Origin of the sequence: Mesorhizobium sp. M00.F.Ca.ET.216.01.1.1 (assembly GCF_004010325.2) — a bacterium.
Taxonomy (GTDB): Bacteria; Pseudomonadota; Alphaproteobacteria; order Rhizobiales; family Rhizobiaceae; genus Mesorhizobium.
In genome coordinates this window covers 55,552-109,709 of record NZ_SADR02000021.1, presented here as the reverse complement: position 1 = coordinate 109,709, position 54,158 = coordinate 55,552, and the positions used below count along the sequence as shown (strand labels likewise).

Sequence of the window (54,158 nt, the reverse complement as noted above, 5' to 3'; positions counted from 1 at the left end):
ACCTACTATAGGAGACTCTCCGACCTTGATTGTCCAGCCTGCCGGTGATCCGCCCGGATCGTTGTTGGAAGTCGTCTTGTTCATGGTCCAGCGAAATGCGCGGAGAGTGCGGACGGTTCCGATCCGTCGAAGAAGCGATCGTTAGCTCCGCCCTGGATCAGCGGGCTGCGGCGTCTACTTGCGACCGGTCCTCAGTCGCTTCAGTATAGCTCGTTCTGGTGAATGTGGGCTTTCCGGCAGAAAATCAACGTCACGAAGGGCAGCTCTGGGGGCAGAAGCTGCCATTCACCAATGTCAGTTTCTGACCCCGATGCCGCCTTTCAGTTGCGAGCGCCGCTTGCTGGAGCTGCGTTAGTCATTCGGAGACCAATGGTATTTTTAGTGGAACGCTAATATACATAGACGCTCGAACGAGCAGCGCCTGCCGAATACTTTAGGAATGCCATGCGAAGGCTCATCTTCACGGCAATGTATATCGCCGCCGCAACAACTGCTAACGCCCATGATTGGTACGAAGACAAGATTGACCCACAGACGAAATTCAAGTGCTGCGGTGGTTCTGATTGCCGCGCCATACCTCAGTCTTCGGTGCGGTCCAGGATTGACGGTGGTTACACTTACTTGCCGCATAGTTTCACCATCCCACGGGACCGTGTACAGGAATCCCCAGACGACCAATACCCCGCCACGAAGCCCGGATCGGGTATGGAAATGGCGGGCCTTGGCCCGCCATTTCCGCGTTGTGGCGTCGCCTATATCAGGACCGGCCGAGAGAAATCTCAACGCAGCCCCGGCCACCATTGTGGTCAGCGCCACGCCTGCCAATGTTGGAAGCCTGAATTAGCGTCGGCGATAGAGATAGCTCTCGGAAAGACCGAGGCGGCGGCACGACTGGACGGCTGGTGATGAGGGGAGCACGATGCTATCGCAGATTGCAGCCGTCGTCTTCACGAAGGCATGCTCCCACGGCGTCGGTGTCCAGCGATCGCCGAGTGCCAACCGCTTGCGGACCCAGCGGGGTAGGATCTCGACGGCCGCCTTGAGAAGTGGCCGCTGAAGCGGTCGAGCCACTCCCGGCAGGGCGGGAACCTCCTCCATGATCTCCAGGAACTCAGAGACGATCGGCGACGCGGCGAGTCTTGGCCTCATCACGTCGAATAGCGCGTAAAGCTCGGCCTGAGACGTGGGCGCGCCGACCGCACCATAGAGAGGCGCGATGGGGCGAGACTCAGCAAACATCGCGTCCCGTTCGAAAAAATGCAGTCGATGCACGTAGGTGTGATACGCCTCCACGAAACCAAACTCGGCCGTCGCTTGCACCCAATCCAGCAACTCCGGATCGGTGGCGTGGTATGGCTCGCCTTCGCTGGTTCGACCTGAAATGCGCCCATGCATCCTGACCACACCTTCAATCATGGCCTTGGCCTTGGTTCGGGGGCCGTAGACCGTGACCAAGGCAGCGAGGCCCGTACGCTGCAATCGTCGGAGCGCGTGGGAGCGGAAGCTGCTGTGCCGCCAAATGGCGTCGCGAACCCGCGGCTCTGCCAATTCGAGCAGCACCGCCGCAACCCCGCCGATGAACAGCGCAACAGGGTTCTTGAAAATACGCCAGGACACGGAGTTGGGCGATAACAGCGCCGGCTCGCCTTCCGGGGTAGAGAAGTCCATCTGAGATCCGAGCCGCTGGCGCATGAATGACTGCGCAAGAGCATCCACACGAAGCTCAAGCGGACGAGGCAGAGGAATGGTGCCCGAGTTGCGAAACATGGTGCGCCTTTGACCCCTGGGAACAACAGGCGTTAGACCTGTGCCTGACGGATGCAGTATGCGTGAACGTCTTCGGTCTTCCTATCGTTCCAAATGATCACCCTGGCGCGAAGCCGATGAACCCTGCTTGTTCTGCCCTGTTGCCGATGATGATCGGCTCGACCGACCCGCGCCGACTGGAACAAAAGCGTTCCTGCGTTGTTCTCCAACCGCCCTGACGTTCGAAGGCTGGTTCATACGCCGGCCAAGGGTAGTCCTCGCTGCAGGCATGCGAAGGCAAGGGATGGCAAGGCAAATGGATCCCGACGATCTCAACACGGAACGGATCGTCACTGTGTTCGGCGGAACAGGCTTTCTCGGGCGCAGGATCGTGAAGCGGCTCCTGGAAAGGGGTTTCACGGCCCGGGCCGCATCCCGCCATCCGGCTCGCGTGGGCCGGGTCTTTTCTTCGGCTAGGCCGGACTTTTCCTCGACGACAAGGATGCCCGTAGCAGTCGCGGCGGACATACTGGATGCGTCCTCGATCGGCCCTGCGATTGCCGGGTCACAGGCGGTCGTGAATGCCGTCAGCCTTTATGTCGAGCAGGGCACCCGGACGTTTGAACGCGTGCATGCGAAAGCCGCGGCTGATCTCGCCGCCGCGTCGCGCGATGGCGAGGTCGGCCAGTTCATCCAGATTTCGGGGATCGGCTCCGATCCTCGATCGGACTCGAACTATATCCGGGCACGTGGGCTCGGAGAGCTTGCCGTGGAGAGCGCATTTCCCGGCGCTGTCATTGTGCGTCCCGCCGTCATGACAGGCCCTGACGACGTTTTCCTGACGACCATCGTGAGGCTGATACGCCTCCTGCCGGTCTATCCGTTGTTCGGCGACGGTGGCACACGGCTTCAGCCGGTCTATGTGGAAGACGTCGCAGAAGCAGTGTGCCGGCTGATCGACGGGCGAAACCACAAGGGATCTGTATTCGAATTCGGTGGCCCGCGCATCTACACCTATACAGAACTGCTTCGGGAGATCGCCCGGCAGCTCAATACGCATGTCAGGCTGATGCCGGTGCCGTTTGCAGTGTGGAACGTCTTGGCTGGCGCCGCGGAACTCCTTCCAGCCGCGCCCATAACGCGCAACCAGGTCGATCTCATGCGGCACGACAATGTGGCAGCAATCGACGCGCCGGGCCTGAAGCAACTCGACATCGAGCCGCGGGATATCGACGAGGTGATCGGCTTGATCGAACAGCTTCGTGACGCAGGCTCGCGCTCGTCTCCCGCTTAGCTGGTCGAGCTTGAAGCCAATGAAAGAAGGAAAAGAACCATGGCCAGATGCGATCAATGCGGGAATGACTACGACAAGGCTTTCAAAGTGACGATCGCCGAGGAAACCTACACGTTCGACAGCTTCGAATGCGCGATCCAGAAACTTGCTCCGACGTGTCCGCATTGCGGATGCCGGATCATCGGACATGGGGTCGAACAAGATGACATCATCTATTGCTGTGCACATTGCGCCGCGGAGGAAGGTGCGAGCGCGCTGACCGATCGCGCACCTTGATGGTAACGCTTTTGGCCTCCAATCGAGTCGAGTTTACGACCGCCGTACGGTTCGATATCCGGTTCGGAGCAGCCGGATGAGGCGGAAACGATCGGGCGCGAAGGAACTTGTCCCGCCCTTGAACAGCGCCGCTTCGCTGGAAGGGCTGCTTTATCCGACGCATGGACCATCGACATGAAGAACCGCTTTGAAGCCATAGCCAACCCAAGCTGCCGGTTCGATATCTGGGACAATGAGAACGACGAGCCCGTCGTCCATCATGACCGGCTGCTCTCCTTCGCCAAAGCACAGGCAGCGGCAAGGATTGCCGGCTTTCTCAACGACATGGCGGCAGCCGCCTGGGCCGAGCCGGCGTCCGGAAAAATCCACCCAAAAAAAAGTCAGGTTGAAAACATCCCCGCAAAACGCTCCGACCGGCGAAAAACAAGTCGATTCAAGCGCCTGGATCGAGACCGGCGCGCCGCCCGCGGCCGAAAACCTTGGAAAACCGCCTTTTCTCAAGCTTTTGCGGCAGCGAATGCGCGGACGCACAGCATCGGCACGGCGGGCCCGGAGGGCCCGAAAACCGCCGATCTGGGTGACGGGGCGGGGGTTCGCAACAACAGCGTCGAAGGCAATCTGTCGCTCCGCCAACCTCATGGAGCAGCCTTCACCGGTTGGTTCCGGCGCAGGCGCAGTTCGTAGTTCAGCCGGTAGCGGCCGCCCTCGAAGCGCCAGATCAGCGGCGCCTTGACGCCGTCGATCACGGTGACACCCGATGGCAGATCGGGAAAATCGTTGAAGCGGCTCGGGTCGTTCGGGCTCGAATCGTCCTCCTCGATCACCTTCAGGCCGGCATGATTGACGAAGGTCAGGTTGGCGGTGCCGAAATGGTTCGGCCAGTCCTTGTGGTCAGCGGAATCGTCGCAGTCGTATTCGAGCTCACCGCCGGCGGGAAAACGCGTCGTCTGGGTGTCGATGGTGAGCTCGGTGTAGATGTCGTCGGAGCCGAGCTCGGGATTGGTCTCGTCCTCGCAGATCAGCGCCTTGAGTTCGAGATTGCGGACCGTGGTTTCCATGAAGGCCCAGACCGGAACGTCGGCGGTGCCGGCGGAGGTTTGGCGGATGACGAGATAACCGGTCGAGCCTGGACCCATCTGATCGGTGAATTTGCGGCTGGTGCCCTTGTCCTCGACCGGCGGCGGACCGCTGCCATTGGTGTTGACGAAGTCTTCCAGCGTCACCTTGAAATTGTCCGGATCGGGCAAGCCTTCGGCGGCGAGCTTGACGGTCTGGTAGGCGCCGCTGTCGGCAGCACCCACGACATCGAAGCCGAACCAGGCCTCGTCCTGCGTGCCGAACAGGCTTCCGGCCGCGGTCAGGGTCGCCATCTCAGGCGCCTCTCCCGGCTGCAGCAGGCAAGCTTCCTCCTTGGTCGCGCAGGTGTGGCGCTGGATCAGCAGTGCATAGTCGCCGGTGAAGAAGCGATCCTTGCCGCTCATCCTGATGTAGAATTCGCGCGGCAGAACGAAGGTCTGGACGAAGACCTTGCGCTCGTCCTCAGCGATCACCTTGGTGTCGCCATAGTAGCGCGAAATCGGCGTCGTCAGATTGTCCGGCAGATAGATGTCCATGTTCATGTCCGGCCGGTCCGGGCCGATCGAATAGGTGCCGGCATCGGGTCGCACGACATGGAACCATTGCATGGAGCCGGGATAGCGGATCTCGGTGACATTGGTGCCGCCGACATGGTCGATGAGTTCCTGCTCGCGCGGCTTGCCGTTCACCTTGGTCTTCTTCAGCGCGACCCTGTAGGCGATCTGCGGATGGCAAAAATCGTTGCCGAGGTTGAGGTCGGCCGCAACCATATTGTGGTCGCTCTCCAGATCCTGGAAATCGACAGGCACGGTCATGTGCTGCACACAGATCGGGCCTTCGATGCCGCCGGTTTCATAGCGGCTCGGTGAGGCCAGTATGTAGTCGTAGCGCTCGCCGTCGACATAGTTGGAAATGCCGGGATCGGCCGTCGAGCCGGTTGCAGCCCAGGCATCGTAGAAATTGTCGGTCCAGTAGGTGCCGGGATTGGCGAAGCGCCCCGCCCATTCGCCTCCAGGCTGGTGGAACAGCGGCACGTTGAGGTCGCCCATCATCAGCACCCGCTCCCGCCGGCGCTGCGATGGCGACAACGGCGACAAGGTCGTCTCGATCAGCTTTTCTGCCTGGGCGAACTGTCCTTCGCGCGCGGCGGTGTTGATCTCGGGCGGATCCTTGTCGAAATAGTCCGCCTGCATGTGCGAGAACACGACGGTGTAGTTGCTCTGCGAGGGCTCGTGACGCAGCCGCACGATGGCCGCGCCCTTGCCCGACAGGCAGTCGAAGCCGCCGCAGGGCTCGAACAAGGTGAAGCCAACCTCCGGCGTCTGGGCATCGAGGGACTCGCCTTGGTCGTCGCCCCATTTGAAACTCTGGTCCGGCAGGGGCAGGAACTTGAAATCGGCATTGGCAAAGAACATTAGGCCGCTGTCCTCGCCGTTGATCTTTTCGATCGGCAGCCCGTAGATGGCGACTGCCGCCGCCGGGCTCATGCCGTTGAGGACGGCTTGCAGCGTCGCGCCTCGCAGCTTGATCAGGTCGGCATCGATCTTCCTGATATAGTTCGGATATTTCTGCTTCAGCCGGTCGACGAGGATCTGCTTGGCGTCCTCGTCCCAGGCCTCGTTGATGGCGATGATGTCGAAACGGTTTGTGTCCTTGAGGATGGTGTCGGCGAGATGATTAGCCTGCGCTTCCGTCTCGCCATTGATCTGCAGCAGGCAATCGGCGAATTGCGGATTGCCGCATTTGAAGATCGGCGAGAGCAGATAGGCATTGAAGGTCGCAACCCTGACCGACTCCTGTTCTTGCGCTCGAAGCACCGTCGGCGCGACCAGGAAAAGGCAAAGCAAAAAGCCCAATGCAAGACGCTTGATCATCGCACCCTCCGCGCTTTGGCTTCACTCCCCTGCCCCGGTTCGCACGATCGCACCATGAAGCGGTTCACACTGCGGGATGGGCGGCGGCACAACCAACAGCGCGGGCGCCACCCCGGGGGAAAATACACCCAAAAAAAGTCAGGTTGAAAAACCCGACGCAAAGGCGCTCCGGCCAAGGAAAAACGTGGCGATTCAAGCGCTACGCCACCGCCGGTGCGCCATTCGCCGAACCGGCGAAAACCGCGGAAAACCGCCATTTCCCAGGCTTTTCGTGACGGCGAATGCGCGGACGCACAGCATCGGCACGGCGGCCTGGAGGGCCCGAAAACCGCCGTTCCGCCCCCGGCGCGACGGCGTTGACAGCGCGCGCCGCCAATGGATATTCGCAAACTCATGGGTCACGCCATGGCCGTGGCTGTTGGTGACGGGGCGGGGGGTTTCGCAACAACAGCGTCGACGGCGGCGCCGGACGAGCGGCCAGCACTCGCCTCCTGTGGCAGTGCGCCGCTCGCTCTTGGCTCGACTGACGGTTGCTGCTGACTGTGAAGTGCCCTTTCCTGTCCATGCTACATACAGGGCTGCGACCTGCAGACCGGAAGCCGGCCGTGGTTCGCGGACTTCCCTTACCTCTCCCCTTGTGAGAGAGGTCGGACTGCCCCGATTTGCCCTTCACAAATCGGTTGGCTATCCGGGTGAGGGGTAAGCAGGCGCCAAGGTGGAACACCCCTCATCCGACCGAGCTGCGCTCGGCCACCTTCTCCCACAAGGGGAGAAGGAAAGCAGCCCTGCCCTTGCGTTATGTCAGCCGATTGACCATCCTCGCCAAGTCAATTCGCGCCGCGGCCGGGGGGCTCACACATGCCGACGCTCTATGCGCTGAAACCGGCCTTTCAGGCGAGGTTGAGGCCGCTTGCCGACCGGCTGGCTGGGGCCGGCGTCACCGCCAACCAGGTCACGCTTCTTGCTGCCGCTCTCTCGGTCGCCACCGGCTTGCTCGTCGCGGCGTTTGCCGGCCATCGCGCGGTCTTCCTGCTGATGCCGGTGGTGCTGTTTTTGCGCATGGCGCTCAACGCCATCGACGGGATGCTGGCGCGGGAACATGGGCAGGCGTCGAAGCTCGGCATGTATCTCAACGAACTCTGCGACGTCGTCTCGGACCTGGCGCTGATCCTGGCTTTTGCCGCCGCCTTCCCGGCATCTGGCGTCGTCGCCTTCGCCATTACGGCTGTCATCGCCGAATACGCCGGTGTGCTCGGCGTCGCGGCGGGAACCGGGCGCAACTATGCCGGGCCGTTCGGCAAGAGCGACCGAGCGCTGGCGCTCGGCATCATCGCCGCGCTCATCGCCTGCGGCCTGTGGGTCGAGGCGATCACCCCGCTTGTGTTTCCGGCCATGGCTACACTCTCGCTGGCGACCGCCATCAACCGGATACGCAGCGGCCTTAAAGCGGGCGGTCAATGATCGGCCGCCAGGGGGAAGCCATGCTTCACGAGAACATCACCGCCGCAGCAAGCCTGGAGCGGGTGGCGCAGGAGCGCAGCTTCAAGAGCCATGACGGCACCGAGATCTTCTACCGCTACTGGCCGGCGCTGTCCGAAAGCCGCAAGGGCGCGGTTCTGCTGTTCCACCGCGGCCACGAACACGGCGGCCGCATGGCGCATCTGGCCGATGAGCTGGCAATGCCCGACTATGCCTTTTACGCCTGGGACGCGCGCGGCAACGGCCGCTCGGCCGGCGAACGCGGCTATGCGCCGTCCTTTGCCGCCCTGGTGCGCGACATCGACTGTTTCGTGCGCGAGATAGGCAAGGACGGTTTCATCAAGCGCGACATCGCGCTGATCGCGCAATCCTTCGGCGCCGTGCTCGCAGCCGCCTGGGTGCATGACTACGCGCCCGAGATCCGCGCTCTGGTGCTGGCCTCGCCGGCCTTCTCGGTCAAGCTCTACGTGCCCTTCGCCAAACAGGGCATCGCGCTGTGGCAGAAGATCAAGGGCCGCTTCTTCGTCAATTCCTACGTCAAGGCAAAGTTGCTGACGCACGATGCCAAGCGCATCGCTTCCTTCGAGGCCGACCCGCTGATCACGCGGCCGATCGCCTCCAACATCCTGGTCGAGCTCTACGACCACGCGGCGCGCATCGTCGCCGATGCCCGCGCCATCACCGTGCCGACGCAGCTGCTGATCTCGGGCGCCGACTGGGTGGTGCGGCACGGGCCGCAGCACGAGTTCTTCGTCAACCTCGCCAGCCCTGCCAAGGAGCGTCACGTGCTGCCCGGCTTCTTCCACGACACGCTGGGCGAGCGCGACCGCAGCCAAGCGCTCGACCTGATCAGGCCGTTCCTCGAAAGGCAGTTCGCCGCGCCGCAGACACCGATCGACCTGCGTGGGGCCGACCGTGCCGGCTACACCCGCGACGAGGCCGACCGGCTGGCCTCGCCGCTGCCGCTGCTGTCGCCGAGGGGCCTTTACTGGGCAATGAGCCGAGCCTCGATTCGCATGGGCGCCTGGCTGTCGCCGGGCATGAAGACCGGGATTGCCACCGGCTTCGATTCCGGCTCGACGCTCGATTATGTCTACGAGAACGAGCCGCGAGGCACTGGCCCGCTCGGCCGCATGATCGACCGCACCTTTCTCGACGCCATCGGCTGGCGCGGCATCCGCCAGCGCAAGCTCAATCTGGAAGAGCTGATCGGCAGCGCTGCAGCAATGCTGAAGGCCGCCGGCCGGCCGGTGCACGTCGTCGATATCGCCGCTGGCCATGGCCGCTACGTGCTCGACGCGGTAGCGAAATGCGCCGAGCTGCCGGCGAGCGTGCGGCTGCAGGATTATTCCGGGCTGAATGTTGGGCTCGGCTGCAAGATGATCGCCGAGCGGCATCTGCCAACCTGCGTCACATTCAACCAGGCGGACGCCTTCGATGCCCAAATGCTTGCCGGGCTGAAGCCGGCGCCGGACCTTGCCATCGTCTCCGGGCTTTACGAATTGTTTTCCGACAACACGCTGATCGCCCGCTCGCTCGGTGGGCTGGCCACGGCGATGCAGCCGGGCAGCATGCTCATCTACACCAACCAGCCCTGGCATCCGCAGCTGGAGATGATCGCACGCAGCCTGACCTCGCATCGCGGCGGCCAGGCCTGGGTGATGCGGCGGCGCACGCAAGGCGAGATGGACCAGCTGGTGGCTGCTGCCGGCTTCGAGAAACTCGACCAGCGCATCGACCAGTGGGGCATCTTCACCGTCTCGGTCGCGCGGCGCGTCTGAGCATGCCTGCCGCTGACCCTGCCCCTGCCCCGACGCGCGAGCCTTATAGCCGCGTCGTGCTGCGCGCGGCGCTGTGGCTGGTACTGCTGGCGCCGCTATTCTATTCGACCTACGGCTTCGCCAACTGGCTGGCGTCGCGGCACGACGATGTCGGCAGCATCGTCTCTGGCTGGGAGCGCGCCATCCCGTTCATGGCCTGGACGATCGTGCCCTACTGGTCGATCAACCTGTTCTACGGCCTGTCGCTGCTGTTGAACGACACCAGGAGCGGCGTCGACCGCCTTGCCGGCCGCTATCTCACGGCACAATTCGTTGCCGTCGCCTGCTTCATCCTGTTCCCGCTGAAGGCGACGTTCGTGCGGCCCGAAACATCGGGCTTGCCGGGTTTTCTGTTTGCGGTGCTTGGCGGCTTCGACAAGCCGTTCAACCAGGCGCCGTCGCTGCATATCGCGCTGCTGGTGATCATCTGGGATCATTGGCGAAACCGTCTCGGCGGCATCGCCAGACCCATCTGGCATGGCTGGTGCCTGCTGATCGGCGCCTCGGTGCTGACGACATGGCAGCATCATTTCATCGATATCCCGACCGGCGCGCTGCTTGGCTTCTTCGCCCTGTGGCTGTTCCCGCGCGACGGCAAGCTGCCGTTCGCCGGCTTCCGGCCGACCTCTGACCCGAGGGCGCGGCGGCTGACGCTGTTCTACGCGCTGGGCGCGGCGCTTGCGCTGGCCGGCGCCATTGCCGGTGCGCTTGTCTCCGCCGTCTCGCTCATCCTGTTGTGGCCGGCGCTGGCGCTGGCCATCGTCGCCTTCGGCTATGCCGGGGCTGGTCCGCGCGTATTCCAGAAAGCGTCCGACGGCGGCGTTTCGCTGGCCAGCCGCGTGTTGCTTTGGCCCTACCGGCTCGGCGCCAGGGTCAATTTGTTGATGTGGACGCGCAAGCTGCCGCCGCGAGTCCTGGTCACTGACGGCGTTTTCCTCGGCCGCTTCCCGACCGCCGGCGAGGCCGACGGTTTTGGCACGGTGATCGATCTTGCCGCCGAACTGGAAAGGCCGCGCCGCGCCTCCGGCCGCTGGACGAGCCTTGCCGTCCTCGACCTTTTGCCGCCTTCACAGGACAGGCTCGCCGAGGCGGTGGTGGCGATCGAGACGGCGCGCAAGCATGGCACGGTGCTGGTCTGCTGCGCGCTCGGCTTCCAGCGCAGCGCTAGCGTCGTCGCCGAATGGCTGGTCGCCAGCGGCCGCTCGCATACCGTGGCGCAAGCGCGAAAAAAGCTCGCGGCGACAGGCCGGCCGGTGCATCTTGGCGCCATCGGGGTGGACAAGCCGGCATGAGTGGTGACGCCTATCAGGACAAAGCCGCGGCATTCGCCGCCGAGCTGGTGGTGCAGGCGGCGTGGCCGGTGCTGCTGATCGTGGCTGCAATGATGGCCGCGCCTTTCGTCGGCATGGTGGCCCTGCCTCTGGCGAGCCCGCTCACGGCGGCGGCCTGGCTGGTTGCCGCGGCAAGTGCTGTCGCTACCCTCGCCTTCTCAGTCCTGCTGTTGTTCGACGCGCTGCTATTTCGACTGATGGCAAGCCACGCCAGCGAGACCGCCGGCGGCGCTGCGGTCGACGACGTGCTGGCGCGCATGCGGCTGAAAACCACCGCTGCGGTGCCTCGATCGCTCGACCAGCGAATGGCAGGCACGCGCCGCCTGGTCATCAAGCAGCGCATCGCATTCGGACTGTTCGCGGCTACATCCTTCGCCGCGGCATTCCTCTGAGCCCGCCAATGAACACGCTTCGGACCAGCACCTTCACCCTGCTGCAGACGGCGACCTCGGTCGGCCTGTCGGCGCTGGCCTGGGCGGTGACCGGGGTGCGGCCGATCTGGAACGGCAGCGAGCCTTCGGAGCGGCAGCGCATCTACTTCGCCAACCATGCCAGCCACGGCGACTTCATCCTTTTGTCGGCCTGCCTCAGCGAAAAGGTGCGCGCCCGCACCCATGCCGTGGCGGCCGCCGAATATTGGGGCAAATCGCGGCTGCGCCGCTTCATCGCGCAGGACATGCTGTCCTCCGTGCTGATCCACCGGCAGTGGACGGACGCGGCGCAGAACCCGATCGCGATCATGCTGTCGGTGCTCGATAAGGGCCATTCGCTGATCCTGTTTCCCGAAGGCACCCGCAACACCTCGGACGAGGCGCTGCTGCCGTTTCGCTCCGGCCTCTACAATCTGTCCATGGCGCGGCCTGAGGTCGAACTCATCCCGTGCTGGATCGAGAACATGTCGCGCGTGCTGCCCAAGGGCCAGTTCCTGCCGGTGCCGCTGCTCTGCCGCGTCGTCTTCGGCCCGCCGGTGGCGATCGCGCCCGGCGAGGAACGCCGCGCCTTTCTTGAGCGTGCCCGCGAGACACTGCTGGCGCTCAACCCCCGCCCGCAACGAGATGATTAGACCATGATCCCGAAAAGTGGCGCCCGGTTTTCGGAAAAGATCATGGTCAAACAAAGAGCAAGATGCTGCAAATGATGCACGAAACCGTCATTCTGGTCGTCGGCCTGGTTGGCGTGCTGACCACGGCAAGCCTGGTCGCCGGCATGCTGTCGTGGCGGGCGCCGAAACCGCTCGGGCCGACGCTGGTCAACCTAAACCAGCGCATCAACGCCTGGTGGGTGATGGTGCTGGCGATCACCGTCGCCTTCTTCTTCGGCCGCTACGGCATGACCATCCTGTTCGCGCTGATCTCGTTTGCGGCGCTGCGCGAATTCGTGACGCTGACGCACAGCCGGCGCAGCGACCACTGGGTGCTGCTCGGCATGTTCGGCATCATCATCCCGTTCCAGTACTGGCTGGTGTGGACCGCCTGGTACGGCCTGTTCACCATCTTCATCCCCGTCTACTGCTTCCTTTTGATGCCGGCGATAACGGCGCTCAACGGCGACACCGAGCGCTTCCTCGAGCGCGTCTCGGCGCAGCAATGGGCCGTGATGATCTCGGTCTACTGCGTCAGCCACGTGCCGGCGCTGCTGACGCTGAATGTGCCCGGCTTCGAGGGCCGCAACCTGTTACTGATCGCCTTCCTGATCATCACCGTGCAAGGCAGCGACGTGCTGCAGTACATCTTCGGCAAGCTGTTCGGCAGGCACCGTCTGTCGCCGACCGTGTCGCCGTCGAAAACCTGGGAAGGGCTTATCGGCGGGCTGGTGGCATCGAGCCTGCTCGGCGCGCTGCTGTCGTTCCTGACACCGTTTTCGGCGATGCAGGCGGCGGCCGTCGCCTTCATCGCCTGCCTGATGGGATTTCTGGGCGGGCTGGTCGCTTCGGCCATCAAGCGCGACCAGGGGGTAAAGGACTGGGGTCACCTGATCGAGGGCCATGGCGGCATGATGGACCGCGCCGACAGCCTGGTCTTCGCTGCCCCGGTGTTCTTTCATACGGTAAGGTATTTCTGGACGGTGTGAGCAAAACGTCGGAGATTTGCGAAAGCGGCGGTGAGAGCCGATCTCCCCCCTTGCGGGGGAGATTGGCAGCTTCGGCGCCGGCGTTTTCGGGCCGCGCATCAAAGTCCCCTCAGCCCCACCCCGAATGGCGTAGCCAATGGCGGTCGAATACGTCGAGGATGGCGCGGAACTCGGCCGGCGGGATCTGGTTGGCGCCGCCGTCGCTGTCGCCGACGAGGAACTGCGCCAACTGCCGGTCAACCGTTTCCGGCTGTTCGAGGGTCAGGCCAAGCGATGCCAGGTCCGCGGCGATCGACTGGCCGGGCGGCAGATATCCGCCCCATGCATCGGGCACCGCGTCGCGCAGGCGCACGATCAGGATCCTGGTCAGGGATGGCTGCGGCTCCGGGCCGATGATGGCGCCGCCGCACATATAGCCGCCCAGAATGCTGCCCGGCTGCGACTGCGGGAACAGGCAGAGGAAGAAATGCGCGTCGCCGCCGGTTTCCTTTAGAAGCGCATAGAGGCCGCGTTTTGCCGGCGTCACCGGCCCGGCGACCAGCAGTTGCCCGGTCGGCAACACCTCGCGATAGGCTGCAGTCAGGCCATGCGCACCCGCCCCCGCATCTATCGACAGGGTGCCCCTGATCAGCTGGCCGCGATAATAGGGCGACAAAGCGCGCGAATAGCAGGCGTAGGTTCCGGCCAGCGCGACGCCGAGGCTTCGCTCCTCATGCCCATGCGACGCATCGGACTGCGCGGCGGCGCGGCGTTCCAGCTCGGCCCTGTCGACACCGTGTCGCGCACAGATCGCCGCCGTGAAGGCCGGCAGGTCGCTCTCGGCGATCCAGGCGCCGGGCTGATCGAGACCAAGAAGCTTCGACCAATCGTCGTAGACGCTGAGTTCGCGTGGCTGGGCGCGGCCCTGCAGCCATTTGTCGGCGCGGCCGAGATCGAAGGCCGTTTTCGGATTGACGTTCCGGAACGCCGCCGCCAGGTCCTTGCGGCTGACGGTTCCCAGCAGGGCCGAAGTCAAGCGTAACTTCTGCGCGATATACTGTGCCATCCGACCGCCCCTTTATGCCCACTACAAGCATAACACGTGCCAGCACTTGCCGCCGTATTTTTCCACAGGCTAATGTTCCAGGAATTCCGGAGAATTCCACGCCGTTCCACCCGCCTGCCCTTTTCGGCTGACCGGGCCGCGCTAAAGTCGGGCAGGGCGAGGGGCACACCATCCATCAAACTCACGCGATCTGGAGCTTAGGCAGGCATCCCTTCCTCCGTCAAAGTCATGGCACGGCTGATTTGAGCGACGGCTAACCGAGCTCTGCGGCCCAAGCGAAACCGTAAATGCCGCTCAACAAGGAAGGAATAATCCGATGTCCTGGACTGCTTCTCCCGCAACCCCCTTCATCGCGCTTGCAGCCGGATGCGCCGCACTGGTGGTAATGCTGAACTACGCGCCGGCCGGCGAATTTCCGTCGCGTTATGTCAAGCCGGCTCCGGCATCACCGGCCATCGAGCCGACGCGCATCGAAGTCGACGGCAGCGCGCACGTGATCCGCTTCTACATCGACGGCAAGCAGGTCGCCCTGCTCGACTCGCTCGGCTTCCAGCATTGAATTTTTGAGCCCGGCCGATGCGGCGGCCAGCGTAACTCTGGCATCGGCCAGGAAGGAGCCCGTCATGAAACTCGCGCTATCCGCACTTCTCGTCGTGCTTGCAATATCTCAAACCGCAGAGGCGAAAACGAAGATCCCTGTCACCAATGCGAAAGCGGCGACAGCCGAGAAAAGCCGGCCGCAGCTCGACAACACGCCCACCGGCGGGATCACGGCTCCTGCCGGCACAAAGGCGGTGCCGGCCGGCGAGGATGGCTACAGTTCGTATCCGCCGGCATTGGATATACATTTCTAGAGCCTCATCCGTCCCTAACGGATGGGGCTCTATCCTTTTATTTGGCCAGGGTTTTTTCGAAGCGAAGGTCAGCGCAGCCCTCGGTTCGGGATTGTCCGACGCGACAATCGCAGTGCCGGTGATCGACGGGCTTGGCGGTGACGGCATCGCAGGCGCCATCTCCCCACTTGCAGGGGAGATGGGCCTTTTCGTCTTTCAGCGCATCCGCCAAATGCCACATTGCTGCGGTGAACGATGCCTGAGTGAAGCACTTATTTCCGGACGAAACCTTGCGGCAAGGATGCGAGCGGCCTTCTCATGGCCCCAGGGCCTTGAGCGCCGCCGGAACCTGATAGCGGCTGCCGTCATAGCGCAGCCGGTAGGTCCGGTTCACAGACTTGCCGGGATGGGACTGGCACTCGCCCTTGTTGTCGAGTGAGGGCTCGTCGGTGTCCCTCCGCTCGACCACGGTGATGTCGTGATAGCCGTGATGGCTTACCGGGCTCATCGCCAGGCTGACCTCGCTGGAATGAAAGAATCCGGCGCAATTGGTATCACTTTCGCCGCCATTGCCGGCCACCGCAAGGCCGTCGAGCACAACGCGCAGGACATTGCCGGCGAGGGCATAGAGCCGCAGATCGGTTTCGCCAAAGGGATTGGGCTGCGAATGGTTTGCCATTTCGATGCGCAGGCCGAAGGCGGTGACATTGGGGGCCAGCCCATAGCGGCCGGTATCGAATTCGACCTTGCGGATGGCGATGGCATCATCGGTCATCAGCCCGGGCTGGAGCAGGCGCTGGCGCACCTGCAGGCTCTTCCTGTCGACTACCAGAAGCTCGATATCGCCGACATGCTGGTGGTCGCTGTTGGCGCTGTCGATCAGCGGCACTGCGACCAGCAGCAGGTCGTCGTGGGCGGGCCAGATCTTGCAGACCAGGCCGAATGAATTATCGCCCTCCGGGAGCGTCAGGGCGACGCTGGTATGGGGTTCGAGCGTGAACGAGGCGCCGTCGGCGCTCTTTCGGGCCTTGGGATAGGCCTGCTGCACCAGGGCGGCAGCATCGCCGCAATCGCCAGCCGCGGCCCGCGCGGGCGACAGGCTGGCGGCGGCGAGGCCGAGGAAGAGGGTATGCAACAGTATTCGCATGGGTTCTCACGCGCGGGCAGGACTGTCTACGCGAGATTGGTGGCGGCGCACAGGGGTGTAGGGAAGTCACGGCGAAGGACAGGCCGAAAATTGCTGAATCGAGAAAAGCTCGTTTGGGATTCGACCTTGCCGCCATCGGAGGTTTGGTCCGAGGCGCGGTGACAGCCTGCTAGCAATATTTTGTTTCATTTCTGCCATTTGAAGCAATATTTTCTAATTTTCCCGGCGCTTTCGGAACCTTTGCGCAGAAGGTCCGTTTTTTTCTCCATGGATCGCTTCGACGATCCTTAAGCAACCAGGAGAAAATAGTCATGAGCATCAAGATGCTTTGCATGGGCGCGATGGCGCTTTCGATGGTGACCGGCACGGCGCTTGCCGGTGCCACGACCGGAACCTCGGCGCTCGACGATCCGCAAAAAATGTCACCCTTCTTTACCGATACCGGCATGAAAACCATGAAGTCGGAAGCCGAGTTCAAGACCGCATGGGCAGCCATGCCCACGGACGACAGGACCATGATAATGAAGGAATGCAGCGACGCAGGCATTGCCCAGACGCATGCCGACTTCTGCAAGATGGCCAAGCAGCTCGGCGGCAACCAGTGACGCCGGCTTCCAGGCAACCGGACTGGTGGCGCCAGCGCGCTTGACCTTGCCGTAACCTGCGGGATAGTGGGGCGACCGGCGCCAATACGGGCCGGCAAAGCCCGGACCCCAGGAAAGACCCGACATGGCAGACGCGATCGTGAGAGACAGCAACGGCACGGAGCTGAATGAGGGCGATTCCGTCACCCTGATCAAGGACCTGAAGGTCAAGGGCACGTCGGAGACGATCAAGCGCGGCACGCTGGTGAAGAACATCCGCCTCACCGGCAATCCCGGCGAGATCGAGTGCAACACCAAGCAGGTCAAGGGCCTGGTGCTGAAAACCGAGTTCCTGAAAAAGGCGTGACGCCTGGCACCCCTGCCTCTCCCCTTGTGGGAGAGGTCGGATTGCCCCGATTTGTCCTTCACAAATCGCGGCAATCCGGGTGAAGGGATAAGCTAGCGCCAAGCTGGAACACCCCTCATCCGTCTCGGCGCTGCGCGCCGATCCACCTTCTCCAGCAAGCGGAGAAGGAAGAATCGCCAGCGCCGCCCTGCCGCGCCGCTCCTTGAAGACCGTTAAAAGTGCGATATATCAATAGACAAGCGTGCGTTGCACGCGAAACGCAGTGCTTTGGTCAAGCTTCATTCAGTGGAGGTTGTCATGGCAAATATGAAGGCCCAGGACTGGATCAATCTGGCCCTTGCGGTCTGCCTGTTCATCTCACCTTGGGTTATCGGCTTCGCTGCTGAAACCAACCCCGCGTGGAACGCCTGGATTGCCGGCGTTGTGCTCGCGGCCTTGGCTGTGGCAGCGCTGTCGGCATTCGCCGAGTGGGAGGAATGGGTGAACCTTGTTGTCGGGCTCTGGCTGATCGTCTCGCCCTGGCTGCTCGGGTTCGCGGTTAACGCCAACGCGATGGCGACCCATGTGGTCCTCGGCGTGCTGGTGGTTGCCGCATCGGCCTGGGCAGTATGGGACTACCGGCATCACCCGCCCGCTCATGCGTGACCGGTAGCGACAAGTGGAGGAGCCCGCGAGCTGCGGGCTCCTCTAATGGCTGGAGTTCTTATACAGGCCCGCAGGTTCGGGCCGCTTTAGTATTGCGCGCAAAAATCGTGCTGCCGTAGTGGTTTGCGCCTCTTCCTTCTCCCCTTGTGGGAGAAGGTGGATCGGTGCGTAGCGCCGAGACGGATGAGGGGTGTTCCAGCTTGGCGCCAACTTACCCCTCACCCGGATTGCCAACCGATTTGTGAAGCAATCCGACCTCTCCCACAAGGGGAGAGGTAAGAAGCCCCGCCCCGCCAATCTCCACTTATGTTGCACTGCGTTAGATTTGTTGCATTGCGGTGTCGGCACGCAGCGTCGAACCTTTGCAACGGGCAGGGCTATCAACGACCAATACGAGGGGTCGATTGTGGCGGCATCATTTCGGCCGGATATCGAAGGCATGCGCGCGGTGGCGGTGTCGGGCGTCATCGCCTACCATTTCGGCCTCACCGCCCTGCCCGGCGGCTTCACCGGCGTCGACATCTTCTTCGTGATCTCCGGCTACCTGATCACCAGGCACCTGCTGACGGAAATCACCGAGACCGGCGGGCTGAACCTGTGGCGCTTCTACGCCCGGCGCGCAAGGCGGCTGCTGCCGGCGGCGCTGTTCGTCATCCTCGCCACGCTGGTGGCCGGCTACTTCATCCTGTCGCCGGAGGAACAGGCGCTCTATTCGAAGGGCGCCATGTTCGCCTCCGCCTATGCGATCAATTTGTGGCTGATCCGCTGGTCGTTCGACTATTTCGCCGCGGACGCCACCAACAACCCGTTCATCCACTTCTGGTCGCTCTCGGTCGAGGAACAGTTCTACCTGGCATGGCCGACGTTGCTGCTTTTGGCGGCATGGCTGCGTCCGGGCCGGCGCACGGCAATCCTGGCGATCGGGCTCGCCGGCATCGTCTCGTTCGCCTTCTGCGCCTGGCTGACCGCCGTATCGCAGCCCTGGGCGTTTTATTTCTCGCCGCTCAGGGCCTGGGAATTCGCCGCCGGCGGCCTCGCCACCATGGCGCCGGCAGGCTTCTGGCGCGACCGGCCGCTGCTTGCCACCGTGCAGGCCCTGATCGGGCTGGCGCTGATCGCAGCTGCCTATCTGATGATCAGCGAGGAATCCGCCTTCCCCGGCGTGATCGCGCTGGTGCCGGTGGCCGGCACGGTGCTGGTGCTGCTCAGCGGCAGCGGCGCCGGCCAGAGCACGGCGCGCAACCTGCCGAACGCCTTGCTGTCGCTGCCGCCGATGCAGTGGCTGGGCAAGCTCTCCTACTCGCTCTATCTCTGGCACTGGCCGGTGATCGTCTTCGCGCCGATGATCATCCCCAACCTGACCGTCGCCCAGCGCCTGGCCTGCGCGGCGGTGACGCTGGCGCTGTCGGCCTTCACCTATCGCTGCATCGAAAACCCGATCCGCCGCAATGGCTGGCTGATGGCGGGAGCGGCACGCGCACTGGTGCCCGCCGCGGCACTGACCGGCGCCGGCGTGGTCGCGGCCTATGGCAATGCGCGGTTCGCCGAGCACAATTTCAGCCCCGAACAACGCATTATTGCCGAGAGTGCGGCGCAGAAATCCACCGTGCGCGCCGCCAATCGAGGCTGCGTGCTCGATTTCGCGACCGTGAAGCCGAAGTCCTGCGTGTTCGGCGCCAAAAATGCCGAGCGCTCGGTGGTGCTGTTCGGCGACTCGCATGCCGACCACTGGTCGACGCCGCTGATCGAGGCGGCCAGGAAAAACAACTACCGCGTCGCCACCTATCTCAAATCCTCCTGCCGGGCCTCGCGGGTGACGACCTGGAACTGGCGGATGAAGCGCGACTACACCGAGTGCGACCAATGGCGCGAGCAATCGATCAAGGACATCATCGCCTCGCATCCACAACTGGTGGTGATCTCGGAATACTCGATCGGCAATGTGATCAGGGAATCGCCCGAGGAATGGAAGCACGTCAATTGGGACGAGGAGTGGAGGACCGGCCTGCGCTGGACGCTGGGGGCATTCAGCCAGGCGGGCATCAAGGTCGCGGTTATCCGGGACGTGCCCTACAATGGCAGCTATATCGACAAATGCGTGGCCCGCGCCCTGTGGCGCGGTCAGGCACCGGACGTGTGCGACACGCCGCGGGTGATGGCGGCAAACGACGACATCGCCGCGACCGAGCGCGACATCGTGCGCACCATTCCGAACGCCACCTACATCGACATGACCGACCGCTTCTGCGACCAGACCACCTGCCATGCGTTCATCGACGGCAAGCTCGCCTTCCGCGACCGCCACCACCTGGCAACGCCCTTTGCCGAAACGCTGGAGCAGCCGATGGAACACGCGCTGTTTTCGAAGGTGGTGGCGCAGAGGTAGGGGAATACCTGTCCATGACCCGAAGCCGCCCCACATCCAGATGATCAGAAAGCAGCCGCCAACCGATCACTGATCGGGGCCCTCGGGCGGACTGACCGCCGCCGAGCTTTCTAGCCGGCGCAGCCGATCGCGCTCGTGATCGGTCCCCATTTCATCTACGAGGAGATCGAAATCCAAACCGAGATCAGCGGCAAGCAGCCGCGCCTCGTTGAAATAGTTGGCGATCAACTCCTCAGGCATCGTCGTCAGCCGTGACGGATCATCAAGCACGTCCCTGATCTGGTGCTTGAGTTGCTCGCGCGCGAATTCGACTACGCGCTCGGTCGTCTCTATCGCCATGGTCATTTCTCCGTCCCAGCCCTTCGTCGCTCGACAGCGTAGGGTATTATATCGCCCTCATTTATCAGCGCTTTATCATGGCGCTTAAAGCGGCAACGGGCTGTAAGGTTCCGCCGGGACGGGCTGAGGTGCTTTCAGCGAGGTCGCGCATCCACCTGCTGCACCTTTCGACGCTTGCCAGCCACTTAAGGGAAGCTTCCAGCGGCCGGCTCGGCGAGAGAGCGTGATGCCACCAATGGTGCCTGGTTTGTCGAGCGTCCTGCTTTGACCTGCGTCAACGCCAAAGCGTCTGGCGGCCGGATAATGCCCATTCTGCATTTAGTTCCCCATGATCATGGAGACGACCGATGGACGAAGAGCTCAGAAAGAAGATCCTGACGCTATTAGACCAACACCGGATCATGACGATTGCCACGCTAAGGCCAGATGGCTGGCCGCAGGCGACGACCGTCGGCTATGTGAACGAAGGCCTCGTCCTTTACTTCCTCTGCGGCCTGGACAGCCAAAAGGCGGCCAATCTGTCGCGCGATGATCGGGTGTCACTGGCTATCGATCACGACACTCCGAATCTGATGGCGATTGCCGGCCTGTCCATGGCGGCGCACGCGAAAGCGGTGTCTGATCCGGCCGAAGCGGCCAGGGTCTTGCAAATGCTTCCGCAGAAGTACCCTGAACAGGTCTCCCCCCTGCCGGTTCCCATGCCGACTCCGGAGGATGTCCGTATCTTCCGCGTTACTCCGACGGTCATCTCCGTACTCGACTACTCCAAGGGCTTCGGCCACACAGACCACGTCACTTGCTAAGCGCTTATTGCCCAGAGGGCCGTTCGGCCCTCCGCAAGGCGGATCGGGCCGTGAGGCTGCGGAGGGCGACATGGCAGCGGTTCGTTGACGAGGAAAGTGAAACAGACGGAAACGCGTAGGCGCAATCGCTAAGCAACGAACACATCCGTTAGGTGGTGGGCAAGGTAACCCTGCTGTGGCGGGGTGAAGGCTGCGGTGCGCCAAACTGCGGGAGCTTCGGAAAAGCCGAAACTCTGCATCATCAACTGATCGAATCCGAGACGCTGCAAATCTGTTTTGTCGACGCGTGGGGAGACGAGGACCTCGCCACCGTCTTCAAAACTGATGAACCCACGGTCGAACAGATGGTCGGCGTCGGGCGTGAGGAGCAGGCCATTCATGCCGTCCAGGCGCTCCTGCGCAGAGACGCACAGGCGCCAAGGTTTGATGTGGCTAGCGATCAGGAGCGAAGGGGTGGTTACGCCAGTCAGACGGCAGGACCGCTCTACCGCTTCAACATTCGTGCGGAATTTCCCCTGGCCACGACGAGCTAGAATGACGTCCTTCTCCGTGTCCTCCAGTTGAATACCCTCTCGGATGCGGCGCTCGACCGCGTCCTCCAGCACTTCGTTGACGACCTCAAAAGTAAGGCTGTTGGCGCCGCCACGCACCAGAGCGTCGCCGTTGAAAGCCGCGCCTGCGACAATTGTGTGAAACACATCCGGCGAGACGCCGGCGAGATAGGCCTTCTGATTGCCTGATCCGGAGATTCGATGGATCGGCGAGTACCGGACTGGCAGAAGCGGACTCAACTCGCCGATAATGGCCTTAGGGCGAACCGACGGCGCAAGTGGCGTCCAATACACCGGGAGCAGCCAACCTTTCCTGATTCCAATACGCTCCAGTGTTTTTGAACTCTGCTGGCTTCGGAGCTGTGAATGCAAACTCCGTTACCCGACCAACATAGCGCACTGCTTGGTCGAAATAGGACAGTATGAGGTCCCCGGGCGTTGCCCGACGCATGTTGTTATAGAACTCGCTGCGTGCACCGTTGCTCTCGGTCTGGGGGACCAGAGATACTGCCCGTCGACCTCTTGGCGGGCGGTCTGATTGTGATTAACCACCAGAACTGCGACATCGCCTTGAAAATTTTGAATTAATTGTCGTAGGCCGAACAAGTTCTATTCGAGAGCTTCACCATCATTAAGGCTCGGTGCAAATTTGGACCGGCGCTCCCAGCACTGCGCTGGTCGGCAGATCGGACAGGATCGATGGCTCGTAGTTGCCCCCGTCGGCATGTCAAGCGCAGTGTCTTGCTCGCCTCGCTCTATCAGTGCAGGCCAAACTCACGTAGCAGTTCCTCGCGATAGCGCACAAACCGGCTGCCGCTGCGGTCGCGTGGGCGGGGCAGTTCGACGTCAATCAACCGCGCCGCGCCGCCCTTCTCCCGGGGCAGGATCAGCACCCTGTCGGCAAGATAGATCGCCTCTTCCAGGTCATGGGTAACCATCACCATGGTGACGTTCTCCTCGCTCCAGATGCGTGCCAGTTCCTCTTGCATGCCGATCTTGGTCATGGCGTCGAGCGCGCCCAGGGGCTCGTCGAGGAGCAGGATCTCAGGCTGTACGGTCAGGGCCCGGGCGATGCCGACGCGCTGCGCCATGCCGCCCGAAAGCTGTCTGGGATAGGCATCGCTGAATTCGGCGAGGCCGACGAGCGCGATATAGAAGCGGGCCCTTTCCTCGGCATCCGTCTTGGGCACACCCCGCACCTCAAGGCCAAAAGTGACGTTGCCTAGCACCGACAGCCAGGGCAGCAAGCGCGGTTCCTGAAAGATCACCGCACGCTCGGAGCCGACGCCGTGGACCGGCTTGCCGTCGATCGCGACACCGCCGCTGTCGGCGGCCTCCAGCCCGGCGAGAATGCGCAGCAGCGTGGTCTTGCCCGATCCGCTGGCGCCGACGATGACCAGGCATTCGCCCGAGCGGACATCGAGGTTGAGCGCCCTCAGCACGGCAAGCGGACGCCCGCCAAGCGTGAAGGATTTGGAGAGGTCGCGTATGCTGACCTCGCCGCGGCTCGCCGTGCTCATCGCGCTCGTCTCCGCTCTCAATTGGTTTTCGTTTCGCCGGGTCGATAAAGGATGTCGGCTGCTTTCAGCTTGCCCTTGGGCAGGCGGCCGTCGCGCTCCAGCACGCTCACCCAGAAGTCGATGTCGCGGTCGTCTGCCTTCGCCCCTTCGCGCAGGCCGAAGCCGGTCCAATAGCGCGCCAGCTCACCATTTTCGCCGCGCTTGTTCAGGATGTTGGCGAGCACCTTGCGCGCTTCGTCAGGGTTTTGGCGCGACCAGTCGGCGGCGTGCGCGGCCTGCTCGACGAAGTTGCGGGCGGCGTCCGGATGCGCCGCGATGAAGTCGCGCCGCAGTACGACGAAGCCGCCGGCCAGTTCGCCCAGCACATCGGTGTCGTTGAACACGCCGCGCACGCCGCCGTGGTCGACCAGGGCACCGGCGAAGGTCGCCTGCCAATAGCCGAGTGCCGCGATGTCGACCTGGCGCGACCGCAAGGTCTGCTCGAGCTGCGGTCCAGGCACTACGACGAGGTTGGCGGCATCCGGCGGCAGGCCGACGCTGTGCAGCGCCTCGCGCACCGTGTAGTCGAGATGGGCACCGAGCGTGTTGACCGCAATGGTCTTGCCGGCGATGTCGGCGATCGATTTGATCGGACTGTCGTCCAGCACGTAGAAGACGCTGCGCACTTCTTTGTTGATGCCGTTGCTTGGATAGGCGGCGACGAAGTCGTTGCCGCCGGAGATCGAATTGATCACGGCGGCGGTTGCGGCCGAGCCGAGATCGACGCTGCCGGAGGCGAGCGCGAACAGCGATTCCGGTCCACCGCCCGCGTAACCGACATTCTCCAGCTTGACGCCGAGGTCTTCGAAGTAGCCGAGCGCGTCCGCGAGCTCATGCGGGGAGATGCCGCCACGGCTGGCGAGGTAGCGCAAGGTGACTGGCGCGGCTTGCGCGAGGGCGAAGCGGGGCAGGCCGGCGGCGAGAAAGCCGGCGGCAAGGGGAGCGCCGGCAAGCAGGGAACGGCGAGTGATTTTCATGGTCCGGTCTTTCCTGTTTGAGATGCTGGGTTTGAGATGATGGTGAAAGGCGTCACTGCTCAGTCGATGGGGTTGCTCCAGCGGCAGAGCCGCCGCTGCAGGCTGACCAGCGCCTGGTTGGCGATCAGGCCGAGGCCGGCGAGGATGACGATCGCCGCAAACATCAGCGGGATCTGGAAGTTGTATTGCGCGTTCATCACCTGGAAACCGATGCCCTTGTTGGCGCCGATCATTTCCGAAGCGATCAGCAACAGCAGCGCCGTGGTCGCACTCAGCCTCAGCCCGACGAAGATCGACGGAACGGCGCCCGGGAGCACGACACGACGGAATACGGTGAGCCGCGCAGCACCATAGACGCGGGCCATCTCGATCAGCTTCGGATCGACTTCCTTGACGCCGCTGATGGTGTTGAGCAGCAGCGGAAACAGCGTCGCCCAGAAGATGACGAAGACCTTGGAGGCCTCACCCAGCCCGAGCAGCAGGATGAACACCGGGTAGAGCGCCAGCGCCGAAGTCTGCCGGAAAACCTGCAGGATCGGATCAAGCGCGGTTTCGACGGCGCGCACCTGGCCCATAAAGAGACCGAGCGGGATGGCGACCGCCACGGCTGCCGCGAAGGCGATGCCGGCGCGCTGCAGGCTGATGGCGATGTCGCCGAGCAGGCTGCCGCCAGCCAGGCCCTTCCACAGTGCGGCAACGATGGTGTCGATCGGCGGCAGCACTGCGGCATTGACCCATCCCGCGCTGCTCGACACCTGCCAGAGCGCGAGGAAGGCCACCAGGACGCCGTAGCGAGACAGAAAGCGGAAGGTTGCTCGACTGCCCGGGCGCAAGAAATCCGCGCCAAGGCTGGTTCCGCTGCCACGCGTGCCGATGATGACCGGACGCTCAATGCGTTGCAAACTCATCGTCGCACCCTTCCTGTCAGAGGATCATTCGGCGGCCAGCACGGTCGAGCGGGCGGTGGTCCAGGGGTTTGCCGGCCGCTTGAGGCCGAGGTTCTCACGCAGCGTCCTGCCCTCATAGGCGGTGCGGAACAGGCCGCGGCGCTGCAGCTCGGGGATCACCAGGTCGACAAAATCGTCGAGCGCGCCAGGCAGCCAGGGCGGTAGGATGTTGAAGCCATCAGCGGCTTCGTTGCCGAACCACTCCTCCAGCTGATCGGCCACCTGCCTGGCGCTACCGATGACGGTGTAGTGGCCGCGGGCCGTGGCCACCCACTGGTAGAGCTGTCGGATTGTGAAGTTGTGCTCGTCGGCAATCTGGCGGATCAGCGCCTGACGGCTCTTCATACCTTCGGTTTCCTTGCTCGGCGGCAGCGGTCCGTCGAGCGGATAGCCTGTGATGTCGAGCGTCTGACCCGCCAACGCATTGAGCAGCGCCACGCCATCCTCGGGAAGGATCAGGTCGTTCAACTGCTGGTATTTGGCGTGCGCTTCCGCTTCGGTACGGCCGACGAAAGGCGCTACGCCGGGCATGATCAGCACTTGTTCGGGATCGCGGCCGGCCGCTTTCACGCGCACTTTGATGTCGCGATAGAACTCCTGCGCCGAGGCCAGGCTCTGGTGGGCGGTGAAGATCACCTCAGCCGATTGGGCGGCAAGCTTGCGGCCATCCTCCGACTGCCCGGCCTGCACCACCACCGGATGGCCCTGCACCGGACGCGGCACGTTGAGCGGACCCTTGACGCTGAAATGCGCGCCCTTGTGGTCGATGTCGTGAAGCTTATCCTTGTCGTAGAAGCGCCCCGATCTCTTGTCGCGGATGAAGGCGTCGTCCTCCCAACTGTCCCACAGTGCCTTGACCGTCTCGACATGTTCGTGCGCCCGGGCATAGCGCTCAGCGTGCGCAGGCTGCGTGTCGCGATTGAAATTGCGCGCGGTCTCGTCCCCCGCCGACGTCACGACGTTCCAGCCGGCCCGGCCATTCGACAAAAGATCGAGCGAGGCGAATTTGCGGGCCAGCGTGTAGGGCTCCTCATAGGTGGTGGAAGCGGTGGCAATGAAGCCGAGATGGGTGGTGAGCGGCGCCAGTGCGGCAAACAGCGTCACCGGCTCGAAGCCGGCGATCTTGGCGTTGCCCCCTTCGCGGGCGCCAAGGCCGACCGTCAGATTGTCGGCCAGAAAGTAGGCGTCGAACAGGCCGCGCTCGGCAGTCACGGCAAGCTGCCTGTGGACCTCGAAATTCGTCGCGCCGTCGGCCGGCGCGTCAGGATGGCGCCAAGCGGCGATGTGCTGTCCGCCGCCGGGCAGGAATGCGCCCAGTTTGATCTGTCTGGATTTGCTGGGTGTAGTCATTGCGAATTCCTCCAGGACTGTGCGGGAGTGGGGACTGCGCGGAAGTGGGGCGGCTACTCGATGGTGTTCAGGCGGCGACACCGACTCTGTCGGGCACTCCGACCACCCGGCATACTTCAGTAACCGCTTGCCGGGCGCGGGCCTGAATGGCTTTCGACACCAGCGCGCCGTTGGCGAAGTCCTTGTCGGAAGCATAGATTGCGGTCGGCATCGTCAGTGCCTCGAAGAAGCCGAACAGAGGCCGAAGCTGGTGTTCGATGATCAACGAATGACGCTCACCGCCGCCGGTCGCTGCGAGGATGATTGGCTTTCCCCTAAGGGATAACGGGTCGAGCAGGTCGAAGAAATGTTTGAAAAGCCCGGTATAGCTGCCTTTGAAGGTGGGTGAGCCGACCACCAGGACCTCGGCGCCCAATAATTGCTCGACGATGTTGCGGGCTGACGGATCCAGTTCGCCAATACGCCTTGCCTGCGGGAAGGACGGACCGAGATCCTCGACGTCGAAAACAGTCGAGGATGCGCCGGTGCTGTGCGCCACGTCTGCGACGATGTGGCTTATGAACGCCCTGGTCTTCGACGGACGAGTCAGGTTGCCTGACACCCCCACCACCAGCTTTTTTGACATCTTCGGCTCCACGGAAAACGGCTTATCTGCATTAACACTACCGATTTTGTAGAATTAAGTGAGCGAGAAGATTTCAAAAAAAGCCCGACAAGCGGATGAAGTTTGCGGCACATTGCCCGCAATTGGGTCCATTCGACGCGAAATGCGAAACGCTGAACGTCCGGCATGCAGCGCCGTGCAGCACGGCGACCGATCGGCTACGCGTCCCCTTCGTACCCTCAAATCTCACGAATTTGTGGAACGAGGCTGCGGCTCAGGGGTTTTCCATTAGAGCAACCTTGAGAAGGAGGTAGCCATGAAGAAGCTCCTGTTGGCCTCCGTGATCGCCATTGCCTCGGCGGCATCCATGATCCCTCCGGCAAATGCGGGTGTTTCGATCGGCATCGGCACCGGCTATGACGATGATTATTACGTCCCCAGGTATCGCACGTACGACACCGATGACGATGACAGCTACTATCGTCGCGACGTGTATGATGAGGAAGACTACAGGCCGCGCTACTATCACCGGTATAATCGGCGCTGCCACGTCGAGTACGTTAAGCACTGGCGTCATCACCATCGGATCGTCGAGAAAATCCGCGTTTGTAGAAGGTGACCTGACGTCCTGATTCGAACGGTATTGCCGGCCCCGGTCGGCAATCGAGTTGCCCGTGGGCGGGACGCGGTGAGCGCTGGGAGCGACAAAGGTTCGCCCCCTCACCGCGGCTTACGCATCAGCATCATGCCATAGTGAACGGCAAGGATATCGAGCCCGATCTTGAGCAGCTTGGTGACGACGTCGCGCGGCTCGCCGCTCTGTTCGGCCAGGCTTTTTACCGATTCGCGGCGCAGCACACCTTTTGCACCACGCCCGAGACCTCCCAATGGGCCATCGCCCTGGTGGCGTCGGCGTAGGCGCGGCCGGCCGACAGGTACGGTCGGCGATGCCACCACCGATTCGGCCGCCGTCGACGCGCTGTTCCCACGCCACCCACGCCATCGGCTTGACGCCTTCCTGCGATGAAGAGCGGAAATCCTCGCGGTAGCGCATGCCCGCCTCGCACTGTTGTCGCGACAGCGAGGTGATGCCGGTCAGCGGGTCGACGTTGCGCACGCGCACGATGCCGCCGGTTGAGGTGTAGCCGCCGTTGGAGACTCGTAGAGGCGCGCCGCCTCGCCTGTGCCTGCCGGGAGAGCGCGGTTTCGTCGAGGCCCTTGCCGACAACCGCGACATAGCTGATCCGGTCGTGCGCCGCCGCAATGCGGAGCACGCGCATCCAGAACCCCTGCGCGGCAAACGAGCAGAGGCGCAGCGCCGGGTCGGATTCCCAGTCCGACCAGAAGAATTTCGACCAGATGGTGCCGCTCATGGCCTGCCCCAAAGCCGGCTATGCAACCGCATAGCGTCGTCGCGCGTTACGGAAGGTTACAGCCAGGAAAATCACAGCGAGGTTTAGCGTCGTGGGCACGATGCGAACGCAACGTCCGATCAAGGTCAGCTTCGAGGGCGAGGTCGAAGAAATCAATGACGTCAACGACGCCGCCGACTTCCTGCAGCGCTGGCCGATCGACCGGCGCGGCCATGTCTACCGCAGCGCGCTCAATGCCTGCAGCGCGGCGATCGCCGCCCAGATCCCGGCTGGCGATGCGCTGAAAGCATTCACCGGCTTTGCCAGGGTGACGGGGATTCTCGTTCAAAGCGACGGCCCGGAGATGCCGGCCGGACGCACAGGCGCCCAGAACCGGATGCCGAAATAGGTTGGCGCTTTCCAAACAGGAGTCGATGAAGCGCATGGCGACGAAATGCGGCTGGCGCCTGGCAATGACGGGACGCGGCGCCGGCACCTTGAAGCGGTAGGCCGGGCCGTCCGGCACCGCCCTGTCATCCTCGCGCAGGAACAGGCGGGGCGGCAGCCAGGCCGGCGGCAGCGACCTGGCCTGTTTCACGGGCTGCCTGAGTTGTTCCGGCGACCCGCCCTGCCTGCCCTGACGGCCTGACTTTTCTTCCGGATTCCCCCGGTGCGATGGGCTTTGCCGCGTTCTTCGTTACCGCGTTTTTCCGGGGCCGGCCGCCGGCCCTGCCGCCCTTGGGATTGGCAAAGCCGATCGCCTTCAGCACCTGGTTGCGGTGGACGATGCCGATGATGGCGCTGCGCGACACCGGGCTGCCGCGCAGCGCGCTGAAGCGGACGGCAATCCTGGAGGCCGACAGGCCGTCCTTCAGCCAGACGGCGATCTCCTGCAATTCGGTGTCGGTGTAAGCAGTCATGTTGGGGATCCATTGGTTGCAGTGGTTCGCCCAAGCGCGAGCGCTCGACCCGAAGGCCGCGGCGGATTGGTTTCGGAGGTTCGGCTGGCCCGTCAGGCGGGGTTCGCGAGGCGTTGCAGCGCCGCCTCTGCGGCATGCCTGGTGAGGCCGGAAACCGCCCTGCCCGTCAGCCTGTCGAACAGGATGACGGTGCCGTCCTCGCCAGATCACCGAATGCGAACTCGCCATGACGGCGGCAGGCATCCGCTTCGCCATCTCCAGCGATGCCTGGGAGGCATGAGCGCCGCGATGCGGTTTCGCGAATGATGGCGCCCGCCTGCCGTCAAAATCCCAGCCGTCAAAAATCATTGAAACCCGGGCCGGATTTTGGCATCTTTTCAAGGTTGCGGGCGAGCATGAGAAACCCGCATTACAGGAGGCTATGACTATGCCTCATCTTCACATGAAAGGCGTCGATCTCGTCGTTGATCTGCTCGATGCGGCCGAGCATGTCGACAAGCTCAGCCCGGAAGAGGTGAAGGACCTGCTGCTGGAGGCCGCCAGTGTCCTGGGCGAACTTTTGAAGCGGGATGTTCCCGCCGACATCCGCCAACAGGATGAACCCGCCTATCCGCCGCGAGGCCTGACGAAGAACTGATCCAGCATTTGATCGCCGCCGGCAGGGCCGACACAGGGCGATCGAAGACGCCTCAGGCGCCCTCCACCATCATGCCGTTACTTTCGAGTGACGCGGCGGTGCGGAAATCGAATCGTCGCCGCCGCTCTATCTTTTCGGGTCCGATGCTCTCTGTTCGAGCATCGGATTTTCCCAAAAACCGGCTTCCACTTTGGGTCCGATGCTCCAGGCTCAGCCTTTGCCCGACCTGACGGCCTTTGGCTTGCTGGCCTTGGCGGCGGCAGGTTTCTTGGCCGCAGGTTTCTTGGGGGCTGCCTTCGCTTTCGGCTTGGCAGCTTCGCTGTCGATCTCGGCGGTGGCCTGGTCCCAGTGCTGCTGATGCGAGCCCTCGGGCCGACCGGCCCGTTCCCAGATCGCGTGTGCCCGCTGGCGAATACGTTCCTGCCTGTCGTCCGTCACTGTTGCCTCCTTGCTTAGGTCCCGGCAACGTTAGCCGAAATTTCGATCGGCGTCTTGAGTGGCAAGTGTCAGCCTTCAGTTCCTGTCGGACAGCAGCGCGACGCCGAGCAGCGCCGCCTTCTTGGTGATCAGCCCCGCCAGATCCGCGTCCGAGCGCTCGGTACCGGTCCGCTCACGCACCACGGCAATCGCCTCCTTCATCGACAGGAGGGCAGTGCCTCGCTCAGCAAGTAGTTTGTCGACAAACGCCGCCACATTGGCTGTTTCAGCGTGCGGCAACATGAAAGTGGCTCCTTTCCTGTTTCCAGACGGAACAAACACTCCCGGCGGCCGTTCGGCCGCCGGGTGACGCCTGCCGTTCCCCTTGTCGTAGCGAGGGAACGGCAGGCGAGTCGGTTCAGTCTATGACCTGCACGATCCTGCGTGTGCGGGGTTCGACCAGCACGGCATGATCGCCGACGACCACGTATCTATACTCGACGTCGGGAATCGGCTGAAGCTCGACCGTATCAGGCAGGGTGGAGCCGACATTGAGTTCCACCCCCAGAAGATTGATCGAGGCCAGCGGGTGCTTGTGCACATATTCGCGGACGATCGTCTGTTGTTCAGGCGTGACGATCACCTGATCTGCGGTTGCCACACCGATACCAGCAAGCAGAGCCAGCCCGGCGACAGCAGGAATCAGAGGGGTTTTCATCATTGTCTCCTGTTCTATTTGCGAGCGTCGCCCTGCCTTTTGCTTGACGCAGAAACGACAGAAGTCGAGATGGCGACCTCGGTTGGCAAACGCCGGGCGACGCCTCTTGTTCCGTGAGTCATGGCTAAATTGACCGGCACATCGTTGCTGCGTCAGGCTTTGCCGGCAACCCTTCCCCCGTCTTGCGGCAGAGGCCATCTGGTGGCCCGCGCCCCGGGCGGCGGGACGCGGGCCGATCGGTTGCCCGATCAGCAGCGGATACCGGAGGGGATGGTATCGGGCTGCCTCGGAAATAACATTTAGTGAATGCTAATGTTCCATGGTGACGCCGAAAATCACCGAGGCGGCGTTTTTGCGCGACCCTGCGGCCGAGGCCTGACGTCAGACTGTCACGACGATCTTGCCGAACTGTTCGTTCGACTCCAGAAAGCGATGCGCCTCGACGATCTGGTCGAACGCGAAGGTTCTGGCGATGACGGGCTTGAGCGAACCCGATACCAGCCCGTCGAGGATGAAGGCCTTGGCGGCCTCCAACCGCGCCGGATCGCCAGTGATTTCGTGGACGAGGTAGCCGCGCAGCGTCAGTGTCTTTGCCAGCACGACGGACAGCGGAAAAGGCGTCGGCTCGTGGCTCAAGCCGCCATATTCGATGAGAATGCCACCCCGCGACATCGCCGCCGTCAGGGGTTCGAATATCGGACCGCCGACCGCGTCGAAGACCACGCGCGCACCCTGCGGGCCGGTGATTTCCTTCAGCCGGGCCTCCAGATCTTCCGCCGAAACGACGACATGCGCGGCGCCGAGCTCAAGCAGGGCCTGCCTCTTGGCAGACGTCCGCGTGACCGCGATGGTGGTCGCGCCAACCATGTTGGCAACCTGGATCGCCGCAAGTCCGACGCTGCTCGATGCCGCGGTGACGACGACGATGTCCTCCTTGTGCAGCTTGGCAATGTCGATCAGGGCACCGTAGGCGGTGAGGTACTGCATCCAGACTGCCGCGGCCGCTTCCCAGCCAAGGGATGGCGGGTGCCTGACGATGTGCCCGGCCGGGAATGTGGCGAGCTCGCCATAGGCGGGGTAGCGGACCATCGATATCGGCGGCACGACACTGACGGCGTCGCCTGGCGCAAAGCCGTCGACGCCCTCGCCGACCGTTTCGACGATGCCTGCTGCCTCGAGGCCAAGCCTCGAAGGCAGCGGCGGCGTCTCGATATAAGTGCCGGCGCGTATCGACGCCTCGGCCCGGTTGAGCCCCAGCGCCTTGACGCGGATTTGAATCTCACCCCGGCCGGGCCGGGGGATATCGATGTCCTCGATGCGCAGAACCTCGGGACCACCATGCTCATGAAAGCGAACAACGCGTGCCATCCAGCCACAACTCCAAAACAATTGAACTGAATATGCTATGTCAGCGGGTGTTTTGTGGATAAATGGGCCTCAGAAGCAAAACAGTAGAAACCAAGGGTTTTTAATATGGACCGTCTTGCGAGCATGGCCGTGTTCGTCAAAGCCGTCGACCTGGGCTCGTTCGCCGCAGCCGCTGCGGCGCTCGATCTGTCCGGACCGATGGTCGGAAAGCATGTCCGGTTTCTCGAAGAGCGCCTAGGCGTGCGCCTGATCAACCGGACCACACGCCGCCAGAGCCTGACCGACTTCGGGCGCGCCTACTATGAGCGCTGCCGGGTGGTGCTCACTGAAGCCGAGGCTGCGGACGCACTCGCTGCCGATCAGCTTTCCGAACCACGCGGAAAGCTGCGTGTCACCATGCCCGCGCATTTCGGCCGGCACTGCGTTACCCCGGTCCTGTTGGAGCTTGCGCGGCAGTATCCCTCGCTGGAACTTGATCTGTCGCTCAGTGACCGCTTCGCCGACCTTGCCGAGGACGGTTACGACCTTGCCATCCGCACCGGCATCCCGGATGACAAGGCCGGAGTGACAGCGCGTCGGGTCGCGCGCCAGCGCATGGTCGTCTGCGCCTCACCGTCCTATCTCGAGGTGCACGGCCGGCCATTGCGGATAGACGACCTTGGCAGCCACCACGCCATTATCTACCGCCGCCTGGACCGTGTCGTTCAACCGTGGCTGTTTCCGCGCAATGACCAGCCCGCGCTGGAGATCACGCCGGTCAGCCGGTTGCGGCTCGACGACCTCGATGCGATCGCCGATGCCGCCGCTGCGGGCATGGGGCTTGCCTGGCTTCCATACTGGCTGGTTCGCGAGCGCATCAAGGCAGGAACGCTTGTCCCGCTGTTGCCGGAACAGCCGGGATTTCTTTACGACGCCTATGCGCTGTGGCTGCAGACACCTCACTTGCCGCTAAAAGTACGTCTTGCCGTCGATGCGTTGGCGGCTGCATTGCCCAAATTCATGGGGTGAGATGCTCATGGCGTGGAATGCCTTGGGCCATCGATCGCGTCGATCCCGTCACCGCGCTGCAAACTTCGGATCATGGCTTCGGCGGCTGCGGCGGCACCTGGCCGGGCTTGATTATCGGCGTCTTCCCTTCGTCCGGCGGCGGCGCGGTCATGCCCAGGTCACCGGTGGGCGGCGGCCGCAAGACACCGTTGCAAGGACTGAGCTTGTCGGACAGATTGTTGCCGGTGCCGTCGACCAGCGGCTTCTGCTGCGCTCCGTTCTGGTCCTGCGCCCCGTTCTGATCCTGCGGTTCGGCCTGGCAAGGTCTGGATTGAGTGGTCGCCTGGTTGTCGATCTGGTCATTCGCCAAGGCGCCCATCGGTGCGGCCAGCGCCAGCACCAGCGCGCAAGGAAACATTGCAAGAGGTCTCATGTCGAGCTCCTTTCCTGCGAAGCCATCTCCTTGCAAAGCCGGCGGGCGGCGATTGGTTCCGGCGTGCGCAACAAGCCCGGTTACCGTTTTCGGGAACCGGCCGGCCGGTTCATGAGTTCCCGGGTCATGAGTTTCAGAGTCGTGCGTTCAAACAGAGTGCGTTCGAGGCACCGGCGTACCGACTACAGGAGGCCGGTGTGGCGAATCCGAAATCACCAGCGATGGAACCGCGCGGGAAGCCAATGGACGAGGTCGAGGCGCCGTCGCCCCTGCGGCAGGACGGTGAGCAGCGCGACCCACCGGCGAGCGGACGCGACGCGACCACGGTGGGCAGGATCCTGCCCGACAGCGTGCCGGCAAACGGCGATTACGACATCGAAAAGGATGGCGGACTGCCGGACGAGCTGTGAACCGGGCTGTCAGCGCGGAGCAGCGCCTCGCTGATGGGCCGGCGAGGCGGCGAGACAATAAACGGTGAGATGGTTCATTGTGCGCCGCTTGCGGCTCGCCCTCGGCGTGCTGCTCACCACGATGACGACGCTGCCGACCAGAAGCACGCCGCCGACGACTGGCGGCTGCACGGACATCCATTTGCCGAGGGCGGCGGCAAGCGCCACCACGGCGAGCACCGCAAATGCCAGGAATTCGTCATCGACGAACATGCCGACCAGTTCGCGCAGGATCAGGGCAGCTATCCTCATGGCAGTGCCTCCCCCGCCTGGCGCGCCGCCAGCCTGACGAAAGACGAGCAGATTCCTGCCTTTGTCGGGCACAGCTGAGCGCAACAAGAACCCCGCCGGCGGGAAGCCAGCGGGGCGAGAACACGAAGCGGGAGGGACCGCTTCTAACCGCGGGATGCGGCTACCGTCAGAACCGCGACAAGGCGGATTTGTTCCACGGCCGGGCAAAAAGGTTGCCGCGCCTCATCGGCGCGGACCTCATCGACGCGCCGGCTCGGGAACGAGCGGGCCGGACGCTGGCGAGATGTTGGACATCGCACGCGAACGAAAACGCGCTCAAACGGCGTGTGCTCCGCGGCGAACCGAGGATTCGATGGTTGTGCTCGCTTTTTCCGTGGTGACCGGCGGGCCGATCAGTTCGACGTGGACTCCCCCAAGGTTTCGGTGACGAAGGACGCGGCGATCAGATCGTCGGCGTCGAGGCGTAGGGAGCCCTCGGCGCCCCCCATGATGGCAGCGACTTTCTGGAAGGTCTTCATCTCATGCTCGGTAATCTGTGCGCCTTGCATCCTGGCCTTGAGGTCGGCAACGCGCATCCCCAATGTGTGGGACGTTCCGATTTCACGTTTCGACATTTCATTTCGCTCCCTCCCCCGCCCATGTCTGTTTTGCCGCCCCGCCCTGCTCGTTCGCGCGCCGCCAATGTCTGCCTATTTTTGAGGCACTGCGAACACAAGCGGCCAAACGCGCGATGCGTTGGAAGGTTCCGGCAAAGTGGTCACTAAATAATAATGAGGCGTGGGGCCAGCGCTGGAAAATGGCGAAGCCTTCGGTAACATCATTGCCTTCGCCAACCACCAGTGTTGGAAGGCAGACGGGATGTTGAGGCTGCCGATTTACGCTATATCGGTGAAGGCATCCCTTCTCTCGCAGATTTCCGACAAGCGTTTTCGAAGGGTCGAGAACGAATTCAAGCTCGTTAAAAGAAATCTCAAAAATCTTAAAACAAGCGCGGAACGCTCATCTCTCCCCGGGCGTCGAAGAGAACGGCGAAGGCCGGCGTCGCCCGAAGAAGCATGGCAGGCGCCGGCCGACCGGGACAGGTCCACCGCAACGCGAACCTAGCAGAGGTGGCGGGGCGAGCCAGTAGGCGATCGCGGTAGCTGGTCGCGATCCAGGGCAACTCTGTCGGCGGGCGTGGCGTGCGAGAGGTGCGGCCTTCCACAGCGACATCGTGCTTGCTTGCAGTTGCGCGCAAAAGGTGTAACGCTCGAACCGGGTAGAAACATGGGCGGGCATTCCGGCTGCAATCAGCTTCGATGCTCGATTGGGTAAATGTACTTTCCGCAATTCCTTGTTGGAATGGCAGCAGCGCTTCTTGCAATCATGGCATGGGTCTACACGGCCACGGGATCGGTCTGGCAATCGCTCGGATGGACGTTCGTCGCCGCCCTGCTGCTGCAGGCAGGTTACTTCATCGCTGTGCTGTTCCTGATCTATGGCCACGCCACCAGCGCGGCCGAGGCCGACAATTCGGTCCCGGCCAAGACCCCGCTGGAGCGGGACGGCATCATCCACGCCTTGCTGTCGATGCTCCGATAGGGCGGCGGGCTAGCCGTCCCTGTCCTGTCGATTCCGGAGTTTCGTGGCGTGTTTGGGGCAAAAGCCCATCACGCCGCAAGGCGACGGGCTTGCACCTGCAGATGGTCACTCAATGACCTCGATGACCCTGCGTGTGTCCGGATCAACCACGACGGTCTGGTTGTCGATCACGACGTAGCGGTATTTGACGTTGGGAACTTCATGCAGCTCGACGGTATCGGGCAAGGTCGAGCCGATATTGAGCTCCACGCCGGGAATCTTCACCGACGCCAACGGCTGCTTTTTCACATATTCCTTGATGATTGTTTCCTGTTCAGGCTGGATAACCACGTCCTGAGCGGCGGCGGCGCCGACGCCAGCGAGCAGCAACAGCCCGGCGACGGCAGTGGGAAGATGCATTCTCATGATCGTCCTCTTTCCATCGTAAGCAACCTCTTCGCTGCGCTGCCTCATGCAGTTCGCAGCCGGGTAAACTGAGTCGTAAACGCCGCCGGGACGAGGCTTGTTCCGCCAAATCCGCGGCTTCCCCGGTCAATTTGCCCTGGAACAAAGTTTTTCAGTTGAAGTTTACCCAATGAAGGGACCGACACTTCCGAGGAGACTTCCCATGAAACGCGTATTGATTACCAGCATGCTGGCGCTCGGTGTCGGGTGTGGGGCGGCCATAGCTCAGACACAGCAGCCCGCCGAGACCCAACCGGGAACGGATGCCAATTGCCCGGCCGGCGCGACTGACTGCCAGAAGGGCTCGAGCATGGAGAAGCAGACCCAGGGCCAAACCGGCGCGACCACTGAGGAACAGGCCCAGGGCAAGCCCAAGCTCAAGACCGACGAGCAGGCCCAAGGTAAGGCCGGCACCACCACCGAGCAGCAGGCTCAGGGCAAGCGGAAGATGCAGACGGAGGAGCAGACCCAGGGCAAGGCCGGCGCCACTACCGAGGAGCAGGCCCAGGGCAAGCCCAAGCTCAAGACTGACGAGCAGGCCCAAGGTAAGGCCGGCACCACCACCGAGCAGCAGGCTCAGGGCAAGGCCTCCACTCAGACCCAGGATCAGACTTCGACCGGTTCCATCAGCAATGTGACCGTTGAACAGAAAACCGAGATCAGCCAGGTAATCAGGGAGACGAAGGTCCAACCAGTCTCAAGCGTAGATTTCGATATCTCGGTCGGCATCGAGATATCTCGGCACAAGGTTCGGCTGCATCGTCTGCCGCCGCGTATCGTCAAGATCGTGCCGGAGTACGAGTCGTACGAGTATTTCGTGCTGGCCGATGGCCGGATCGTCATCGTCGACCCGGATACCCTCAAGATCGTTGTGATCCTGACCTAACGGTCCCCAACGACATAACCGACCACTTAAAAGGCCTGCCCACCGGTCGGTATGGCGGGCCTTTTTTGCCTGCGGGGCTCAAGCTCGGGAAAGCAAGAGGTATGCGCCTGACGAAAGCGGAAAACATCCGCAAAAACCAGAACCCGCCGCCTTTCGGATATGAAGGGCAGCGGGTCGACGGCCGCCGATGAAGGGACCTTGTTCGACGGTCGTTCTGATCAGCTTTTCAAGGCGGAACCTGGCCTTAGCCGAACACGATTCCGACGGCGACCAAAACGACGCCGATACCGAAAACAGGCGCTAAAATCCACCGTGCCTCGTGAACGCTGCGGTCCATTAGCTCCTCCTGAATGATTGGATAGCCAACGCGATGCTGACCGCTTGGTTCCACCTTGCACGCCGGACCGTGGTGTATTGGGGGCGTCAGGTCTCGGCGCACGACCACCCGATGCCGACGCCGAAGAATCTCTGGCGATCAGATATCAGGCCACCAAGGGTGATTATATATTTGACAGACCGAACAGGCGGCTAGCGTTTCCGGGTTAGAAAATGGGCCTCTCGTATAAGCGACGGCCAATAGTACCCAAAAGAAGCGATAAGCTCGCGAGCCTGCTCTTCGGTGATATGCGCCTCTTTAACCAAGCGCCGAACGAAAAAGTTGTCAGGCACGCTGGGTGTTCTGTCCTGTTCGTCATCCATTTCGGGATTCCCATGTGGCGCATCAAACGCGACCAACTGGTAATGGTTCCGTTGGGAATGGCCGACGCGATGCTGGTGAAGCAGCATTGCCTAAGGCCGCGTCGGCCACTGCGGCGGATTTTGGGAGTTTGCCGCCCGCCAAACCTAGCGCGCCCAAAAAGGCGGGCAACGCGGCCTCGCTGCTTGGTAAAAAACGTACGTTTAATCCAATTGAAGCCACACGTGAAAGGTCTATGAATCCTCAGGTTACCATTCTGTTTCCGCCCTTTGTGGGAGGTTGCATCATGGGTAAGCCAGGTATTTCGGTATCGGCGCTCGATTGCGATATCCTTCGCAGCGCCTTCATAAACTCCCTCATCGAAGAGCGAATTCCCGAAGACCAATGGCGGGAATACGCCGCTCTTTTGATCAGGGAGTTTACCGGTAGCGATGATGTCGATTCGGACTTGCTGGATTGGATCGTGCGAAGTAGCGGCGCTACCCAGCCGTAGCCCCAGCAAGGGAAACAAGGGCATGCGCCAGCCGGTCCTGCGAAGACCGCCAGGGCAGCGCTTACGGGTAGGCAAGCGCTGCCCTTAGAGCAATGGCTAGTCGATCCCCTCGCGTGGCGTAACGCGCGGTGGCTTCAGCGTGTGGCCGACGGCATCCCCGAGACCGAGCGCACGGTTTCCGGCGAGAACACCACGAAAGCAAAGATCAGCACGCCAGCGGCGACGATCAGCGAGCCGCCGGCGACGATCGGCTCGAGCGTCGGATTGCCATGCAGCATCAGGTACAGGGCCGGCGTCATCACCACCAGGCCAAGCGTGTAGACGCCATAGTGGATCATCGCGATCCTGCGCCCGGCCTTTTCCGGATTGAGCGCATAGTAGCCGCCGAATATCGCGCTCGTGACCCATCCCACGAGGTTGATATGGGCGTGCGCCGGGAAAGCGCCATGGTCGCCCGTGATCGCCATCTGCAGGCCGGCCGCTATCCCCAGCATGAGAAACACGGTGGCTGTCTTGAAAAAAAGTTCCGAAACTTTAGGCATGTCATTTTCTCCCCAACGTCGAACCCCGACATCGAGGAGAATACACGCAGAGCCTTTGGACCGTAAGGGTTTGGGGCGGATATTTTACAAAGAGCCTGCGGGGGTGAGCAACAGCTTCGCTTCTGCCACTGCAAGGCTCGGAGCGGGTGCAGAGGGACTGTAGGCTTTTCAGATTCGGCGGCGACCGTCAGGTGGCCTGCCGCCAGGACTGACCCCGGCGGCGAGCTCGCTCACGAGGCTATTCGGTCGCTCCGGTCTCGGTCGGCTCCACGAGGGCGTCCGGATCGGTTGGCGCAGCCGGATCGGTGGGTGCTGCCGCTTGAGCCGCTTCCAGCTTGTCGGCCACCTGGTCGATCTTGTCGCCAAGCACGCCTTTTGCCCAGTCCGTGACCTCGGCGTCGACAGGCTTGTTGGCCATCTCCGCCAGCGCCGCGTCGAGCGATGCATCGTCGGTGCCGACAGCGGCTTCGTCAGCTGCTGTCTGGGCCTCGGCAGCCGCCTCTTCAGCAGCCGTAACCGCAGCCTGCTGGTCAGCGATCTGCGCTTCCAGATCCGCGATCTGCTCAGGGGTAGGCGCACTCAACGCGTCCAGCTGCGCATTCAGGGCATCCAGTTTGGCCTGAGCGTCCACCACCGCCGCGTTCGCCTTGTCAAGCGTAGCCTGGGCGAGTTGGGCGTTCGCGGACGCCATCACGAAAGCCTGAACGGCAGCGAAGTTCTTGCTCTTGGAATTCATGTAGGCGTTGACGTTCCGCTGCAGCGAGTTCAGCCGGCCAAGCTTCGCATGGAGATTTTTTTCTTTGTTTTCTTCCTTGGACAAAGAGGCGACCTGCTGTTTCGCCGAGGCCTGTTTCGCAGCCTTTGTTCCTGCCTTGGTCGATGCATGCCCGCCGGCTGACGCAGACTTGCCGTGCGAACTGCTGGAATTGCCGCCGCCATTGCCGTTGCCGCCGTCGTTACCATGGCCACCACCGTGGCCGTTGCCGGCCAATGCCGGAGATGCCAGAAGCGCGAACGCGGCAAGCGCTGCGAAAAGGTTCTTTCGGGATGTCATGATTCCTCCGTTTGGATCGCACCTCCGCCATAGTGGCTGTAGAACGGAATATGGCGAAAGCCTAGGTTTAGTTACAGGAAACTTTAGACAAATGCTGAGCCGGCCGGTCTTCAACCATTGGAGGTTCGCTCTCTTGAGCTTGCCCCTTCCCTGGAGGGATCTACCAAAAATAGAGCACCGTCACGTTGCAACCAGCGGAACCGTGACAGTTGTCGCGTAATTTATCGGATACCTGTCGAAATACGGGAACTCGATCACGAAAGCATAGCTGGCGGTCAGGTGCGCCATGCGAAAACCGCCGCTGGCGGGATCGATTGCAATCGTCACATCGACGTCTTTCAATCCCAAACTCAGCAATTTTTCCGTGGCGATGGCTTCTATCTCGGCCTCGGTCAGCGAGTTCTTCATCTGGAGCGCGCGAGAGGACGTTTCCAGCGTGTAACGAACGCTCGACATGGCATTCAGCGCCCAGCCGAATGCGAAGATTCCGAACAAGAGCATTATCAGAAAAGGCGCGATCAGCGCGAATTCGAGCCCAGCTCCGCCTGATGCATCACGCGTGAACGCCCTGAACATCCATCTAGCGGACACGAATCACCTCCTGGTGACCGATGTCGCGAGAAACGGAAAACACGCCGAAAAGGAAGGGCGGGGACCAAGTGGCTGTCGCTGTTATTTCCACGAAGATCGAGGACGCTTTCGTGCCACCGCACAGGCTCGATGCATCGACCACGGTACTCCCGCACATGTGTCTGCGGGTCAGCGTCACCTGCGCGCCTTCGGGACGGTGTTCCCAGCTCGAAAGTGCCACGGCCTGGGTAGCCGCATCGTCGGCTGCCCCTGCCATGACAAGATTTGCCGCCGTCTTGACGCCGGCGCGCATCGACAGCGAGCTAGTCACGAAAGACCAACCGTCGATGACGCCAAGAAGTACCACGCAAAGGATCGGGACAACCAGCGCGAACTCCACTGCGGCGGCACCAGAATCGCTCCGGAAAATCCGGGCTGATCGCTGTTCCACGGGGACTATTCGACAAGCTGAACGGACTGCGTCGCCGGAATGTCCTTCATTCCAAGGCTCGTGCAATCCTGGTTGATGCTCGAGGAGCCGGACCACTGCACCATATCGGCGACGACCTGTGTGCAACCACCCTTGCCCGAGAAATTGCCGAGATAATCGACCTCTTGTTTTGGAAAATACAAAGCGCCGGTCAAAAGCGAATCCGCCGTGCCGTCGAACGTATTCTTTCCCCCGAGGTTGGTCCTGTCTCCGTAAAACAACACACCGGAATAGGTACCTGACGTCGGTGCGCTGAGATTGACGCTGGCCGTGCCGTTGATGTTGACGCGGGAGCTGCCGGCCAGATAGATGATAACTCCGTCGCCGGAAACATGCACGTTCGCGTTTACTTTGAAATCCCCGCCATCGATGACGTATACCCCGGGCGAGAGGGTCACATCGTTGCTCAAGCTCAGGTCGCAGTATGTCCCGGGTTGCAGGCTTGTCGGTTTGTTGGTGTTTTTACAGGGCTTCTCTATTGCTGGCGCCGCCAAATCGGCAAAGGGGTCTGCGGCCGGCAAAGCCTGGGTCATCGCGTTCGCACAGTCCATCGTCACAGGGTTGCTCAACGAAACACCGCCTGCCGATATCAGGCAATCGGCCTGCAGAGTTGCCGATCCCTGAAGCTTGAGGGCGTCCGAGGCTATCGAATCGGCCATGACCGAGCAGCCTGTCAGTTTGACATTCGCACTGCCGGAGAAGAGCGCCGCTTTCGAAGCGGAAGGATTGAGCGCCAGAACGCAGGCTTTTGAAGCGTCGGTAATAAGAGCCACGGCCCTTGCCCGTGCACCAACCGCGCTTTGACTGAATATCGAGGTGAAAAATCGCTCGAGATTCTGATGAACGATGACCTCAACCGCCTTTTTCGCGACATATGCTCCGGACGTCGGCGGTGTGAACACCTCGATCGTGCCTGTCGACGTATCAAAGTTGTTCGTGGTCGCCGATAGTGTTGCGGCCGAGATGATCGTCGCATTGTCTGATCCCGACACTTTTTCCAAAGCGCCGGCATAGGCTGCCGTATCCGCCACCGCCTGCAGTTTCAGGCTGCTGTAGTACCAGTAGGAAGTCTCGACACCGAGGCCCGCTCCGCCGACGACGACTGGCAAGGTCAGGGCAAAGATAATGGCCACGTTTCCGCGCGTGCCCTCGCCTCGAGGCCGACCGCCGAGAAAACGTCTGAGGATACGGGCGCACGATTCCATAAGGCATTTAAGCAGCGATGCATGAATCAATGCCTAAGAATTTCACTCGATTTGTTAGTCGACTCTGAAGGGCGGCCATATACGAAGCATGCAGAACCCTGCTGTCAGACGGACCAGGGGTTCGCTAGTGCGGTTGCGCACGTTCGGCAGCGCTCAGGCGTCATCCACCGGTGAGGCCTCTTGCCATGGCGCTTGCACGATATCGGCGCCAGGCTGTTCGTCGAACAGAACCGCACAGCCGCGTTCCAGTGCCACCGTCGACAGGGCATTGGCCACGGTTTCGTCCGGCGAGACGAAATCTCCGGTCAGCACCCGCAACTCTTCCACTGCCTTGGCCATCGACACCAACCGCCCCGCGGCGCGGTCAGTCGTGCAGGCATCGATGACGGAAAGAAGATCGATCATTTCGAAGTGGCCCACGTCGAAGTGGCCTATGTCAAAGTGGCCCATGTCAGGCCTCCCGCAAATAGCGTCCCATCACGGCTATGAACGTCGCGGCGATCAACAATGTTCCAGGCTCAGGGTCGGGCATCTTCGTCGCAGGTTGCCTGCATGGCCGGCATAGTCCGCAAACAGCGAACAAACCGATTCCGAAAACCGCCACAACCGCTTGAAATCGCTGGCGAGCGGCGCCGACAAAAACCGGTCCCATGACCGGAACCCCTTCGCGACACTGGCCTAGCTCGCGCGGCCGGGCCAGAACAGCCAGGCCAGCCAGGCAGCGAAGGCCAGCCAGACGAGAACGATGGCGGCCATGCCGGCATAGCTCTTCGGTCGGGCCTCGCGACGGATCGCCTCCTGCCGGAACTCCTCCATCAGCGCCGCAGGCACGAGCCTGACCGCAAGCAGGATGCCGAGCGGCACGATGATGATGTCGTCGAGATAGCCGATCACCGGAATGAAATCCGGGATCAGGTCGATCGGGCTCAGCGCATAAGCGGCAACGGCGCCGGCGGCCAGCTTCGCATACCAAGGCACGCGCGGGTCGCGCCCGGCGATCCAGAGCGCAACCACGTCGCGCTTGACACCGCGCGCCCAATTCCTGAGCGAGGCCCAACTCTTTAGGAATGAAAGAACCGTCACGCCGCCATCCGTCTGCAAGATCCGCGCAAATCAAACGGGATAAGCACCCGGCATAGCCGACCGGCTTGCGGATTTCAAACCGATCAACCCCGAGCAACAAAATCCGGAGATTCGCGTTGCCGGGTAAGCGGAGGCAGGAAGCGCCGGAGCTGCGGCGGTGAGAAAAGCTGAAAAGCGCACCAAGATCGCGCTCGATGAATCGAGGACATTGATGCTAGGCGCACAGATCCTGCTGGGATTTCAGTTCCACGGCCCGTTTCAGAACGCATTCGACGCCCTGCCCCACTATGCCAAGGTTGCTTACCTCGGCGCCATTGCGGCGATGGTTGTCGTCGTCGGCCTGTTGATCACCCCTAGCGCCTATCATCGCATCGTGGAACGCGGCGATGCCGGGGCGGCCATCGATCGCCTGATAACGCAGGTCGCCGCGCTGACCCTGCTGCCATTCGCGGTGGCGCTGTCGCTCGACCTGTTTGTCGCCGGCAGCGCGATGCAGGGATTGCTGACGGCCGGCGCCATGGCTGGGGCAGGTCTGATTGCGGCGATCGGCTTCTGGTACGGTCCCAATATCTTCAATCGGGGCCGGCCGGAGCACGATGATGAGGAGGAGAGCTCGAAGGCATCAACGGAAGCCAAGATCGAGCTGGTGCTGACCGAAAGCCGGGTTGTGCTGCCGGGTGCACAGGCACTGTTGGGATTTCAGCTCGCCATTGTTCTGACGGACGGTTTTGCGCAGTTGCCGGGTCACGCGAAACTGCTGCATGGCGCGGCACTCGGCTGCATTGCGTTGGCGACGATCCTGCTCGTGACACCAGCAGCTTACCATCGTATCGTCTATGCGGGCGCGATGGTCGAGGCCTTCTACAAGATCGCAAGCCGGTTCGTCCTTTCGGCGACGGTGTTTCTCGCGCTTGGATTGAGCGCCGACATTGACGTCATCGTCGCGAAGATCACCGGAATGCCGTTGGCCGCCGGTATTGCGGCCGGCTCGGCTTTCATCGTGCTTGTCGGACTGTGGCACATCTGGCCGTTGTCGAGGCGACGGGCGCGCAAAGCCGGGTGAAGCGAATAGGCCCATTAGCGGCTGCACACGCCGCTTGACAGGAAACACCATTTGTTCTCTATTTGTTCGAGGAACACACCCTCATAACAGACGCGGCTAATGCTGCAATGCCGCAGGAAACGGTCGGGATGGAAGCCACCATCCTCCACGCGGACCTCGATGCCTTCTACGCCTCGGTCGAGCAGTTGCTCGACCCGTCGCTCAGAGGCAAGCCGATTGGCGTCGGCGGCGGCGTCGTGCTCGCCGCGTCCTACGAGGCCAGGGCCTTCGGCGTGCGCGGCGGCATGCCGGGACGGCGCGCGCGGGAGCTTTGCCCGCAACTCATCTTCGTCGGCGGCCATTTCGGCGACTACCAGCGGCTGGGCGACGCCGCCATCAAGGTGCTCGACGACTTTACGCCGCTGGTCGAGCGCATCTCCATCGACGAGGCCTTTGCCGACGTCGCCGGCTGCACGCATCTGTTCGGGCCGCCGGCCGAAATCGCCAAAGCTGTACGGAGCCGGATACGGGACGAACTCGGCCTACCGATCTCGATCGGCGTGGCGCGCACCAAGCATCTAGCCAAGATCGCCTCGCAGGTGGCAAAGCCAGACGGGCTGGTGGTGGTCGATCCCGCCGGCGAGCTCGCCTTCCTGCACGATTTGCCGGTCGGGCTGATGTGGGGCGTCGGGCCGGCGACGACAGCGCGGCTCTCGGGGATCGGCGTCGAGACCATCGGCCAGCTGGCGAAGGTCCATGGCGGGTCGCTGGAACGGCTGCTCGGCCCCGCCGCCGGGGAAAAGCTCGCGGCGCTGGCCTGGAACCGCGACCCGCGCAAGCTCGAGACGCGTCGGCGGGCGCACTCGGCCGGCGCGCAGTCGGCGCTCGGCAAGAAACCGGCCGAGGCGCGGGTGTTCGGACCCGTTTTGTTGCATCTGGCCGACCGCGTCGCCAGCCGGCTCAGGTCAAAGTCGCGGCCGGGCCGGACGGTGACGGTGCGCGTCCGTTTCGCCGACCTGCGTTCGGTGACGCGCTCGGTCACGCTCGACCAGCCGATTTCGGCGACCGTGATGCTGGCCGAGATCGCCGAAGAGCTGGTGCGCGACGTGCTCGCTTCACACCCGCACGAACGGACCATATCGCTGCTGGCGATCTCGGTCTCGCATCTGGAGGAGAGTGCAGAGCTGCAACTGGAACTGCCGCTCGGCCTCGACGACGAGAAGCGCCGGCCCGGCACGAAAAAGGGGCTGGCGCGCTTTGGCGCCGACCGCGCCGTCGATGCGATCCGCGAGCGCTTCGGCAAGCAGGCCGTCGGCTATGGCGCGGTGGCGCTGGAAGCCGCACGCTCGGTCCCCGACGCGTTCCGCGAGCTGGCGGAGAAAGAGCTGTGAGCGTCCGGCTGGATCGCCGGACGATGGCCGCGGGCCACCTCTTCGGATTTCGCAGCAAGACGCTTCGTCTGCGGGACAGCTTGCCGATGCGGCCTCTCGCGCTGCAGGCATTCGTCATGCATCGCCGACGCTGCGGGCTGCGTAAGTCGAGGAGAACAAAGGGCGCGCTCAGTCCCCCTCAGGGTAAGCGCGTTTGCCGTTCGCGATCAAGAGAGCCACGAACGGACGAATGGTATCCACAGTTGCGCCAAGCGATATAGGGTTTGGGGATATCCGCCCAGCGGAAAACCCTGGCGCGGCGTTAACGCTGTATGAATATTTGGTGGCGCGATCCGCAAGCTCTGGCAGGATACGAGAAGTCAGGTTTTTAGAGCGGCGTCGCTCTGCTCGTGTTCAGGCGCCGGATTGGGGCTGAGAAAATGAAGGTGATCTCCGCTATCGCGCCCCTGATATGTAGCGTCAGCGTCGTGTTTGCCGGGGGATGCGCATCGCCCTTGAGCGCGTCCGTCGATACCGCGAAGTACAGCAGGATGAGCTGCTCCGAGCTCAACGTCGCCATGGGTGACGCCGCTGCCGACATATCGCGGACAGCGGTCAATCGGGGCAAGGTCGCTCAAACAAATATTCCAACCTGGCTGTGGGGTGGCCAGCGTGTTGCCGCTGCCGTCACTGCCCGCCAGAGCGCGAGAATCGAACAACTGCAGCAGCAGGAGGCTGCGATTGCGGCAGCCAGGCGCAGTCGGTGTTGATGGCGCGCACGCGGTTTTCGCCCTTGACGCAATTGATGATTGGAATGCGGTCAATCGGAATAAATCGGGCAGGGGCTCGTTAATTCCTCAGACGATGCCGGTTTAAGGCAAAGTGGATATGTCCGAATGTCACTTCATTGATGCCGCCAGACAGGCTGCGGCTTGCTCTGGCTTTACTCGAAGGAGACCAGAGATGAAAATGGCTGTTTCGACCTCTTTCACAAGACGAGGCGTCGTCGCAGGGCTAGCTCTGGCCGCCGCATCGACGGCGGTATTGCCTAGCGACAACGCGCTCGCGCAGGCCAAGCAAACCACGGCTGAGAAAAGTCTGTATGAGCGGCTGGGGGGCGTGTTCGCCATCGCAGCGGTGGTGGATCACTTCAGCGACGCCGTCGTGAAGAACCCCATCGTCGGCAAGAAGTCCAAAAACCGGCGGCTGCGGAAATGGCACACCAAGAACCTTGAACGGCTGCCCGGCCTCAAGTTCATGCGCACGCTGTGGGTCTGCGATGTTTCTGGTGGCCCCTTCAAGTTCGTGGCCACCAAGCCCGGCACGACGCCGCTCGGCCTTGAGGAGGCCCACCGGGATCTCCGGATCTCTCCCGCAGAATTCGATGAGGTCGCAGCTGAACTCGGGCGGACCCTGGACTTCTTCAAGGTTCCGAAGCCCGAGCAAGCCGAGGTCCTGGCAGCCTTCGCCGCCCACAAAGACGAGGTCACCGCCGGCTATGTCGAGCGTGGCTGAAGCCCTGTGTTTGCCGGCGGGTGCGTATCGCCCTTGAGCGCGTCCGCCGATACTGTGAAATACGACAAGATGAGCTGCGCCGAACTCAACGTCGCCATGGGCGATGTTGCCACCGACGTATCGCGGACAGCGGTCAATCGGGGCAAGGTCGCTCAAACAAATATTCCAACCTGGCTATGGGGCGGCCAGCGTGTCGCCGCTGCCGTCACTGCTCGCCAGAGCGCGAGAATCGACCAGCTGCAGCGGCAGGAGGCTGCGATTGCGGCAGCCAGGCGCAGCAAGTGTTAGGACCAATGGCGGTTTGTGTGGAGACCAATGGCGGTCTGAGCGGAGTAGGCTCGGCGGGCGTCGTCAGGAAAACACGCAATCTAGCGAAATTGTCGCAAAACCTGTTGCATCCTGGCGTGAGCGGCTGAGAATTGCGTCACAAAACCCGCGACTTCCCGCATGTTTGAGAGGCACACAGATGGCTAGTGTGTTGATAACTGGCGGCGCAGGTTTCATTGGCTCGCATCTTGTCGCCCGCTGCCTGAAAGAAAACCACATCGTTCATGTGCTGGTTCGCCCGGAAACCAGCTTGCATCGCCTGCGTCAGTTCAGGGGCAATATCCAGTTGCACAGCTTGCACCTGGACGACCATGAAGCACTTCAACGCTGCTTTGCCGAGGCCAAACCGGAGCTGGTTTTTCATCTTGCGACATCGACCAGACGGAAGGAGAAGCCGGGACTGGGCGACGCCCTTGCGAGCGTCAACGAAGATCTCCTTGGCCTGTTGTCGACGCTGGCAGTGGCAGCAGAAGCGCGCCCGGTGCCAAAGATGTTCGTTCGCACGGGATCTCTCGCGGCCTATGGCCGTGCTCCCACGCCACATGTGGAATCCTTGCGTGAAATGCCGAACACGGTCTACGCCGCCGCATTGGTTGCTGGCGGGCACTATGTGCAAGGCTTGCAATCCCGGCTGCCTTTTCCGGTCGTCACGGCGAGGCTGTCACTCACTTATGGCCCCGCTCAGTCGGAGAGCTTTCTCATTCCGTCATTGATCCGGCATTGTCTTGCCGGAGAGCCTTCGACCATTCGTCATCCGAGCGCGCGACGGGACCTCATATTCGTCGACGATGTCGTCGAGGCGCTCTGCCGCCTTCCCTACGCAGATCTGCGGGGAGGCGAAGTCGTCAATATCGCTTCGGGCAATGCTCCCACGATGCGCGAAACAGTAACCGAGATTCTTGCCGCCACGGGTGCGGACTCCGCGAATGTTGAATTCCGCAATGTGGAAGATTCAGAAGATGTCGACCTCTGCCCTTCGCCGGTGCTGGCTCGAGAATTGCTCGACTGGAATGCACGCGTCTCGTTGGACGAGGGCCTCGAACGCACTGTTGCCTGGTATCGAACCGCGATCACGCAGGAAGGAATTCCCCGATTCTTCTCTTAGTTGCCGACGAAGAATTGTGAGAGAGCCGCTGCGGTCTGGCGCGGGTGCTCTTCCGGAAAGAAATGCCCGCCTTCGACAGCGTTGCCTTCAACGCGATCAGCCCATTTTCTCCAGATAGAAAGCGGCCCGCCTTCATCGGCATACCAATTCTCCAGGCCGCCTTGGCCGCTCCATAGCGCCAGCAAGGGGCACTTGATGCGACGACCGGTTGCCTGGTCCAGCACGTCATGTTCACGATCGATCGTGGCAGCGGCTCGATACTCTTCGCAAATGGCATGAACGTGAGCGGGATCGCGCAAGGCATCGATATAGGCGGCCCTGACAGCTTCGGAGAATATCCCTGCCGACGATCCCCACTGCGCAATTGCATCGTCGACGACGGCATCGGGCGCCGCGCCGATCAGCCGCTCCGGCAGAGGCTCTGGTTGCGCAAGCAGGCTCCAGGGCCAGAAGCCGAGAGCCAGCCTGGCGTCCGCCCTGTCCCACGCGGCGGCCGTGGGGATGACGTCGAGGACGGCAATCTTGGACACTTCATCTGGATGGTCGAGCGCCAGGCGATAGGCGACCCGCCCTCCCCGGTCATGTCCGGCAGCCATGAACTGCTCAAATCCGAGCTGCTTCATGACCAAAACCATGTCGCGAGCCATGGCTCGCTTGGCGTATGGAGCATGATCGGCAGAGGAGGCTGGACAACCGCTTTGCCCATAGCCGCGAAGATCGGCGGCGATCACCGTGAAGCGGGGCGCCAACGCTGCGGCGATATCCCGCCACATCACATGCGTTTGCGGGAAACCATGAAGAAGCAGCAGCGGCGGACCTGTTCCGCCGATCCTTGCGAAGATGGTCGTAGCATCCAGTTCTATGCTGGCGATCCTGAAACCTGCAAACACCGTCCGTCTCCTCGGCGCACCCGGGCAACAACGCACAACGCGGCAGAAGGATCACAAGGATCACAGCCGGCTGCCTGGAGCGAGCCGGAAGGACTTCGTTGCGCGATGAATCCGCAAGGAGCCAGGTGGGAATGCGACCTCTCGCAGCCGCACCGCGCAAGATGGCCGTGCGGCTTCTATGATCGGCGTTTGCGCGATGTGGATCTCCCTTGAAGCGAACCGCGGCGAGCGGACGATTTCGGAGTGGCAACGAAGCGCCAGCTTCAATTGGACCAGATCACGCAGTGGAAACGGCAGGCCATCGAGAAGCTGGCCAAGGTGTTCGACGACATCGGAAACACCCGTGCCGCTAAACTTGGCCTTAGATCGTAAAGGGCGCTTCCGAGATCCTATGTTGATGGCAAACACAGTCGTCTTTATTCAGAAATCCTGACTGACGGAAAATGCTGGTCTGGCCTTTATGGCACGAAGATATAGCTGACGTCCTGGGTCAGATCCGGCTGGCTGACGTAGTGAAGTGTCGTTCGCCTGACTTCGGCATGACTGGAACTGATGCCTGCGGCGGCGAGCAAATTCAACACGCCTTGAGATAGCTCGCCCGTTGATACCACGACAACAGGCTGTCTTATACGAGATGCCGCGCCCGGCATCCCCGGATAGGCAACAACCAAGTTTGGATCGTATAGCCGCAGATTCCCTGGAATCTGCGGACCCTCGGAAACCACGACCTGAAAGTCTCCTGCTTCCCGCAACTGTTCGTAGAGGCTCTTGTAATCCAACTGCCCGATTGGCGGCTTTCCCGCCCTTCCGTAGGAAAGGTTGAGTGCCAGCACCGGCATGATGACAAGAGCGGCCACAGCGCTCCAGAACGCGATCTGCCGCAGGCCCCTGTCGCCGCGGATATGACACGAAGAAAGCAGCGCCAACAAAAGCGGCAAAAGAAAAAGGACTGGCTGAAGCCAACGGTCCTCGATGCGCGTCGCCCCGCTGATGACGATACCGACGAATACCACCCCAAGGCTCCATGACACGAGCAAGACGACGAAGCGCTCGCCAGTGCCCATTGCACGCGATCGTGCAATAATGTCGGCGCGGTTGCGCCAGACCGCGATGGCGAAGAAAATCACCGCGACACAGGAAAACAGAACTGTTTTCAGCAGCATCACTCCAATGCCGGTCGCCCGGCTGATCAAAAGGCTTCCGCTGTTGTCGAAGGCGAACTTGTGCGACCGCGCGGTCACATGACGACTGTGCTCCAGCATCCATAGGCCTACCGGCGCAAGCGCGGCCACCAGAACGACCAAGGTGAGCAGGCCGGTCCGCGAGAGAAGTGTCCTCCTGTAATCCGACACTGAAAACCCGGCGATCAGCAATGCTAGGATGAAGAACGTCGCGTTCAATTTGCCAAGCAGGGCGGCCGCCATCGCTAGGCCAAGTGCAACGGCTGAGAACCACGATTTCGACTTCATGTGCCAGGCGAAGCAGAAGAACGTCCAGGCGCAGCCCGCCACACCCGCGACGGAATGGGTAAGGGCGCGCTGCGATTCCCAGCCGATCGGCGGCAGGAGAAAAATTCCGAGCGCGCCCGCCGCCGCAACCCACCGGCCAAGTCCGAGCAGCCGGGCGCCGCAGTAGACGCTGGCATACATGCTGGCGAGAAGGCCGAACTTCACCAGCTGCAGCGTGAACAGATTGACGCCGAAAACGGCCGTGGCCGCACTGACGATCCAGTTGTAGAGGGGTTGCTGCGAGCTGCCGTATCCCAGTTGCCAGGATCCGGCATAGGCAAGCTGTTCGGCATCGTCAATGCTGGCCCCATTCGACACGAAGGTCACGAAAATGATCTGCAACGCAAAGTAGATCAGGACGAAACGGAGAGTGGGATCCGCACCCAGCCATCGGCGCTTACGTGCACCGGACAACGCTTCTGAAATGGAACCTTGCTGCATCGTACTTTTCGGAAGCTCGATCCTGAACGCAGTCGGAAAACCTGGATCTTTCCTCGCACTCTCAGGGACAAGGCGGTCGCCGGCATCTGCTACACCATTGCGGTCGTCGCGAAAATGGTCGGCTGTACATAAATCACATCGTGACCCGATTGAAGCATCAGGTAACGAAATGCAATCCGACGTGGACGGATTGTCAATGATCAGTTGGCCACGGCAAGGGGCTGCTCATCTGGCTATTGTCGACACCTGGTCGCGCTCCTGGTCGACTGAAAATCCACAGACCATCTGACAAAGAGTGAATGCCCTCGAGCTTACCGGCTTCGGCGGCGAGCCTGAGGGGCTTCGCCGCCGCGTCGAGATAGCACTCCCCCTTGCTCAGGTTGAGCTAAGGTTCGTTCCCCTTCCGGTGGCGGCCGGAAGATCATGATCTTATATGCGACTGCGCACCGGCGGCGGTGCGCTTTCAGAGCCCCTTTAGAACCTTCACTTTCCAGAGCCTGCTTGCGGACGAGCCGCTCAAGGGCAGCAATCCGGGTCTCGTATTCCTGCATAAGTTCGGCCATCCCAACAGTCAGATCGACGATCTCCGGCCTTGGGCCTACATCGCCGCTCCCGAGTTAAAGGCCGTGGCCTGAGAACACCGCTTGCGGATCTCCAACATTCCGTTCGAGTTCATTGTCAGGAAAATTCGACCTGCAGCGGAGATCCGCGGCAAAGATAGTCAGTAATATCCGAGTGCGGCTCAATAATCCAAATGTGGCAAGCTTGTTAGCTCCTTCCTTGGCGGCAAGGTGGATGCTGATCTGGCCTGATTCATGAGCCTTGGGATGTCGCATTGCCCGCGCATCTACGGAACCGACTATGTTGAAAACCTATCCGGTGCTTAATTGTATAACCAGCTTAAGTCTCGGTGGCGCCGAATTGATGCTTGCCCGATTTGCGCGAAGTCTTAAGGACACTGCTTACAAACCTCAGGTGCTTTCGCTGATGAAACCCGGCCCAGTGGCCGCGCTGCTTCGCGACGACAGGGTTTCGGTCAATTCGCTTGGAATGGGCAGGTCAAAAATTTCGCTGGTTGAGATAGCGCGCCTGCGGTCGATTGTCAGAGGAACCGGTTGCGACATACTTCATGGCTGGATGTATCATGGCAATATTGCCGCGTCCGTTGGTGCTTTTCTGGGCCGCAAGCAGCCGGTGATCTGGAGCATTCATCATTCGGTCGCTGACGTAACAGAAGAAAAGCCGCTTACGCGCCTGGTCATTCGCATGCTGGCCCGTATTTCAGATAGCCCATGGAAAATTTCATATTGCTCAAGGGTGGCCGCCGACCAGCATGAATCGCTTGGATTTGATCCCTCCAAGCGCGTGGTCATACCGAACGGAATCGATTGTGGCGAATTTCAACCTCGTGCGGATGCCCGACAGCTATTATGTTCGTCCTTTGGCATTCCCGCGGATCGCTTGATCGTCGGCAATGTGGCGCGAGCCCATCCCATGAAAAACCATGAGGGTTTCGTCCGCACAATAGCGCTGCTGTTGAAGCAAGGGTTCAATATACACGGCCTCATCATCGGCGCGGGACACGATGATGGCTCAGCCCGTCGCGTGGCTCGGGACCTCGGCATCGATGATCGTCTGACGACTCCCGGCCCTCAGTTGGATATTCCCAAATTGCTGCCGGGACTGGACGCGTTCGCGCTTTCTTCGGCATGGGGAGAAGCGTTTCCGCTATCCGTCGCTGAAGCCATGGCCTGCGGCGTTCCGACTGTCGCGACCGATGTGGGTGATTGTGGCTGGCTGCTGGGTGACAATGACTTGATCTCGAAGCCGCGGGATCCTGGGGCGCAGGCCGCAATCCTGCGACGCATACTTACATTGACATCAGACGAGAGGCGAATACTCGGATTGGCAGGCAGAAATCGAGTTCTTGAACATTTCTCTCTGGATAAATACACGCACAGCCATGTTCAACTCTATCAAGCGGCGATGGAAGGCGAGCTTCGGCGGCGCTGGCGAAACGGATCCTCTGGCTGAGCCGCGATCCGTCCATTTCGCTCACTACACATCATTCGTATGGGACTGTCCTGGCGGTTCGCGCGACGTATTCAAGATGCTATCGAAAGCTCAGGCTGAAAGCTTTTCAGACGATCGGCCAGCCGGTGCGCCAGTGCAACAACAGTGAGCGTTGGCAAGTCGTTGCCAGCGGTTGGAAAAACTGAACTTCCAACCACAAAGAGGTTGCTGGTTCCGTGCACCTTGCAGTTTGCGTCGACCACCC

General features: G+C 62.1%; 64 protein-coding genes (2 of these 64 only partly in view). 30 read left to right on the top strand and 34 right to left on the bottom strand.

All coding sequences use genetic code 11. The annotated features are described in order from the left end of the window. Both EN859_RS24975 and EN859_RS24970 read right to left on the bottom strand, forming a co-directional pair. Positions 1–84: the 5' end (the start) of an N-formylglutamate amidohydrolase gene (locus EN859_RS24975; protein ID WP_127855478.1), read on the bottom strand. Its footprint begins 738 nt before the window's first position; the window shows 84 of its 822 coding nt (coding positions 1–84); its start codon is at positions 82–84; its stop codon lies off the left edge, out of view. A 756-nt stretch (positions 85–840) separates the two neighbouring features. Beyond that, positions 841–1,767, bottom strand: coding sequence for an oxygenase MpaB family protein (locus tag EN859_RS24970; RefSeq protein ID WP_127855477.1), 927 nt, complete (start codon positions 1,765–1,767; stop codon positions 841–843). A 295-nt stretch (positions 1,768–2,062) separates the two neighbouring features. Between EN859_RS24970 and EN859_RS24965 the strand changes: the two genes are divergently transcribed. The 3 genes from EN859_RS24965 (at position 2,063) to EN859_RS24955 (ending at position 4,000) form a co-directional block, all read left to right on the top strand. Then, a complete protein-coding gene (locus EN859_RS24965; protein ID WP_245525692.1) occupies positions 2,063–3,040 on the top strand; it encodes a complex I NDUFA9 subunit family protein in 978 nt (325 codons plus the stop codon). A gap of 39 nt (positions 3,041–3,079) precedes the next feature. After that, positions 3,080–3,316 (top strand): hypothetical protein, encoded by a 237-nt coding sequence (locus EN859_RS24960; protein WP_127855475.1) that lies wholly within the window; start codon positions 3,080–3,082, stop codon positions 3,314–3,316. A gap of 174 nt (positions 3,317–3,490) precedes the next feature. Continuing rightward, a complete protein-coding gene (locus tag EN859_RS24955; protein WP_127855474.1) occupies positions 3,491–4,000 on the top strand; it encodes a hypothetical protein in 510 nt (169 codons plus the stop codon). Here EN859_RS24955 and EN859_RS24950 read toward each other — a convergent pair. Further along, positions 3,952–6,267 carry an endonuclease/exonuclease/phosphatase family protein gene (locus EN859_RS24950; RefSeq protein WP_127855473.1) on the bottom strand — a complete coding sequence of 772 codons (2,316 nt, stop codon included), beginning with the start codon at positions 6,265–6,267 and terminating at the stop codon, positions 3,952–3,954. The genes EN859_RS24955 and EN859_RS24950 overlap by 49 nt on opposite strands. 858 nt (positions 6,268–7,125) lie before the next feature. On the opposite strand from EN859_RS24950, the gene EN859_RS24945 reads away from it, so the two are divergent. From EN859_RS24945 to EN859_RS24920, 6 genes are all read left to right on the top strand, one after another. Next, a complete protein-coding gene (locus tag EN859_RS24945; RefSeq protein ID WP_127855472.1) occupies positions 7,126–7,728 on the top strand; it encodes a CDP-alcohol phosphatidyltransferase family protein in 603 nt (200 codons plus the stop codon). A 20-nt stretch (positions 7,729–7,748) separates the two neighbouring features. After that, complete coding sequence (locus tag EN859_RS24940; RefSeq protein WP_189502219.1) at positions 7,749–9,527, top strand: bifunctional alpha/beta hydrolase/class I SAM-dependent methyltransferase; 1,779 nt, start codon at positions 7,749–7,751, stop codon at positions 9,525–9,527. Between the two features lie 2 nt (positions 9,528–9,529). Then, positions 9,530–10,858: a phosphatase PAP2/dual specificity phosphatase family protein gene (locus EN859_RS24935; protein WP_127855470.1), complete on the top strand. Its 1,329-nt coding sequence runs from the start codon at positions 9,530–9,532 to the stop codon at positions 10,856–10,858. After that, positions 10,855–11,289, top strand: coding sequence for a hypothetical protein (locus EN859_RS24930; RefSeq protein WP_127855469.1), 435 nt, complete (start codon positions 10,855–10,857; stop codon positions 11,287–11,289). Before EN859_RS24935 ends, EN859_RS24930 begins: the two co-directional genes overlap by 4 nt. Before the next feature lie 8 nt (positions 11,290–11,297). Further along, positions 11,298–11,960 (top strand): lysophospholipid acyltransferase family protein, encoded by a 663-nt coding sequence (locus EN859_RS24925; RefSeq protein WP_127855468.1) that lies wholly within the window; start codon positions 11,298–11,300, stop codon positions 11,958–11,960. A 71-nt stretch (positions 11,961–12,031) separates the two neighbouring features. Then, on the top strand, positions 12,032–12,967 hold the full coding sequence (locus tag EN859_RS24920; RefSeq protein WP_127855467.1) for a phosphatidate cytidylyltransferase: 936 nt from the start codon (positions 12,032–12,034) through the stop codon (positions 12,965–12,967). 109 nt (positions 12,968–13,076) lie between these two features. Here EN859_RS24920 and EN859_RS24915 read toward each other — a convergent pair whose 3' ends face one another. Continuing rightward, a complete protein-coding gene (locus tag EN859_RS24915) occupies positions 13,077–14,012 on the bottom strand; it encodes a hypothetical protein (RefSeq protein WP_127855466.1) in 936 nt (311 codons plus the stop codon). 316 nt (positions 14,013–14,328) lie between these two features. Here EN859_RS24915 and EN859_RS24910 point away from each other — a divergent pair, with 316 nt between their 5' ends. Both EN859_RS24910 and EN859_RS24905 read left to right on the top strand, forming a co-directional pair. Continuing rightward, complete coding sequence (locus EN859_RS24910; protein WP_127855465.1) at positions 14,329–14,571, top strand: hypothetical protein; 243 nt, start codon at positions 14,329–14,331, stop codon at positions 14,569–14,571. A 64-nt stretch (positions 14,572–14,635) separates the two neighbouring features. Further along, a complete protein-coding gene (locus EN859_RS24905; RefSeq protein ID WP_127855464.1) occupies positions 14,636–14,866 on the top strand; it encodes a hypothetical protein in 231 nt (76 codons plus the stop codon). A 295-nt stretch (positions 14,867–15,161) separates the two neighbouring features. Here the strand turns inward: EN859_RS24905 and EN859_RS24900 are convergent, their stop codons facing one another. Further along, entirely contained in the window at positions 15,162–15,992 is an 831-nt protein-coding gene (locus tag EN859_RS24900; protein WP_189502217.1) for a hypothetical protein, read from the bottom strand. Positions 15,993–16,303: 311 nt separating this feature from the next. Between EN859_RS24900 and EN859_RS24895 the strand changes: the two genes are divergently transcribed. The 4 genes from EN859_RS24895 (at position 16,304) to EN859_RS24880 (ending at position 19,974) form a co-directional block, all read left to right on the top strand. Continuing rightward, a complete protein-coding gene (locus EN859_RS24895; protein ID WP_127855463.1) occupies positions 16,304–16,597 on the top strand; it encodes a hypothetical protein in 294 nt (97 codons plus the stop codon). A 124-nt stretch (positions 16,598–16,721) separates the two neighbouring features. Next, complete coding sequence (locus tag EN859_RS24890; protein WP_127855462.1) at positions 16,722–16,943, top strand: alkylphosphonate utilization protein; 222 nt, start codon at positions 16,722–16,724, stop codon at positions 16,941–16,943. Positions 16,944–17,240: 297 nt separating this feature from the next. After that, complete coding sequence (locus EN859_RS24885) at positions 17,241–17,588, top strand: SPW repeat protein (protein WP_127855461.1); 348 nt, start codon at positions 17,241–17,243, stop codon at positions 17,586–17,588. A gap of 406 nt (positions 17,589–17,994) precedes the next feature. Next, positions 17,995–19,974 (top strand): acyltransferase family protein, encoded by a 1,980-nt coding sequence (locus EN859_RS24880; RefSeq protein WP_127855460.1) that lies wholly within the window; start codon positions 17,995–17,997, stop codon positions 19,972–19,974. Positions 19,975–20,040: 66 nt separating this feature from the next. On the opposite strand, the gene EN859_RS24875 is transcribed toward EN859_RS24880, so the two are convergent. Then, entirely contained in the window at positions 20,041–20,313 is a 273-nt protein-coding gene (locus tag EN859_RS24875; protein ID WP_127855459.1) for a hypothetical protein, read from the bottom strand. A gap of 347 nt (positions 20,314–20,660) precedes the next feature. On the opposite strand from EN859_RS24875, the gene EN859_RS24870 reads away from it, so the two are divergent. Next, positions 20,661–21,116, top strand: a complete 456-nt coding sequence (locus EN859_RS24870) for a pyridoxamine 5'-phosphate oxidase family protein (protein ID WP_127855458.1) — start codon at positions 20,661–20,663, stop codon at positions 21,114–21,116. A 128-nt stretch (positions 21,117–21,244) separates the two neighbouring features. Here the strand turns inward: EN859_RS24870 and EN859_RS24865 are convergent, their stop codons facing one another. From EN859_RS24865 to msuE, 6 genes are all read right to left on the bottom strand, one after another. Beyond that, positions 21,245–22,039, bottom strand: a complete 795-nt coding sequence (locus tag EN859_RS24865; RefSeq protein WP_189502215.1) for an HNH endonuclease — start codon at positions 22,037–22,039, stop codon at positions 21,245–21,247. 386 nt (positions 22,040–22,425) lie between these two features. Continuing rightward, entirely contained in the window at positions 22,426–23,187 is a 762-nt protein-coding gene (locus EN859_RS24860; protein ID WP_127855457.1) for an ABC transporter ATP-binding protein, read from the bottom strand. Between the two features lie 17 nt (positions 23,188–23,204). Beyond that, complete coding sequence (locus tag EN859_RS24855) at positions 23,205–24,203, bottom strand: ABC transporter substrate-binding protein (RefSeq protein WP_127855456.1); 999 nt, start codon at positions 24,201–24,203, stop codon at positions 23,205–23,207. A 59-nt stretch (positions 24,204–24,262) separates the two neighbouring features. Further along, a complete protein-coding gene (locus EN859_RS24850; protein WP_127855455.1) occupies positions 24,263–25,111 on the bottom strand; it encodes an ABC transporter permease in 849 nt (282 codons plus the stop codon). A gap of 24 nt (positions 25,112–25,135) precedes the next feature. After that, positions 25,136–26,500, bottom strand: a complete 1,365-nt coding sequence (locus EN859_RS24845; RefSeq protein ID WP_127855454.1) for an LLM class flavin-dependent oxidoreductase — start codon at positions 26,498–26,500, stop codon at positions 25,136–25,138. Between the two features lie 67 nt (positions 26,501–26,567). Then, entirely contained in the window at positions 26,568–27,125 is a 558-nt protein-coding gene (gene msuE, locus EN859_RS24840; protein WP_127855453.1) for an FMN reductase, read from the bottom strand. 295 nt (positions 27,126–27,420) lie between these two features. Here msuE and EN859_RS24835 point away from each other — a divergent pair, with 295 nt between their 5' ends. After that, complete coding sequence (locus tag EN859_RS24835; protein ID WP_127855452.1) at positions 27,421–27,723, top strand: hypothetical protein; 303 nt, start codon at positions 27,421–27,423, stop codon at positions 27,721–27,723. Positions 27,724–27,824: 101 nt separating this feature from the next. Here EN859_RS24835 and EN859_RS39585 read toward each other — a convergent pair whose 3' ends face one another. Both EN859_RS39585 and EN859_RS39580 read right to left on the bottom strand, forming a co-directional pair. Then, positions 27,825–27,962 (bottom strand): hypothetical protein, encoded by a 138-nt coding sequence (locus EN859_RS39585; protein WP_245525691.1) that lies wholly within the window; start codon positions 27,960–27,962, stop codon positions 27,825–27,827. Continuing rightward, positions 27,941–28,477, bottom strand: coding sequence for a hypothetical protein (locus EN859_RS39580; protein ID WP_245525690.1), 537 nt, complete (start codon positions 28,475–28,477; stop codon positions 27,941–27,943). The genes EN859_RS39585 and EN859_RS39580 overlap by 22 nt, the downstream gene beginning before the upstream one ends. 100 nt (positions 28,478–28,577) lie before the next feature. Here EN859_RS39580 and EN859_RS24820 point away from each other — a divergent pair, with 100 nt between their 5' ends. After that, the gene (locus EN859_RS24820; protein WP_127855451.1) at positions 28,578–28,865 is read left to right on the top strand and encodes a DUF982 domain-containing protein; all 288 of its coding nucleotides are present in this window, start codon (positions 28,578–28,580) and stop codon (positions 28,863–28,865) included. Between the two features lie 124 nt (positions 28,866–28,989). On the opposite strand, the gene EN859_RS24815 is transcribed toward EN859_RS24820, so the two are convergent. Beyond that, the gene (locus EN859_RS24815) at positions 28,990–29,376 is read right to left on the bottom strand and encodes a hypothetical protein (RefSeq protein ID WP_127855450.1); all 387 of its coding nucleotides are present in this window, start codon (positions 29,374–29,376) and stop codon (positions 28,990–28,992) included. Between the two features lie 427 nt (positions 29,377–29,803). Here EN859_RS24815 and EN859_RS24810 point away from each other — a divergent pair, with 427 nt between their 5' ends. Beyond that, the gene (locus EN859_RS24810; protein WP_127855449.1) at positions 29,804–30,013 is read left to right on the top strand and encodes a hypothetical protein; all 210 of its coding nucleotides are present in this window, start codon (positions 29,804–29,806) and stop codon (positions 30,011–30,013) included. A gap of 210 nt (positions 30,014–30,223) precedes the next feature. Here EN859_RS24810 and EN859_RS24805 read toward each other — a convergent pair whose 3' ends face one another. The 4 genes from EN859_RS24805 to EN859_RS24790 all read right to left on the bottom strand — a co-directional run bounded on the left by EN859_RS24805 (position 30,224) and on the right by EN859_RS24790 (position 32,516). After that, complete coding sequence (locus EN859_RS24805) at positions 30,224–30,451, bottom strand: DUF2934 domain-containing protein (RefSeq protein WP_127855448.1); 228 nt, start codon at positions 30,449–30,451, stop codon at positions 30,224–30,226. A gap of 75 nt (positions 30,452–30,526) precedes the next feature. Next, complete coding sequence (locus EN859_RS24800) at positions 30,527–30,733, bottom strand: hypothetical protein (RefSeq protein ID WP_127855447.1); 207 nt, start codon at positions 30,731–30,733, stop codon at positions 30,527–30,529. Positions 30,734–30,848: 115 nt separating this feature from the next. Beyond that, positions 30,849–31,148, bottom strand: a complete 300-nt coding sequence (locus EN859_RS24795; protein WP_127855446.1) for a DUF1236 domain-containing protein — start codon at positions 31,146–31,148, stop codon at positions 30,849–30,851. A 381-nt stretch (positions 31,149–31,529) separates the two neighbouring features. Beyond that, positions 31,530–32,516: a zinc-dependent alcohol dehydrogenase family protein gene (locus EN859_RS24790; RefSeq protein ID WP_127855445.1), complete on the bottom strand. Its 987-nt coding sequence runs from the start codon at positions 32,514–32,516 to the stop codon at positions 31,530–31,532. A 105-nt stretch (positions 32,517–32,621) separates the two neighbouring features. On the opposite strand from EN859_RS24790, the gene EN859_RS24785 reads away from it, so the two are divergent. Next, positions 32,622–33,524, top strand: coding sequence for a LysR family transcriptional regulator (locus EN859_RS24785; RefSeq protein ID WP_127855444.1), 903 nt, complete (start codon positions 32,622–32,624; stop codon positions 33,522–33,524). 70 nt (positions 33,525–33,594) lie between these two features. Here the strand turns inward: EN859_RS24785 and EN859_RS24780 are convergent, their stop codons facing one another. Beyond that, positions 33,595–33,936, bottom strand: a complete 342-nt coding sequence (locus EN859_RS24780; RefSeq protein WP_127855443.1) for a hypothetical protein — start codon at positions 33,934–33,936, stop codon at positions 33,595–33,597. A gap of 242 nt (positions 33,937–34,178) precedes the next feature. On the opposite strand from EN859_RS24780, the gene EN859_RS38310 reads away from it, so the two are divergent. Continuing rightward, complete coding sequence (locus tag EN859_RS38310; RefSeq protein ID WP_189502213.1) at positions 34,179–34,346, top strand: hypothetical protein; 168 nt, start codon at positions 34,179–34,181, stop codon at positions 34,344–34,346. Positions 34,347–34,355: 9 nt separating this feature from the next. On the opposite strand, the gene EN859_RS24775 is transcribed toward EN859_RS38310, so the two are convergent. Next, on the bottom strand, positions 34,356–34,637 hold the full coding sequence (locus EN859_RS24775; protein ID WP_127855442.1) for a hypothetical protein: 282 nt from the start codon (positions 34,635–34,637) through the stop codon (positions 34,356–34,358). 392 nt (positions 34,638–35,029) lie between these two features. After that, on the bottom strand, positions 35,030–35,251 hold the full coding sequence (locus EN859_RS24770) for a hypothetical protein (protein ID WP_127855441.1): 222 nt from the start codon (positions 35,249–35,251) through the stop codon (positions 35,030–35,032). A 700-nt stretch (positions 35,252–35,951) separates the two neighbouring features. On the opposite strand from EN859_RS24770, the gene EN859_RS24765 reads away from it, so the two are divergent. Continuing rightward, the gene (locus tag EN859_RS24765; protein ID WP_127855440.1) at positions 35,952–36,218 is read left to right on the top strand and encodes an exopolysaccharide production repressor protein; all 267 of its coding nucleotides are present in this window, start codon (positions 35,952–35,954) and stop codon (positions 36,216–36,218) included. Between the two features lie 105 nt (positions 36,219–36,323). Here EN859_RS24765 and EN859_RS24760 read toward each other — a convergent pair whose 3' ends face one another. Further along, positions 36,324–36,623 carry a DUF1236 domain-containing protein gene (locus tag EN859_RS24760; protein WP_127855502.1) on the bottom strand — a complete coding sequence of 100 codons (300 nt, stop codon included), beginning with the start codon at positions 36,621–36,623 and terminating at the stop codon, positions 36,324–36,326. 202 nt (positions 36,624–36,825) lie between these two features. Here EN859_RS24760 and EN859_RS24755 point away from each other — a divergent pair, with 202 nt between their 5' ends. Next, the gene (locus EN859_RS24755) at positions 36,826–37,548 is read left to right on the top strand and encodes a DUF1236 domain-containing protein (protein ID WP_127855439.1); all 723 of its coding nucleotides are present in this window, start codon (positions 36,826–36,828) and stop codon (positions 37,546–37,548) included. Positions 37,549–38,261: 713 nt separating this feature from the next. After that, positions 38,262–38,738, top strand: a complete 477-nt coding sequence (locus tag EN859_RS24750) for a hypothetical protein (protein ID WP_127855438.1) — start codon at positions 38,262–38,264, stop codon at positions 38,736–38,738. Positions 38,739–38,872: 134 nt separating this feature from the next. On the opposite strand, the gene EN859_RS24745 is transcribed toward EN859_RS24750, so the two are convergent. From EN859_RS24745 to EN859_RS24715, 7 genes are all read right to left on the bottom strand, one after another. Then, entirely contained in the window at positions 38,873–39,280 is a 408-nt protein-coding gene (locus EN859_RS24745) for a hypothetical protein (RefSeq protein ID WP_127855437.1), read from the bottom strand. 238 nt (positions 39,281–39,518) lie between these two features. Then, positions 39,519–40,271, bottom strand: a complete 753-nt coding sequence (locus tag EN859_RS24740) for a hypothetical protein (RefSeq protein ID WP_348632944.1) — start codon at positions 40,269–40,271, stop codon at positions 39,519–39,521. 243 nt (positions 40,272–40,514) lie between these two features. Next, positions 40,515–40,910 carry a TadE/TadG family type IV pilus assembly protein gene (locus EN859_RS24735; protein ID WP_127855436.1) on the bottom strand — a complete coding sequence of 132 codons (396 nt, stop codon included), beginning with the start codon at positions 40,908–40,910 and terminating at the stop codon, positions 40,515–40,517. A gap of 4 nt (positions 40,911–40,914) precedes the next feature. After that, on the bottom strand, positions 40,915–41,304 hold the full coding sequence (locus tag EN859_RS24730) for a TadE/TadG family type IV pilus assembly protein (protein WP_245525689.1): 390 nt from the start codon (positions 41,302–41,304) through the stop codon (positions 40,915–40,917). A 56-nt stretch (positions 41,305–41,360) separates the two neighbouring features. Further along, entirely contained in the window at positions 41,361–42,527 is a 1,167-nt protein-coding gene (locus EN859_RS24725; RefSeq protein ID WP_245525688.1) for a pilus assembly protein TadG-related protein, read from the bottom strand. A 225-nt stretch (positions 42,528–42,752) separates the two neighbouring features. After that, the gene (locus EN859_RS24720) at positions 42,753–43,019 is read right to left on the bottom strand and encodes a hypothetical protein (RefSeq protein ID WP_127855500.1); all 267 of its coding nucleotides are present in this window, start codon (positions 43,017–43,019) and stop codon (positions 42,753–42,755) included. Positions 43,020–43,277: 258 nt separating this feature from the next. Further along, positions 43,278–43,682: a YkvA family protein gene (locus EN859_RS24715; protein WP_127855434.1), complete on the bottom strand. Its 405-nt coding sequence runs from the start codon at positions 43,680–43,682 to the stop codon at positions 43,278–43,280. A gap of 157 nt (positions 43,683–43,839) precedes the next feature. On the opposite strand from EN859_RS24715, the gene EN859_RS24710 reads away from it, so the two are divergent. Further along, positions 43,840–44,745, top strand: coding sequence for a DUF6328 family protein (locus EN859_RS24710; protein ID WP_127855433.1), 906 nt, complete (start codon positions 43,840–43,842; stop codon positions 44,743–44,745). Between the two features lie 128 nt (positions 44,746–44,873). Beyond that, positions 44,874–46,115 carry a DNA polymerase IV gene (gene dinB / locus EN859_RS24705; protein ID WP_127855432.1) on the top strand — a complete coding sequence of 414 codons (1,242 nt, stop codon included), beginning with the start codon at positions 44,874–44,876 and terminating at the stop codon, positions 46,113–46,115. 367 nt (positions 46,116–46,482) lie between these two features. Here dinB and EN859_RS38305 read toward each other — a convergent pair whose 3' ends face one another. Beyond that, positions 46,483–46,674, bottom strand: a complete 192-nt coding sequence (locus EN859_RS38305) for a hypothetical protein (RefSeq protein ID WP_189502211.1) — start codon at positions 46,672–46,674, stop codon at positions 46,483–46,485. 383 nt (positions 46,675–47,057) lie between these two features. Between EN859_RS38305 and EN859_RS24695 the strand changes: the two genes are divergently transcribed. From EN859_RS24695 to EN859_RS24685, 3 genes are all read left to right on the top strand, one after another. Further along, positions 47,058–47,609 carry a group 1 truncated hemoglobin gene (locus EN859_RS24695; RefSeq protein ID WP_127855430.1) on the top strand — a complete coding sequence of 184 codons (552 nt, stop codon included), beginning with the start codon at positions 47,058–47,060 and terminating at the stop codon, positions 47,607–47,609. A gap of 33 nt (positions 47,610–47,642) precedes the next feature. Beyond that, positions 47,643–47,897, top strand: coding sequence for a hypothetical protein (locus EN859_RS24690; RefSeq protein WP_245525687.1), 255 nt, complete (start codon positions 47,643–47,645; stop codon positions 47,895–47,897). A gap of 178 nt (positions 47,898–48,075) precedes the next feature. Then, positions 48,076–49,041, top strand: a complete 966-nt coding sequence (locus EN859_RS24685; RefSeq protein WP_127855428.1) for an NAD(P)-dependent oxidoreductase — start codon at positions 48,076–48,078, stop codon at positions 49,039–49,041. Here EN859_RS24685 and EN859_RS24680 read toward each other — a convergent pair. Together EN859_RS24680 and EN859_RS24675 are read right to left on the bottom strand one after the other, a co-directional pair. Further along, on the bottom strand, positions 49,038–49,931 hold the full coding sequence (locus EN859_RS24680; protein ID WP_127855427.1) for an alpha/beta hydrolase: 894 nt from the start codon (positions 49,929–49,931) through the stop codon (positions 49,038–49,040). The genes EN859_RS24685 and EN859_RS24680 overlap by 4 nt on opposite strands. 458 nt (positions 49,932–50,389) lie before the next feature. Beyond that, positions 50,390–51,880, bottom strand: coding sequence for a glycosyltransferase family 39 protein (locus EN859_RS24675; protein WP_127855426.1), 1,491 nt, complete (start codon positions 51,878–51,880; stop codon positions 50,390–50,392). Between the two features lie 861 nt (positions 51,881–52,741). Between EN859_RS24675 and EN859_RS24665 the strand changes: the two genes are divergently transcribed. Next, positions 52,742–53,914, top strand: a complete 1,173-nt coding sequence (locus tag EN859_RS24665) for a glycosyltransferase (RefSeq protein WP_127855425.1) — start codon at positions 52,742–52,744, stop codon at positions 53,912–53,914. Between the two features lie 71 nt (positions 53,915–53,985). Here EN859_RS24665 and EN859_RS24660 read toward each other — a convergent pair whose 3' ends face one another. Next, positions 53,986–54,158 carry the final stretch of a GMC family oxidoreductase gene (locus EN859_RS24660; RefSeq protein ID WP_127855424.1) on the bottom strand. Its footprint extends 1,435 nt past the window's final position, so 173 of the gene's 1,608 nt are visible here — the last part of the coding sequence; its start codon lies beyond the right edge, outside the window; its stop codon occupies positions 53,986–53,988.

Bases quoted from the DNA above. Each gene is read 5' to 3' on its own strand.
- EN859_RS24970 (WP_127855477.1), bottom strand. From the start codon at position 1,767: ATGTTTCGCAACTCGGGCACCATTCCTCTGCCTCGTCCGCTTGAGCTT.
- EN859_RS24965 (WP_245525692.1), top strand. From the start codon at position 2,063: ATGGATCCCGACGATCTCAACACGGAACGGATCGTCACTGTGTTCGGC.
- EN859_RS24960 (WP_127855475.1), top strand. From the start codon at position 3,080: ATGGCCAGATGCGATCAATGCGGGAATGACTACGACAAGGCTTTCAAA.
- EN859_RS24955 (WP_127855474.1), top strand. From the start codon at position 3,491: ATGAAGAACCGCTTTGAAGCCATAGCCAACCCAAGCTGCCGGTTCGAT.
- EN859_RS24950 (WP_127855473.1), bottom strand. From the start codon at position 6,267: ATGATCAAGCGTCTTGCATTGGGCTTTTTGCTTTGCCTTTTCCTGGTC.
- EN859_RS24945 (WP_127855472.1), top strand. From the start codon at position 7,126: ATGCCGACGCTCTATGCGCTGAAACCGGCCTTTCAGGCGAGGTTGAGG.
- EN859_RS24940 (WP_189502219.1), top strand. From the start codon at position 7,749: ATGCTTCACGAGAACATCACCGCCGCAGCAAGCCTGGAGCGGGTGGCG.
- EN859_RS24935 (WP_127855470.1), top strand. From the start codon at position 9,530: ATGCCTGCCGCTGACCCTGCCCCTGCCCCGACGCGCGAGCCTTATAGC.
- EN859_RS24930 (WP_127855469.1), top strand. From the start codon at position 10,855: ATGAGTGGTGACGCCTATCAGGACAAAGCCGCGGCATTCGCCGCCGAG.
- EN859_RS24925 (WP_127855468.1), top strand. From the start codon at position 11,298: ATGAACACGCTTCGGACCAGCACCTTCACCCTGCTGCAGACGGCGACC.
- EN859_RS24920 (WP_127855467.1), top strand. From the start codon at position 12,032: ATGATGCACGAAACCGTCATTCTGGTCGTCGGCCTGGTTGGCGTGCTG.
- EN859_RS24915 (WP_127855466.1), bottom strand. From the start codon at position 14,012: ATGGCACAGTATATCGCGCAGAAGTTACGCTTGACTTCGGCCCTGCTG.
- EN859_RS24910 (WP_127855465.1), top strand. From the start codon at position 14,329: ATGTCCTGGACTGCTTCTCCCGCAACCCCCTTCATCGCGCTTGCAGCC.
- EN859_RS24905 (WP_127855464.1), top strand. From the start codon at position 14,636: ATGAAACTCGCGCTATCCGCACTTCTCGTCGTGCTTGCAATATCTCAA.
- EN859_RS24900 (WP_189502217.1), bottom strand. From the start codon at position 15,992: ATGCGAATACTGTTGCATACCCTCTTCCTCGGCCTCGCCGCCGCCAGC.
- EN859_RS24895 (WP_127855463.1), top strand. From the start codon at position 16,304: ATGAGCATCAAGATGCTTTGCATGGGCGCGATGGCGCTTTCGATGGTG.
- EN859_RS24890 (WP_127855462.1), top strand. From the start codon at position 16,722: ATGGCAGACGCGATCGTGAGAGACAGCAACGGCACGGAGCTGAATGAG.
- EN859_RS24885 (WP_127855461.1), top strand. From the start codon at position 17,241: ATGGCAAATATGAAGGCCCAGGACTGGATCAATCTGGCCCTTGCGGTC.
- EN859_RS24875 (WP_127855459.1), bottom strand. From the start codon at position 20,313: ATGGCGATAGAGACGACCGAGCGCGTAGTCGAATTCGCGCGCGAGCAA.
- EN859_RS24870 (WP_127855458.1), top strand. From the start codon at position 20,661: ATGGACGAAGAGCTCAGAAAGAAGATCCTGACGCTATTAGACCAACAC.
- EN859_RS24860 (WP_127855457.1), bottom strand. From the start codon at position 23,187: ATGAGCACGGCGAGCCGCGGCGAGGTCAGCATACGCGACCTCTCCAAA.
- EN859_RS24855 (WP_127855456.1), bottom strand. From the start codon at position 24,203: ATGAAAATCACTCGCCGTTCCCTGCTTGCCGGCGCTCCCCTTGCCGCC.
- EN859_RS24850 (WP_127855455.1), bottom strand. From the start codon at position 25,111: ATGAGTTTGCAACGCATTGAGCGTCCGGTCATCATCGGCACGCGTGGC.
- EN859_RS24845 (WP_127855454.1), bottom strand. From the start codon at position 26,500: ATGACTACACCCAGCAAATCCAGACAGATCAAACTGGGCGCATTCCTG.
- msuE (WP_127855453.1), bottom strand. From the start codon at position 27,125: ATGTCAAAAAAGCTGGTGGTGGGGGTGTCAGGCAACCTGACTCGTCCG.
- EN859_RS24835 (WP_127855452.1), top strand. From the start codon at position 27,421: ATGAAGAAGCTCCTGTTGGCCTCCGTGATCGCCATTGCCTCGGCGGCA.
- EN859_RS39580 (WP_245525690.1), bottom strand. From the start codon at position 28,477: ATGAGCGGCACCATCTGGTCGAAATTCTTCTGGTCGGACTGGGAATCC.
- EN859_RS24820 (WP_127855451.1), top strand. From the start codon at position 28,578: ATGCGAACGCAACGTCCGATCAAGGTCAGCTTCGAGGGCGAGGTCGAA.
- EN859_RS24815 (WP_127855450.1), bottom strand. From the start codon at position 29,376: ATGACTGCTTACACCGACACCGAATTGCAGGAGATCGCCGTCTGGCTG.
- EN859_RS24810 (WP_127855449.1), top strand. From the start codon at position 29,804: ATGCCTCATCTTCACATGAAAGGCGTCGATCTCGTCGTTGATCTGCTC.
- EN859_RS24800 (WP_127855447.1), bottom strand. From the start codon at position 30,733: ATGTTGCCGCACGCTGAAACAGCCAATGTGGCGGCGTTTGTCGACAAA.
- EN859_RS24795 (WP_127855446.1), bottom strand. From the start codon at position 31,148: ATGAAAACCCCTCTGATTCCTGCTGTCGCCGGGCTGGCTCTGCTTGCT.
- EN859_RS24790 (WP_127855445.1), bottom strand. From the start codon at position 32,516: ATGGCACGCGTTGTTCGCTTTCATGAGCATGGTGGTCCCGAGGTTCTG.
- EN859_RS24785 (WP_127855444.1), top strand. From the start codon at position 32,622: ATGGACCGTCTTGCGAGCATGGCCGTGTTCGTCAAAGCCGTCGACCTG.
- EN859_RS24780 (WP_127855443.1), bottom strand. From the start codon at position 33,936: ATGAGACCTCTTGCAATGTTTCCTTGCGCGCTGGTGCTGGCGCTGGCC.
- EN859_RS38310 (WP_189502213.1), top strand. From the start codon at position 34,179: ATGGACGAGGTCGAGGCGCCGTCGCCCCTGCGGCAGGACGGTGAGCAG.
- EN859_RS24775 (WP_127855442.1), bottom strand. From the start codon at position 34,637: ATGAGGATAGCTGCCCTGATCCTGCGCGAACTGGTCGGCATGTTCGTC.
- EN859_RS24770 (WP_127855441.1), bottom strand. From the start codon at position 35,251: ATGTCGAAACGTGAAATCGGAACGTCCCACACATTGGGGATGCGCGTT.
- EN859_RS24765 (WP_127855440.1), top strand. From the start codon at position 35,952: ATGTACTTTCCGCAATTCCTTGTTGGAATGGCAGCAGCGCTTCTTGCA.
- EN859_RS24760 (WP_127855502.1), bottom strand. From the start codon at position 36,623: ATGAGAATGCATCTTCCCACTGCCGTCGCCGGGCTGTTGCTGCTCGCT.
- EN859_RS24755 (WP_127855439.1), top strand. From the start codon at position 36,826: ATGAAACGCGTATTGATTACCAGCATGCTGGCGCTCGGTGTCGGGTGT.
- EN859_RS24745 (WP_127855437.1), bottom strand. From the start codon at position 39,280: ATGCCTAAAGTTTCGGAACTTTTTTTCAAGACAGCCACCGTGTTTCTC.
- EN859_RS24735 (WP_127855436.1), bottom strand. From the start codon at position 40,910: ATGTTCAGGGCGTTCACGCGTGATGCATCAGGCGGAGCTGGGCTCGAA.
- dinB (WP_127855432.1), top strand. From the start codon at position 44,874: ATGGAAGCCACCATCCTCCACGCGGACCTCGATGCCTTCTACGCCTCG.
- EN859_RS38305 (WP_189502211.1), bottom strand. From the start codon at position 46,674: ATGGCGACGTTGAGCTCGGAGCAGCTCATCCTGCTGTACTTCGCGGTA.
- EN859_RS24695 (WP_127855430.1), top strand. From the start codon at position 47,058: ATGAAAATGGCTGTTTCGACCTCTTTCACAAGACGAGGCGTCGTCGCA.
- EN859_RS24685 (WP_127855428.1), top strand. From the start codon at position 48,076: ATGGCTAGTGTGTTGATAACTGGCGGCGCAGGTTTCATTGGCTCGCAT.
- EN859_RS24675 (WP_127855426.1), bottom strand. From the start codon at position 51,880: ATGCAGCAAGGTTCCATTTCAGAAGCGTTGTCCGGTGCACGTAAGCGC.
- EN859_RS24665 (WP_127855425.1), top strand. From the start codon at position 52,742: ATGTTGAAAACCTATCCGGTGCTTAATTGTATAACCAGCTTAAGTCTC.